Source organism: Clostridium celatum DSM 1785 (assembly GCF_000320405.1).
GTDB classification, from domain to species: Bacteria; Bacillota; Clostridia; order Clostridiales; family Clostridiaceae; genus Clostridium; species Clostridium celatum.
The window spans coordinates 115,343-163,573 of record NZ_KB291618.1 but is presented as its reverse complement, the minus strand read 5'-3'; the positions used below and the strand labels follow the sequence as shown (position 1 = coordinate 163,573).

Annotated in this window: 40 protein-coding genes, 1 tRNA gene, 5 pseudogenes and 1 riboswitch (1 of these 47 running past the window's edge); of the genes and pseudogenes, 32 read left to right on the top strand and 14 right to left on the bottom strand. The window is 27.7% G+C overall.

The window, feature by feature from the left end:
- The first annotated feature begins 372 nt into the window (after nt 1-372).
- Nucleotides 373-1,971 (top strand): amidohydrolase, encoded by a 1,599-nt coding sequence (locus HMPREF0216_RS04800; RefSeq protein WP_005211822.1) that lies wholly within the window; start codon nt 373-375, stop codon nt 1,969-1,971.
- A gap of 333 nt (nt 1,972-2,304) precedes the next feature.
- Here HMPREF0216_RS04800 and HMPREF0216_RS04795 read toward each other — a convergent pair whose 3' ends face one another.
- Both HMPREF0216_RS04795 and HMPREF0216_RS04790 read right to left on the bottom strand, forming a co-directional pair.
- Nucleotides 2,305-2,574, bottom strand: a complete 270-nt coding sequence (locus HMPREF0216_RS04795) for a cupin domain-containing protein (RefSeq protein WP_005211821.1) — start codon at nt 2,572-2,574, stop codon at nt 2,305-2,307.
- Nucleotides 2,575-2,836: 262 nt separating this feature from the next.
- The gene (locus HMPREF0216_RS04790; RefSeq protein WP_005211819.1) at nt 2,837-4,063 is read right to left on the bottom strand and encodes an MFS transporter; all 1,227 of its coding nucleotides are present in this window, start codon (nt 4,061-4,063) and stop codon (nt 2,837-2,839) included.
- Nucleotides 4,064-4,405: 342 nt separating this feature from the next.
- Between HMPREF0216_RS04790 and HMPREF0216_RS04785 the strand changes: the two genes are divergently transcribed.
- From HMPREF0216_RS04785 to HMPREF0216_RS04750, 8 genes are all read left to right on the top strand, one after another.
- A complete protein-coding gene (locus tag HMPREF0216_RS04785; protein ID WP_005211817.1) occupies nt 4,406-5,305 on the top strand; it encodes a LysR family transcriptional regulator in 900 nt (299 codons plus the stop codon).
- 53 nt (nt 5,306-5,358) lie between these two features.
- The gene (locus HMPREF0216_RS04780) at nt 5,359-6,399 is read left to right on the top strand and encodes a nucleoid-associated protein (protein WP_005211815.1); all 1,041 of its coding nucleotides are present in this window, start codon (nt 5,359-5,361) and stop codon (nt 6,397-6,399) included.
- Between the two features lie 201 nt (nt 6,400-6,600).
- Nucleotides 6,601-7,785: a DUF1002 domain-containing protein gene (locus tag HMPREF0216_RS04775; protein WP_005211814.1), complete on the top strand. Its 1,185-nt coding sequence runs from the start codon at nt 6,601-6,603 to the stop codon at nt 7,783-7,785.
- Between the two features lie 80 nt (nt 7,786-7,865).
- Nucleotides 7,866-7,961: riboswitch (guanidine-I (ykkC/yxkD leader) on the top strand.
- 52 nt (nt 7,962-8,013) lie between these two features.
- A complete protein-coding gene (locus HMPREF0216_RS04770; protein ID WP_005211813.1) occupies nt 8,014-8,703 on the top strand; it encodes a radical SAM protein in 690 nt (229 codons plus the stop codon).
- A 271-nt stretch (nt 8,704-8,974) separates the two neighbouring features.
- Entirely contained in the window at nt 8,975-9,337 is a 363-nt protein-coding gene (locus HMPREF0216_RS04765; RefSeq protein WP_005211812.1) for a GntR family transcriptional regulator, read from the top strand.
- Between the two features lie 3 nt (nt 9,338-9,340).
- Nucleotides 9,341-10,213 carry an ATP-binding cassette domain-containing protein gene (locus HMPREF0216_RS04760; RefSeq protein WP_005211807.1) on the top strand — a complete coding sequence of 291 codons (873 nt, stop codon included), beginning with the start codon at nt 9,341-9,343 and terminating at the stop codon, nt 10,211-10,213.
- Nucleotide 10,214: 1 nt separating this feature from the next.
- Complete coding sequence (locus HMPREF0216_RS04755; protein ID WP_005211805.1) at nt 10,215-10,946, top strand: hypothetical protein; 732 nt, start codon at nt 10,215-10,217, stop codon at nt 10,944-10,946.
- Nucleotides 10,947-10,997: 51 nt separating this feature from the next.
- Entirely contained in the window at nt 10,998-11,738 is a 741-nt protein-coding gene (locus HMPREF0216_RS04750; protein WP_005211804.1) for a hypothetical protein, read from the top strand.
- Between the two features lie 52 nt (nt 11,739-11,790).
- On the opposite strand, the gene argF is transcribed toward HMPREF0216_RS04750, so the two are convergent.
- The 9 genes from argF to HMPREF0216_RS04705 all read right to left on the bottom strand — a co-directional run bounded on the left by argF (nt 11,791) and on the right by HMPREF0216_RS04705 (nt 21,559).
- The gene (argF, locus tag HMPREF0216_RS04745) at nt 11,791-12,714 is read right to left on the bottom strand and encodes an ornithine carbamoyltransferase (RefSeq protein ID WP_005211803.1); all 924 of its coding nucleotides are present in this window, start codon (nt 12,712-12,714) and stop codon (nt 11,791-11,793) included.
- Between the two features lie 58 nt (nt 12,715-12,772).
- Complete coding sequence (locus HMPREF0216_RS04740) at nt 12,773-13,948, bottom strand: aspartate aminotransferase family protein (RefSeq protein ID WP_005211801.1); 1,176 nt, start codon at nt 13,946-13,948, stop codon at nt 12,773-12,775.
- A gap of 14 nt (nt 13,949-13,962) precedes the next feature.
- Complete coding sequence (argB, locus tag HMPREF0216_RS04735) at nt 13,963-14,817, bottom strand: acetylglutamate kinase (RefSeq protein WP_040418873.1); 855 nt, start codon at nt 14,815-14,817, stop codon at nt 13,963-13,965.
- Between the two features lie 120 nt (nt 14,818-14,937).
- Nucleotides 14,938-16,167: a bifunctional ornithine acetyltransferase/N-acetylglutamate synthase gene (argJ, locus tag HMPREF0216_RS04730; protein ID WP_040418870.1), complete on the bottom strand. Its 1,230-nt coding sequence runs from the start codon at nt 16,165-16,167 to the stop codon at nt 14,938-14,940.
- A gap of 39 nt (nt 16,168-16,206) precedes the next feature.
- The gene (argC, locus tag HMPREF0216_RS04725) at nt 16,207-17,241 is read right to left on the bottom strand and encodes an N-acetyl-gamma-glutamyl-phosphate reductase (RefSeq protein ID WP_005211797.1); all 1,035 of its coding nucleotides are present in this window, start codon (nt 17,239-17,241) and stop codon (nt 16,207-16,209) included.
- The gene (gene argH / locus HMPREF0216_RS04720; RefSeq protein ID WP_005211789.1) at nt 17,229-18,629 is read right to left on the bottom strand and encodes an argininosuccinate lyase; all 1,401 of its coding nucleotides are present in this window, start codon (nt 18,627-18,629) and stop codon (nt 17,229-17,231) included. Before argH ends, argC begins: the two co-directional genes overlap by 13 nt.
- Before the next feature lies 1 nt (nt 18,630).
- A complete protein-coding gene (locus tag HMPREF0216_RS04715; RefSeq protein WP_005211779.1) occupies nt 18,631-19,851 on the bottom strand; it encodes an argininosuccinate synthase in 1,221 nt (406 codons plus the stop codon).
- 521 nt (nt 19,852-20,372) lie between these two features.
- Nucleotides 20,373-20,753: a DUF4363 family protein gene (locus HMPREF0216_RS04710; protein WP_005211778.1), complete on the bottom strand. Its 381-nt coding sequence runs from the start codon at nt 20,751-20,753 to the stop codon at nt 20,373-20,375.
- A complete protein-coding gene (locus HMPREF0216_RS04705; protein ID WP_040418868.1) occupies nt 20,750-21,559 on the bottom strand; it encodes a YetF domain-containing protein in 810 nt (269 codons plus the stop codon). The genes HMPREF0216_RS04710 and HMPREF0216_RS04705 overlap by 4 nt, the downstream gene beginning before the upstream one ends.
- Before the next feature lie 236 nt (nt 21,560-21,795).
- Between HMPREF0216_RS04705 and HMPREF0216_RS04700 the strand changes: the two genes are divergently transcribed.
- The 4 genes and pseudogenes from HMPREF0216_RS04700 to HMPREF0216_RS04685 all read left to right on the top strand — a co-directional run bounded on the left by HMPREF0216_RS04700 (nt 21,796) and on the right by HMPREF0216_RS04685 (nt 25,968).
- Nucleotides 21,796-23,289 carry a nucleoside kinase gene (locus HMPREF0216_RS04700; protein ID WP_005211774.1) on the top strand — a complete coding sequence of 498 codons (1,494 nt, stop codon included), beginning with the start codon at nt 21,796-21,798 and terminating at the stop codon, nt 23,287-23,289.
- Nucleotides 23,290-23,450: 161 nt separating this feature from the next.
- Nucleotides 23,451-24,129, top strand: a pseudogene (sdaAB, locus tag HMPREF0216_RS04695) (L-serine ammonia-lyase, iron-sulfur-dependent subunit beta).
- A gap of 1 nt (nt 24,130) precedes the next feature.
- Nucleotides 24,131-25,009 carry an L-serine ammonia-lyase, iron-sulfur-dependent, subunit alpha gene (gene sdaAA / locus HMPREF0216_RS04690; RefSeq protein ID WP_040418866.1) on the top strand — a complete coding sequence of 293 codons (879 nt, stop codon included), beginning with the start codon at nt 24,131-24,133 and terminating at the stop codon, nt 25,007-25,009.
- 128 nt (nt 25,010-25,137) lie between these two features.
- On the top strand, nt 25,138-25,968 hold the full coding sequence (locus HMPREF0216_RS04685; RefSeq protein ID WP_005211767.1) for a hydroxyethylthiazole kinase: 831 nt from the start codon (nt 25,138-25,140) through the stop codon (nt 25,966-25,968).
- A 41-nt stretch (nt 25,969-26,009) separates the two neighbouring features.
- Here HMPREF0216_RS04685 and fba read toward each other — a convergent pair.
- A pseudogene (gene fba, locus HMPREF0216_RS04680) lies at nt 26,010-26,874 on the bottom strand (class II fructose-1,6-bisphosphate aldolase).
- Nucleotides 26,875-27,168: 294 nt separating this feature from the next.
- Here fba and HMPREF0216_RS04675 point away from each other — a divergent pair.
- From HMPREF0216_RS04675 to HMPREF0216_RS04670, 3 genes are all read left to right on the top strand, one after another.
- Nucleotides 27,169-27,771 carry a PHP domain-containing protein gene (locus HMPREF0216_RS04675; RefSeq protein ID WP_005211763.1) on the top strand — a complete coding sequence of 201 codons (603 nt, stop codon included), beginning with the start codon at nt 27,169-27,171 and terminating at the stop codon, nt 27,769-27,771.
- Nucleotides 27,772-27,809: 38 nt separating this feature from the next.
- Nucleotides 27,810-28,007, top strand: a complete 198-nt coding sequence (locus HMPREF0216_RS17055; protein ID WP_147576242.1) for a PHP domain-containing protein — start codon at nt 27,810-27,812, stop codon at nt 28,005-28,007.
- Nucleotides 28,008-28,163: 156 nt separating this feature from the next.
- On the top strand, nt 28,164-30,128 hold the full coding sequence (locus HMPREF0216_RS04670; protein ID WP_005211759.1) for a sensor histidine kinase: 1,965 nt from the start codon (nt 28,164-28,166) through the stop codon (nt 30,126-30,128).
- 43 nt (nt 30,129-30,171) lie between these two features.
- Here the strand turns inward: HMPREF0216_RS04670 and HMPREF0216_RS04665 are convergent.
- Nucleotides 30,172-30,258 (bottom strand) — tRNA-Leu (locus HMPREF0216_RS04665).
- Nucleotides 30,259-30,413: 155 nt separating this feature from the next.
- Here HMPREF0216_RS04665 and recQ point away from each other — a divergent pair.
- From recQ to HMPREF0216_RS04630, 7 genes and pseudogenes are all read left to right on the top strand, one after another.
- Nucleotides 30,414-32,159 (top strand): annotated as a pseudogene (recQ, locus tag HMPREF0216_RS04660) (DNA helicase RecQ); the annotation flags it as partial.
- A 291-nt stretch (nt 32,160-32,450) separates the two neighbouring features.
- Nucleotides 32,451-34,372, top strand: a pseudogene (locus HMPREF0216_RS04655) (serine protein kinase).
- A 5-nt stretch (nt 34,373-34,377) separates the two neighbouring features.
- Nucleotides 34,378-35,550: a sporulation protein YhbH gene (gene yhbH, locus HMPREF0216_RS04650; protein ID WP_005211753.1), complete on the top strand. Its 1,173-nt coding sequence runs from the start codon at nt 34,378-34,380 to the stop codon at nt 35,548-35,550.
- 2 nt (nt 35,551-35,552) lie between these two features.
- The gene (locus HMPREF0216_RS04645; RefSeq protein ID WP_005211752.1) at nt 35,553-36,923 is read left to right on the top strand and encodes a SpoVR family protein; all 1,371 of its coding nucleotides are present in this window, start codon (nt 35,553-35,555) and stop codon (nt 36,921-36,923) included.
- Nucleotides 36,924-37,098: 175 nt separating this feature from the next.
- Nucleotides 37,099-37,641: pseudogene (locus tag HMPREF0216_RS04640) on the top strand (rubrerythrin family protein).
- Nucleotides 37,642-37,652: 11 nt separating this feature from the next.
- Nucleotides 37,653-38,057: a hypothetical protein gene (locus tag HMPREF0216_RS04635; RefSeq protein WP_005211745.1), complete on the top strand. Its 405-nt coding sequence runs from the start codon at nt 37,653-37,655 to the stop codon at nt 38,055-38,057.
- A 35-nt stretch (nt 38,058-38,092) separates the two neighbouring features.
- Nucleotides 38,093-38,476 (top strand): hypothetical protein, encoded by a 384-nt coding sequence (locus tag HMPREF0216_RS04630; protein WP_005211743.1) that lies wholly within the window; start codon nt 38,093-38,095, stop codon nt 38,474-38,476.
- A gap of 77 nt (nt 38,477-38,553) precedes the next feature.
- Here HMPREF0216_RS04630 and pssA read toward each other — a convergent pair whose 3' ends face one another.
- Nucleotides 38,554-39,075, bottom strand: coding sequence for a CDP-diacylglycerol--serine O-phosphatidyltransferase (gene pssA / locus HMPREF0216_RS04625; RefSeq protein WP_005211741.1), 522 nt, complete (start codon nt 39,073-39,075; stop codon nt 38,554-38,556).
- 268 nt (nt 39,076-39,343) lie between these two features.
- Between pssA and HMPREF0216_RS04620 the strand changes: the two genes are divergently transcribed.
- The 9 genes from HMPREF0216_RS04620 to HMPREF0216_RS04580 all read left to right on the top strand — a co-directional run.
- On the top strand, nt 39,344-40,225 hold the full coding sequence (locus tag HMPREF0216_RS04620) for a YegS/Rv2252/BmrU family lipid kinase (protein ID WP_040418864.1): 882 nt from the start codon (nt 39,344-39,346) through the stop codon (nt 40,223-40,225).
- Between the two features lie 71 nt (nt 40,226-40,296).
- The gene (locus HMPREF0216_RS04615; protein ID WP_040418863.1) at nt 40,297-40,944 is read left to right on the top strand and encodes a hypothetical protein; all 648 of its coding nucleotides are present in this window, start codon (nt 40,297-40,299) and stop codon (nt 40,942-40,944) included.
- 489 nt (nt 40,945-41,433) lie between these two features.
- Nucleotides 41,434-42,687, top strand: a complete 1,254-nt coding sequence (locus HMPREF0216_RS04610) for a magnesium transporter (RefSeq protein WP_005211734.1) — start codon at nt 41,434-41,436, stop codon at nt 42,685-42,687.
- A gap of 476 nt (nt 42,688-43,163) precedes the next feature.
- On the top strand, nt 43,164-44,072 hold the full coding sequence (gene cysK / locus HMPREF0216_RS04605; RefSeq protein WP_005211733.1) for a cysteine synthase A: 909 nt from the start codon (nt 43,164-43,166) through the stop codon (nt 44,070-44,072).
- Nucleotides 44,073-44,257: 185 nt separating this feature from the next.
- Nucleotides 44,258-44,857: a serine O-acetyltransferase EpsC gene (gene epsC / locus HMPREF0216_RS04600; protein WP_005211730.1), complete on the top strand. Its 600-nt coding sequence runs from the start codon at nt 44,258-44,260 to the stop codon at nt 44,855-44,857.
- Between the two features lie 2 nt (nt 44,858-44,859).
- The gene (queG, locus tag HMPREF0216_RS04595) at nt 44,860-45,834 is read left to right on the top strand and encodes a tRNA epoxyqueuosine(34) reductase QueG (RefSeq protein WP_005211728.1); all 975 of its coding nucleotides are present in this window, start codon (nt 44,860-44,862) and stop codon (nt 45,832-45,834) included.
- 77 nt (nt 45,835-45,911) lie between these two features.
- Nucleotides 45,912-46,619 carry a lysophospholipid acyltransferase family protein gene (locus tag HMPREF0216_RS04590; RefSeq protein ID WP_005211726.1) on the top strand — a complete coding sequence of 236 codons (708 nt, stop codon included), beginning with the start codon at nt 45,912-45,914 and terminating at the stop codon, nt 46,617-46,619.
- An 83-nt stretch (nt 46,620-46,702) separates the two neighbouring features.
- Nucleotides 46,703-47,344 carry an endonuclease III gene (gene nth / locus HMPREF0216_RS04585; RefSeq protein WP_005211725.1) on the top strand — a complete coding sequence of 214 codons (642 nt, stop codon included), beginning with the start codon at nt 46,703-46,705 and terminating at the stop codon, nt 47,342-47,344.
- A gap of 99 nt (nt 47,345-47,443) precedes the next feature.
- On the top strand, nt 47,444-48,231 hold the 5' portion of the coding sequence (locus HMPREF0216_RS04580) for a D-alanine--D-alanine ligase (protein WP_005211723.1). 124 nt of this gene lie beyond the right edge of the window; the window shows 788 of its 912 coding nt (coding positions 1-788); its start codon is at nt 47,444-47,446; its stop codon lies beyond the right edge, outside the window.

Sequence of the window (48,231 nt, the reverse complement as noted above, 5' to 3'; positions counted from 1 at the left end):
AAATAATTATTTTCCTCCTACTCGATTATTAGTTTTTAGTTAGGAAATTAATGAAAAATATTTAAAAGTATAGATAAGGAACTTAATTTTATAAAATAGGAGTGATTAATAATAAAAGAATTGTTCTTAAAATTTTAATAAATTTATTTATAGTTAATAATAGGTATAATATTGTAAATTTTGTTATAATAGCATTAAAAAAATAATAACTTAAAGGCATATATTTATTAGAGAGTGTTGAAAGTTAGAGGAAACTAAAATAAAGAAATTATTTAAAGTAATAACAATAGTAAATGTAAATTTTGTTAATAATAAAAAAAGATTTATATTGTTAAATTACAAGAAAAATATTTTAAGTGAAGGTGATTTAAAATGAAGATAAAGGAAAAATTATATTTTAATGGAGATATATTAACACTTGAAGATAAACAATTATATGTTGAAGCAATATTAACAAAGAATAATAAGATATTTAAAGTTGGAACTAAGGAAGAATGTGAAAAAGTAGCTAGTGAAGATGTAGAGTTAATAGACCTAAAAGGAAAAACACTAATGCCATCATTTATAGATGCACATAGTCATTTTTCAGGATATGCTAGTTCTTTTACTCAAGTAGATTTATCAGAAGTTGTAAACTTTAAAGATATTAAAGAAGTAATACAAAAATTTATTAAAAAGAATAATATACCTAAGGGAAAATGGATACAAGCAAATGGATATGATCAAAACTTTTTAGATGAAAAAATGCATCCAACGTTAGAGCTTTTAGATGAAGCGGCACCTGATAATCCACTTTTATGTAAACATAAATCAGGACATATGGGAGTATTTAATTCTTTAGGGTTAAAAGAAATGGGCATAACTGTAGATACACCAAACCCAGATGGGGGAATTATAGAAAAAAAAGATGGAAAGCTTACAGGATATTTAGAAGAAGCAGCATATATGAATTATATTCAAAGGTTACCTATGGTTTCTAGTGAAGAGTTTATGGGAAGTTTAATTAAAGCTCAAAATGCTTATGCATCTTATGGAATAACAACAGTACAAGAAGGGTTTGTAATAACTCAACTAGCACCAATTTTTCAATATTTAATACAAGCAAAATTATTAAAAATAGACTTAATAGGCTTTATGGATGTAGCTAAAGCAGATGAATTAAAAGAAAAGTTTGCAAATTGTTTAAATAAGTATGATAACCATGTAAAGATTGGAGGTTATAAGACATTTTTAGATGGTTCACCACAAGGGCGTACAGCTTGGATGCGTACACCGTATCTAGGAGAAAAAGAGAATTATTATGCATATGGAACTCAAAGCGATGAAGAGTTAGAAGCTAAATTAGAATTAGCATTAAAAGAAAATATGCAAATTTTAGTTCATTGTAATGGTGATGCAGCTTGTGAACAATACATAAATCAATATGCACTTGCTAAGAAGAAAATTAAATCAACAAATGAAATAAGACCAGTTATAATACATGCTCAATTATTAGATAGAGATCAATTAGATAGAGTAAAAGATCTTAATATGATACCATCTTTCTTTATTGCACATGTATATCATTGGGGGGATATACATATTAAGAATTTCGGAATGGAAAGAGCCAGTAGGATAAGTTTAGCTAAAGATGCATTAAATAAAGAAATATTATTTACATTCCATCAAGATGCACCTGTTATTGAACCTAATATGTTAGAAACTATTTGGTGCGCAGTTAACAGAATAACTAAGAATGGAGTTTTATTAGGTGCTGATGAAAGAATACCAGCGATAGAAGCATTAAAAGCTGTAACTAAAAATGCTGCATATCAATATTTTGAAGAAGATATTAAAGGGACTATAAAAGAAGGTAAACTGGCTGATTTAGTTATATTAGATAAGAATATATTAAAAGTTGAACCTATGGAAATTAAGAATATACAAGTACTTGAAACAATAAAAGAAGGAGAAAGTATATTTAAGAAATAAAATAAATTTAATATATAAAAGAAATTAGGATTTAATAATATATAAACTGTATATTAACATCTAATAAGAAAGAATTAATTTCAAATGCCTTAGAGTATTATTATAAAATTTACAGTTAAAGATAAAAGCTCTATTTGAAATAAGATTGAGTTTTTTATTTATAATTAATCACCTAATTTGATTAAAAATCTTATTAGGTGATTTTATGTTTTAAAATTATAAGTAGATAAATAACTAGATATTATATTAATAAATATTATTAAAGTGGATGATAATCTGAAGGAGTTGGTGCAACAATTCCTATAAATATAAAATCTTCATCTCCAGTATTAATCATTCCATGATGTTCATTTTGGCAGATACTATTATATCGCCTTTAGAAATCTCTACTTCTTTACCTTCCTCAGGATAAAAAACTCCTTTGCCTTGCATACAAATCCATACATCATCAGAAGTAGTGTGCATATGTGTAGGTACTTTTTGACCAGGCTTAACAACCCAAACAACACCACTAGTTGAATCAGTAGAGTAAAATGGAGTTTTTGTAGCTTGATTATCATTTCCTATAGCTACTTGATTTAATTTAAATATTCTAGTTTCCATAGTTTTACCTCCTTTAGTATAAATGTATTTACTATAAGTAAATACAAAAAAAATAAAGTTGTTTTTTGAAATTACTTCTTTAAGATTTATAAAAGATGTTCATAGATTATAATATGTAAATTAATAAATTTAAATGTATATAAATTTTAAAGTTTATAATAATAATATTTATAATATAAAAGAGTTAAATGAGATTATGTAATTACATAAACAGTATAATAAAAAAGAGATTGTACATTTTTGTACAATCTCTTTAAGGTTATTAAGCAGCTTTGTTAGCTTTTAATTCATTTTTCTTAACTATGTTATATCTTATGTTAACTATAAGTGCTAATACAACACCTAATGCTGTAATTCCAATATCAAATAATATTACATGACTTAAATTTATATCTGCTAATATACCAGTAATACTTGGTACTATAGTAGATGCTAAGCTTGAAGCTGTAAATACTATACCAGTAATTTTTCCTTTGCTTGATGGGAATAATTCTGACATTGAAGTTAATGCTAATTGTAAAACTCCACCAGCAGCAGAGAATCCAATTACGAATGCTGCAACTATACAAGTTATAGTGCTTGGGAACATCCAAAGTACTGTTAACATTACTAAAGATATTAATGGGTAAACAAAAGTAAATCTAACTTGTTTAATCCATTTAGCAACTAATATAGAAGTAACAAAAACAGATACTATTGAACCAGTACTATAAATACTTATTAATTTTAGTGAAACTGTTTGTTCAACACCGGCAACTTCTCTTGCAAAAGATGGTAACCAGTTTGCAATTACTTGGAATGTTGCAGTAGCTGTAAAACCGATTAAGATTAAGCAGATACCTTCAATCCAGAAGTTAGCTTTAACAGTAGATTCAACTTTTTCTTCTGTATCAGTTTCAGCTTTTTCAACAGGCTTAAATTCAGGAAATTTAAGTTTGAATATAAATAATCCATTTATTAAGAATACTACGATACAGAATATGAATGACCATCCAAAGTAAAGATTGTTAGCAATTAAGAAGCTTATTATCCATGGTAATATGAATTGACCAGCAGAGATAAATGCTTTAATTGCAACGTTAGCACTTCCAGGTGCCTCAGGGAAACATTCAGTTAATGCAGGATAAGTACCAGCATCCATAAATGAATTAGCCATACCTGCTAATAAAGCGAAGAAGAATGCCATTGTAACATTATTACTAATTAATATACCACCCATGAATAACACATAAGTTCCCATACCTAAAAGTATGAAAGGCTTTCTACCATATTTGTCTGATAGGATACCTGATACAAATAAAACAATTAATCTACCTAATCCTAAAGCTGAGATAACATAAGATACACCAGCTTTATTAGTATTGAATTGTTCCATTAAGAAATCAATATTTTGGGCTAATATTATACAACCCATACCATGTATAAAGTAGTTAATATACATAGATAATGCCGTAGGCAAATACTTATTTTTTGTAAGTGTATTTTGCATTTTAATACTCCTTTTGATAAAAATTTAACGTAATTATGTATAAAAATCTATTTCTTATTACAAAATAAATTTTAATATATTATTTTTAATTAATCTAATACATATTATTAGGAATATCTATAGAAAGTATCTATAGATATGATATAATTAGCTAGGAAATTTAAAGCTGATATTAAAATTAATTCAATTTTCACATCTAGGACTTTATTAAAAATTTAACTTATTGTGAATTACTTCTTAGAAGAAAGTTAGCTTTAATTATATAAACTTTTATAAGATATATAAATTTAATAGTAAAAAAATTATTTAATTTTAATAGTTAAATAAGAAAGGAAAAATAATATGAATTTGAATCATTTAAATTATTTTAGAGTATTAGCGAAACTTGAGCATTATACTCAAGCTGCAGAGGAATTATCAATAACTCAACCTAGTTTAAGTCATGCTATGGCTTCATTAGAAAAGGATTTAGGAACTTATTTATTTGAAAAGCAAGGTAGAAATATTAAGTTAACTAAGTATGGGAAAATATATTTTGAATATGTAGATAGAGCCTTAAGTGAATTAGAAAAAGGTGAAAAAAAATTAAGAGAACTTACTAATGTATCAACAGGAACTGTAGAGCTAGGATACATATACACATTAGGTCCTAATTTTGTACCACAATTGATTAAAAACTTTTCGTTAGTTGAAGAAAATAAAAATATAAAATTTTCTTTTGGGCAAGGAACTACAAAAACACTAATTGAAGGATTAAAGAGTGAAAAGTTTGATATGGTATTTTGTTCTTTTGTTGAAAATGAACCAGATATTGAGTTTGTACCAATAGCACATGAGGAGTTAGTTTTAATTGTATCTAATGACCATCCATTATCCAATAAAGAGTCTATTGATTTAATGGAAGTAGAGGAATATCCATTTATATATTTTAGTGAAAAAAGTGGGATAAGGCCATTAATAGATAATTTATTTAAAAAAGTTAATATTACGCCTAATATAATATGTGAGGTTGAAGAAGATAATGCAGTTGCAGGATTAGTTGAAATAAACTATGGAATTGCAGTGCTCCCTAAAATATCATCATTAAAGCATTATAATGTAAAAGTGTTGCCTATAGTAAATCCAAAGCATGAAAGATTTATATATCTTGCTGCTTTAAAAAACAGGTATTTAACACCATCTGTTAGCTTGTTTAAAAAATATAGTATAGAATATGCCAAAGAAAAGTTTTCAAATAAATAAAATTTGTGTAATATTGTATTTTAATAGTTTAGTAACATTTAGAGGTGATAAATATGGAATATATAAATGATATAAATATACAGGAAGCAGTAATACATATACTTGATAGTAATAGTGACGAGCCAATTTTAAATGAATATACTTTAGAGTTAAGTGAAGATGTTTATAAATTTTTACATAGACATATTGAAAAGTGTTTAAAAGATGAAGAATTAAAGACAGCAGTATTTAATCCTGAAAGAAATATAGTAAAAGAAATAGTTCAAGATTATTTAAATGGAATAGACACGGATATAGTGGGTTTATCTAAAGAGCTTGCAAGACAGCTTTATTCAATAATGAAGGGAAATGTTAATATTCCATCTTGCGATTTAATTGTAGTTTCATTAATTACAGATATAGGTCCAATGACAGGTATACTTAAAATGGATTATGTTAAAAACTTTACTCATTCTGTTGAATTTGTTGATAATAAAATTGGGATTGGAATAGTACCTCAAGCAGCAGGTCTTCCAGCTAGTAGTCAAAGAATTCAGAAAGCAGCATTTATTAAACCAATTAGAGAAGGACAAAAGTGTGACTTATATGTTATAGATAAACAAAAGAAGTCTAAAGATGATGATGAATATGGTGCAAATTACTTTTTGAATAGTTTTTTAGGATGCTCAGTTGTTACAAATAAAAGAGATATGACAAAAACATTTTTAAAGGCTACAGAAACATGGACTAGAAGTAATGTTACGGAAGATGCAGAAAAAGCAGAAAAAATAAGAACTACTATTAAGAGCAAATTAAAAGAAGAAGACTCTATAAATATAGAAGAACTTTCCCAAGAGTTATTTAAAGAAGAACCAAGTAAAAAGCAAGACTTTGAAACATTTATAAAAGGAAATGGATTAGAAAATGAAGTTAATGTTGATAAGGCATGGGTTGAAAAGAAGCTTAAGCGAGTTAGACTTAAAATAGATAAAGATATTGATTTATATATTAATGAAGAAGCATATCATGATAATTCAAAATTTGAAATACAAAGAAATGGTGATGGAAGCATTAACATGATAATAAAACATGTAATCAACTATATTGAGAAATAGAAGTATATTACTAACAATGGTGATTGTGAGAAGTTAATGTTTGTACTATAAGTTAGTTGTTATGCTTGTAGCAAAAACATTAACTTTAAGTTTGCAATAGCAATATATATTAAGAATTTATTACAAAATGGAAAGTTGTATAGATAAATTATTGTTATTATAGTAATATGTAGTAAAATTATATAGAGAGGTGATTTTAGAATGTTAAAAAATAAATTTAGAAATATAGCATTAAGTTTAGCTGTTATTATGGGTGTTAGTTTAAGCACTCCGGCTTTTGCAAAAAGCGAATATAATAGTGGCGATGTATTAACTTTTGGTTCTGATTTAACTAAAGCACAAGAAAATGAATTAAGAGAGTTTTTTGATGCTCCAGATGGGACAAGAACTATTTATATAACTGATGAAACTATTATTGAACAATTAGGCTTAGATCCAAATGATCCAGCAAATTATGCAGGAGGATGTTATTCAAGTGCATATGTAAAATTATTAGATGGTAATAAAGGAATAACAGTAGATGCAAGAAATTTAACGGAAGTTACAGAAAGTATGCTTATGAATGCACTTATAACTTCAGGAATAAGTTCAGCAAGTGTTAAGGTTTCAGCCCCATTTAAAGTTACAGGAACTTCAGCATTATCAGGAATATTAGCTGGTGTTGAAGAAGTTGGTGGGTTTGAAATATCTTTAAAGCAAAAGGAAACTGCACAAAAAGAAATAGAAACTACTATGGATGTTGCAGAAGAGGTTGGACAAGAACAAGCATCAACAATAATAAATGATGTTAAAACAGAAGTTATTAAAGAACAACCAAAAACAGAAGAAGAAGTTGCAGAAATAGTGGACAAGGTTACTGAACAATATAATATTAACATAAGTGATAACTCTAAAGAGTCTTTAGTAGTTTTAATGAATGATGTTAAAGATTTAGATTTAGACTATTCAGAACTTAAAGATGCTTTAAATAAGGCTGGCGATACATTAAAAGAAAATTTAAAAGATTTGGGTGTTAAACTTAAAGATGAAGGATTCTTTGAGAAGATAGGAAATTGGTTTAAAAATCTTTGGGATAAATTTATATCTTTATTTAAAAGTGATGAACCAAAAGATACAACAGAACCAGTACAAGATACAATAAATAGCGATGTAGAAAATTCAAGTAACACGGAAAAAGATAATGATACAACTGATGAAGTACCAGTTGAAAGTGAAAATGACACAACAAATGCAAATGATGAAGAGGTAACTACACCGGAAAATACTGAAACTATTGAACCAGAAAAGCAAGTTGGAGATACAATAGTAGATGATGATCAAGATACTAATACAAATGAAGATGATAATACAATAGAAAAAGTAGAAGAAGAAACTAACACTAATTAAAAATTAGTTGATTTTAAAAAAATTTTTGATATATTATAAATGAGAAAAAGTTCTTAGAATATTAAAATAAAAATTATATATAAAAAGCTTTCTAGGGTTCCGCAGTATTTAATTGGCAGGTCCGAGAGAAAGCGCACAATTTATTGTGTACACGGAAGGATAAAAGCCTGGGAGATATTTTAATATCTCTAAGGCTTTTTTTATTTTATAAATTTGGAGGAGCGAAGAATGAATAATTTTACTTACAAGGAAGCTTATATTGAAGAGGGAAGAAGAGTTTTGGAGGTTAATATACTTCCAGAAAAATATTGTAATTTTGATTGTATATTTTGTCCTATTGGAAGATCTAAAAATAAAGTAGATAATCAAAGATCCTTTGGTGAAATAGACAATGAATTGATTGAATTAGAAAACAAAATAGAAAGCACAAAAGCAGAGTTGATATTTATTAACTCAAAAGGTGAGGCTTTAGTAAATGATAAAATTAATGATGTTATTGATTTTATAAAGGGTAAAGGCTTACCTATAAGGTTACTGTCTAATGGGTATTTATTATGCAGGGATGAATATATAAAGATTGCTAACAAATGTGATGAAGTTATTGGAGAGATAAAAGTAATAACAGAAGATCATTTTAAAAAAGTTCAAAGACCAATTGAAGGATATACATTAGATAAGTATATTTCAAATATGGAATCTTTTAATAAACAATATAAAGGAAAATTTATATTTGAGATTACTATTATTAATGGGTATAACGATGATGAAAAGTCAATTAGTAGTATAAAAAATGTTATTACAAAAATATCTCCAGATAAGATAATAATTTCTAGAATAGAAGATGAAATATTTAAGAAAAAGTTAGGAATATCCGATAAAGACTTTGATAGAATTTCAAAAGAATTATTAAATTGTTAGAGAACTTGTATCGGCAATATCATTAATTACTTGTAACTTAATTATATTAAAACACTAATAGCTATTCTCTATTAGTGTTTTTTATTTAAGTGTTAATTCTAAAAATATTAAAAAGAAGGAGAATTTTTTAATAAAATAAGAAAAAGATTTTGCAATTTTAATACAAATATTTACATATAAGATAAATAGTTGTATAGTTAGTTATATAAGTAATGAACCACTTAACTAAAATTGAATATAGTATAAGTATAAATAAAGTAGGGGGGATATTGTGAATTTAGAATTTACTAATGATGTACCTATATATATCCAAATTGCACAGTCAATAGAAGATAGTATATTGAAAGATATTTTTAAGGAAAATGAGATGATTCCATCAACTACAGAGATATCTGTTAAGTATAAGATTAATCCAGCAACAGTGGCAAAAGGATTCAATATTCTTGTGAATGAAGGGATTATTTATAAAAGGAGAGGTATAGGTATGTTTGTATCGGAAGGTAGTAAAGAGTTACTTATAAATAGAAGAAAAGAAAGATTTTTTAATGACTATATAATTTCTTTACTGGATGAAGCAAAAAAATTAAATATATCTAAAGAAGATGTTATAAAGATGATTCAAAGAGAGGTGTAATGTATGGCAAAGATAGAAGTTAAAAATTTAAAGAAAAGCTATAATAGTAATTTGGTATTAGATGATATTAATATAGTGTTTGATGAAAATAAAATTTATGGATTGCTTGGAAGAAATGGAGCAGGAAAAACTACACTTTTAAATATAATAACAAATAGAATTTTTCAAGATAATGGTGTAGTAGAAGTAGATGGGGAGAATGTACGTGAAAATGATAATGCTTTAGAAAAAATATATTTTATGACTGAAAGAAATTTATTCCCAGAAAGTTATACGGTAAAGAAGATTTTAAAGTGGACATCGGAATTTTATAAGAATTTTCATATGGAATATGCTTTAGAATTGGCAAAAAAATTTGAACTTGATATAAATAAAAAGATGAAAAATTTATCTACAGGGTATTGTTCCATAGCAAAAATTATAATAGCTATGGCATCAGGAGCAGAAATTATTATATTTGATGAACCGGTGTTAGGATTAGATGCTAATCATAGAGAGTTGTTTTATAAAGAATTAATGAAGAACTATATTGATGAACCAAAGACAATAATTCTATCAACTCATATTATAGAAGAAGTTTCAAATATTATAGAAAATGTAGTTATTTTAAATGATAGAAGTATAGTAAATACAGAAGACGCTGAAGAATTGTTAAATAAAGTATATACAGTATCAGGTCTTAGTGAAAATGTTGATAAGTATATAAAAGCCAAAGAAATTGTTAATATAGAAGCTTTAACTAATTTTAAAGCAGCAACTGTTTTAGGTGAAATATGTAGTGAGGATAAGAAATTAGCAGAGGAGTTAGGATTAGAGTTTTCAAAGGTAGAGCTTCAAAAGCTATTCATTTATTTAACTAGTAAGGAGGAAAAGTAAAATGGATAAAAGCTTAAAAATAGCAAAAATGAATGTAATTGATATTTTAAAAGCCACAGGGGTATTTTATTGTATACTTTTGATAACGTTAGCTGCATTATTTGCTATAAATGCTAATGGCAGTGTTTCAGGACTAGAAGTTGCATCTATAATTTTTATTTTCGTATGTGGTTTAAATTCTTTTAAGGAAAACTTTTATTTTTCACAAGGTAATAATATATCTAGAAAAAGCTTTATAGGTGGAGTAATATTATCAGCTTTTCCTATTGCTATAATTATGGCAATAATTGATTTACTTATAAATAGAGTAATGAATTTATTTATACCTTCTCCAAGTCTTTATGATATGGGATATACTGCACTTAAAAATTTTGATAATGGTGCTTTGCATACTGAGTGGATTCAAAGTAATGGTTTTACAACAGTAGTAAATACAATACTATTATCTTTTGTACTTTATTGCTTTGCTTATATTTTGGGAATTGTTATTAATCTGATTTATTATAGATGTAATACACTTATGAAAATAGCTGTATCAGTAATTGGTGGAGGAATATTAATAACTTGGTTATCTTCAGATTTAAATTATGGATTGTTTAAAGTATTAGAAAGAGTACTTGGAATTAAAACACAAAATGTTTATTTAGCTATTTTAAGTTGTATATTAATGTTTATAGTTTTATCAGGTTGTATTTATAGATTAATTAAAACAGCTGAAATAAAGGAAAGATAAGAAGTATTATGTGAGTGGTTTAGCGGGTTAAGAGATAAGGGAGTAGGATATATGGATAAGATTTTAAAGGTTTCAAAATTTAATATTGAGGATATGATTAAGCCAATAGTAATATTTTACGGTTTTTTATTAGCTTATTTATTATTTATAACAAGATGGTCAATAGGTAGTGAAGAAGTAATAATGGGTGGCATAGAAATATTTACAGTACTTTTTATTGTATTACATGGTATGGAGACTTTTAAAAGAAAGTTCTATTTTGCACAGAGCAATAACATATCAAGGAAGTCATTTATTAAAGGAATTATATTATCAATATTTCCAATATCAATGGCTATGGCAATAACAGATTTATTTATAAATAGAGCAATAAATGCTTTTATAAAAATGCCTAGTCTTTATGAATTTATCATTGGAAATTTTAAAGGTAAAGTTTCATCAAGTACTTGGATACAGGATAATAGTGTAGATGTAATGTTAAAGAATATAATATTTTTATTTTTAATTTATTGTATGGTATATATTTTAGCACTAGTTATAGAAATCATTTTTTATAATAGAAATGAATTAGGTAAGTTAGTAGCAATAACTATTTTAATATTTTTGCCAAAGATAGTAAGAAATATAATGGAGCATTTTGATGTCGTACCTTATGAAATAAATAATAAAATTAAAGATATTTTAAATTTTACTGATAATAATATAATTATAGAGTTATTAACCTATGGTATTTTATTTATAGGTTTATATTTTATAGCTAATTTATTAATTAGAAAAGCTACAATAAAATGATTTATACCTCAGTAGAAAAGGTATTATTATTCCCTTTCTGCTGAGGTATAAACTATTTTGATAGAAGTTTTACTAAAATTGCTTTTTGGGCATGTAATCTATTTTCAGCCTCTTCAAAAATCTCATCAGCATGAGCTTCAAGAATTTCCTCTGTTATTTCTTCTTCTCTATGGGCAGGAAGGCAATGAAGAACTAAAGCATCATCTTTAGCTAAACTCATTAATTCTTTGTTTACTTGATATCCTTTAAAAGCTATCATTCTTTTTTGAGCTTCTGATTCTTGTCCCATGCTAGCCCATACATCTGTTATAACTACATCTGCATCTTTAACCGCATCTTTAGGTAAATTAGTCATTGTAAATGAAACATTATTTTTAAGAGCTAATTCATTACCTTTATCTATATAATATTTAGGTGGTTTATAACCTTGAGGATTAGCAATGCTAATATGCATGCCTAAAGTTAAACAGCCAACAATTAAAGAATTACACATATTATTACCATCACCAATATAGGCAACCTTTAAACCATCTAAAATTAATTTTTTTTCTCTTATAGTCATTAAATCAGCTAAAATTTGGCAAGGATGTTCATCGTCTGTAAGACCATTGATAATTGGAATTGAAGAAGCTTCAGCTAAGATTTCAATTCCTTTTTGAGAGAATGTTCTTATCATTATTCCATCTAAATATCTTGATAGAACTCTAGCAGTATCTTGAATAGGTTCCCCACGACCTATTTGTAAATCTTTAGAACTTAAAAACAATGGATTACCACCAAGCTCATACATACCGACTTCAAAGGAAACTCTAGTACGAGTTGATGACTTTTCAAAAATCATCCCTAGGGATTTTCCCTTAAGTAAAGGATGTTCTATACCATGTTTTTTTTCATATTTTAATTGATCTGCAAGATTTAATATATCTAATATTTCATCTTTTGAAAGATTATCCATACGTAACAAATCTTTATTCATTTTATAAAGCCCCCTTTATTAGATTAATTACTTAATTGGTTTAGTTAAAAAGTTAATATTAAAGTTTTTTTAATGAAGAAATTAAGATTTTTAAACCTTCATCAATTTCTTCTTCTGAAATGTTTAGTGGTGGAAGTAGTCTTATTACATTTTTACCTGCTGTTAGAACTAATAGTCCATTTTCTAAAGCCTTCTTTTGGAATACAGAAGAATCTCCATCTATTTCTATTCCTATCATTAAACCTGATCCACGAACTTCTTTTATTATAGAAAGATTTGAAGCGGTTAGAGTATTTTTAATAAGTTGTCCTTTATTATAAATAGAATTATAAGATGAAGTGTTGCACAGCTCATTTAATACTTCAATGGCACCAGCACAAACTACTGGATTTCCACCAAAGGTTGAGCCATGATCGCCAGGAACAAAAGTATTTGAAAGTTTATCGTTGCATAAAACTGCACCTATAGGAAGTCCACCCCCTAAACCTTTAGCACAAGTAACTATATCTGGATTAGCACCAAATTCATTAAATCCAAATAAATTTCCAGTTCTAGCGATTCCACATTGAACTTCATCAAAGATGATTAAAACATCTTTTTCTTTTGCTAGTTCACAAGCTTTGATAACAAATTCCTTATTAAGAGGATGAACACCACCTTCACCTTGAATAGCTTCCATAATTATTCCACAAACATCAGATGTTAATTTTTCTTTTAAATCATCAATAGAGTTTGCACTTACATAATTAAAGCCTTTAGGAAAAGGAAAGAAGTAATTGTGAAACTTATCTTGTCCTGTTGCAGTTAGTGTTGCTAGTGTTCTACCATGAAATGATTGTTTTAAAGAAAGAATAGTACCTCTATGGTTGCCATATTTGTTAAAGCTATATTTTCTAGCAAGCTTAATAGCGCATTCATTAGCTTCAGCTCCAGAATTTGCAAAGAAAACCTTGCTCATATTTGAAAGATTAGTAAGTTTTTTTGCTAAATTAATTGTAGTTGTATTTGTAAAAATATTTGATAAGTGTTGAAAAGAATTAAGTTGAGAAACAATTGCATTTTTCCAAGCTGTATTATTATATCCTAGAGAATTAACCCCAATTCCACTAGTGAAATCTATATATTTTTTATTATTACTATCAAATAAATATGATCCACTTCCATAAGTAAAACTTATAGGAATAGGAGAATAAGTATTCATTAAATATTTATTTGATTCTTCTATTAAATTCATTTAAAAGATACCCCCTAATATATTTCTGTTCCAATTCCTTTTTCGGATAAAAGTTCAAGTAATATTGAGTGTGGAGTTCTTCCATCAATTATATGCGCTTTTTTAACGCCAAGTCGTACAGACTCAACACAACAATTTATTTTAGGAATCATGCCACCCTTAATAATTTTATCTACAGTTAATTTGGGAATTTGATGTAATCGTAATGTTGAAATAAGAGTAGAGGGATCTGAAGGATCAGTCATTACTCCCGGAACATCTGTTAAAAGAATTAAATTTTCAGCTTTTAGTGAAGCTGCTATTTTAGATGCACATGTATCTGCATTAATGTTATAGCTATTACTATCAGATTCACCAATAGCAATAGAAGATATAACAGGAATATAGCCAGAATCCATAGCTATTTTTAAAAGATCAGTATTTACAGATGTTATTTCACCAACATAACCTAAATCTACGTCTTTTTCTAGTTTTTTAGCTTTAATTAATGAGCCGTCAATTCCAGATAAACCAAGAGCTTTACCACCATTTATTTCAATAAGCTTAACTAAGTCTTTATTAACTTTTCCTGCTAAGACCATTTGAGCAACAGATATAGTAGTCTCATCAGTATATCTTAATCCATTTATAAATTTACTTTTATAATTCATTTTAGCTAAAGTATTAGTAATATCAGGTCCACCACCATGAACTATAATTGGATTAATTCCTATACATTTCATAAGGATAATATCATTTATAACTGTTTTAGTTAATTCATCATTAATCATGGCATTACCACCATATTTAATTACTATGGTTTTACCATAATATTCTTGAATATAAGGTAAAGCTTGAACCAATACATTAGCATGTTGAGTATAATTCATATAAGCCTCCTTTTTTGCCCCAGGGGTCAATACAAATATTTACAATTGCTCTGTGTAATGCATGAATAGCCATAGAAATACCAATGTAAAAAAATGGGTTGACCCCGCGGGCAGTTTAAATTAACTGCGATAATCGCCGTTTATTTTTACGTAGTCATAAGTTAAATCACATCCCCATGAGGTTGCTTTACATGAGCCTAATTTTAGGTCTATTAAAATTTTAATTTCATCTTGTAATAATATTTTCTTTGCCTTAGATTCATCGAAATTAGTTGGCAATCCGTTTTTACAAACTACAATTTCACCAGCAGAACTTTCAAATCTTACATCAACTTTTTCAGGATCAAATTCGATATCGGCATAACCTAAAGCACAAAGGATTCGGCCCCAATTTGCATCGCTACCAAATATGGCAGCTTTCACTAAGTTTGAATTAATTACACTTTTAGCAAGAACCTCAGCATTTTCTATTGAAGGTGCATTTTTTACAGTACATTCTATAAGTTTGGTAGCACCTTCACCATCCTTTGCTATTTTTTTAGCAAGGTAAATATTTAATAAAGTTAAAGCTTCTAGGAATAAATTAAAATCATCATTTTTTTCAAGGATAGTTTCATTATTAGCAAGACTATTTGCCATAATTAAAACCATATCATTAGTACTAGAATCACCATCAACGCTAATTCTGTTATATGATAAATTAACAGAAGTTTTTAATGCTTCTTTTAAAAGTATTGGAGAAATTGAAAGGTCTGTAGTAATAAAAGAAAGCATTGTAGCCATGTTGGGATGAATCATACCAGAACCTTTAGCCATAGCAGCAATTGTTATTTTTTTACCTTGAATCTCTATTTCAACACCAGCTTGCTTCATTACAGTATCTGTAGTCATAATTGCACTACAGGCATCTTTAGCAGAAGAGTTGTTGCAAGATAAGTTAGTTACTAATGAAGGTATTCCATCTTTTATAGCATCTATATTAAGTGGAACTCCAATAACACCAGTAGATGCAACTAATACATCATCATTTTTTATATTTAAGGCCTTAGCACAAAGACTAGTCATTTTATTAGCTTTAGCTAATCCATCATCACCGGTACATGTATTAGCGTTACCACTATTTATAATTATTGCTTGAGATTTTTTATTAGTTAAATGCTTTTTAGTTACAGTAAGAGGAGCACCTTTTACTTTGTTTTTGGTGTAAACACCAGCAGAATTAGCTAGAGTTTCAGAATATATAAGAGCTAAATCTTTTTTTAGTAAACTCTTTTTTAAACCACAGTGAATTCCTGATGCTTTAAAACCAGCAGGAGATACCACTGTTAGATTTTCATCTATTTTAATCATAAAAACACACATCCAATCGTTTTAAATTAAGAAAATTTATTAAAAGCTAGGTGCTATTAATGTAAGTCCTAAATTTTCAGGTAGTCCTAGCAATAAGTTCATATTCTGAATAGCCTGTCCAGCAGCACCTTTAACCATATTATCTATAACACTAATTATTATTAATTTATCTTTTCTATAATTTTGATGTAGTGATATATGACAATTATTTGTATATTTAACATGCTTAATTTCAGCAGTTTCGCCTAGTGGTAATACATGGACAAAGTCTTTATTTTTATATCTAATTGTATATATTTCATGGATTTCTTCTAAGGTAAGTTTATTTTTTGTTTCACAGTAAATAGTAGATAATATTCCACGATTTATAGGTAGTAAGTGAGGGGTAAACGTTACTTCAACATTATCATTAGCAATATGAGATAGAGCTTGCTCTATTTCAGGGGAGTGTCTATGGCTACCGATAGCATAAGCAGAAAAGTTTTCATTAGCTTCTGAAAAATGACTTTTAAGTGATAGACTTCTTCCTGCACCGGTAATACCAGATTTAGAGTCACAGATAATATTTTTCGTATTAATTAAATTATTTTCAAGTAAAGGCATAAGTCCAAGTTGAATACTAGTAGGGTAACAACCAGGATTTGCAATTATATTAAAATCTTTAATTTTATCACCATTAAATTCAGGTAAAGCATAAATACTATACTTATGTAGTTCTTTATTTAAAAAAGTTTTTCCATACCATTTTTTATATTCTTCTTCAGAGTCTAATCTAAAATCAGCTCCAAGATCTATGATTTTTTTATTTTTAGTAATAGCTTTATTTGCAATTTCCTCGCTTAAACCATGAGGAAGAGCAGTAAAGACAACATCACATTTATCAATAACATCATCTATATCTTCACAGATTAAATTTGTTTTATTAAAAAAGCTCTTATACACAGAGCTTATCTCCTCATCTTTAAAAGTAGAAGAGGAGATAGCAGCAACTGTAACTTTATCATGATTTAATAAAAGCCTTAATAATTCAACGCCAACATAACCTGTAGCCCCAATTATTCCTATTTTAAACATGATAAATTCTCCTTATTTTCTTTTATAAATTTTTCTAAAGCGGATATTTGTATTTTAACTGTTGAAGAAGTAGGGCCCCCAATAACACTTCTTTCTTCAACACAAGTTAATAAATCTATTGCTTTATATATATCTACTTCAAATATGGGAGAAAAGTCTTTAAATTCATCTATAGATAAATCATCTATAGAAATGTTTTTATCTATACAATAGAGAACTATTTTTCCTACAACTTCATGAGCATTTCTAAATGCCATACCTTTTTTTACAAGATAATCAGCAACATCTGTAGCATTGGTAAATCCACCAGCTGCAGATTTTTTCATATTATCTTTTTTTACTTTCAGAGTTTTAATCATTCCGTTAAAGGTTTGAAATGAAAGAAGAGCAGTATCTAATCCATCAAATAAAGCTTCTTTATCTTCTTGCATATCTTTATTATAGGCTAGTGGTATTCCTTTCATAACAGTAAGTAGTGTCATTAAATTACCATAGACACGTCCTGTCTTACCTCTAACTAATTCAGCAACATCAGGATTTTTCTTTTGAGGCATTATGCTACTTCCAGTGCTATATCCATCATCAAGTTCTATAAAATTAAATTCTCCAGTACACCAAAGTATAATCTCCTCTGAAAATCTAGATAAATGCATCATTATTAATGAAAGATCAGATAATATTTCTATAGCATAATCTCTATCAGAAACAGAATCTAAACTATTAAGTGTAATTTTAGAAAAACCTAATTCTTTTGCAACAAGCTCTCTATCTAACGGATAAGTAGAAGTTGCTAAAGCACCACTTCCAAGTGGCATTTCATCTAATCTTTTAAAACAATCAAAAAGTCTGCCTATGTCTCTTTTAAACATTTCACAGTAAGCTAAAAGATGATGAGCAAAAGTTATTGGTTGAGCCTTTTGCATATGGGTATATCCAGGCATTATTGTATTTATATTAGAGTTTGCTTTTTCTAATAAACTTTCTTGAAGTTTTAAAAGCTCATCAATTATTATTTTTATATATTTTTTTAAATATATCTTAGTATCTAATGTAACTTGATCATTTCTACTTCTTCCGGTATGTAATTTTTTACCTTCATCACCGATATAATAAGTTAATATACTTTCTATAAAACTATGAATATCTTCAGAAGCATTATCAATTTCTATAGTTCCATTATCAATTCTTTTTGAAATTTCTATTAAACCAGCTATTATTTTTTCACTATCCTTAAGAGGAATAATTCCTTGAGCTCCAAGCATTTTTACATGAGCAAGGCTTCCTTCTATATCTTCCTTATACATTCTTGAATCTATTGAGATAGAGGAGTTAAAAGTATTAACTAACTCATTAACTCCTGACTTAAATCTTCCACCCCAAAGTTTCATATTATTTATCTAAGTCCTTAACAGATTCTTTCATCTTTGAATTTACCACTATTGGTAAACCGTAAAGATTAAATCCTTCAGAATCCTTTTGATTATATACACCATCTTCACCAAAAGTAGCGTATTCTTCGCTGTATAAGGAATAAGGAGATTTCATGCCGGCATTAACAATATTTCCTTTGTATAATTTTAGTTTAACTTCACCAGTTACAGTTTCTTGAGTTTTAGAAACAAAAGCTGAAAGACTTTCTCGAAGAGGAGTAAACCATTCTCCGTTATAAACTAAATCAGCAAATTTTAAAGCGATAGTTTGCTTAAAGTGATGAGTAGCTTTATCTAGACAAATTTCTTCTAAATCGCCATGAGCTTTATAAAGAATAGTTCCAGCAGGAGTTTCATAAACACCTCTTGATTTCATTCCAACAAGTCTGTTTTCTACCATATCCATAATTCCTATAGCATTTTCTCCACCAATTTTATTTAATTCTTGAATTAATGTAACACCATCCATTTTCACTCCATTTAAAGCAACAGGAATACCTTTTTCAAAAGTTAAAGTAATATAAGTTGCTTTGTTTGGTGCATTTTCTAATGTATTACACATTTCTAAGATTTTATCGTACTTAGGTTCATTTTCAGGAAATTCTAAATCTAAACCTTCGTGACTTAAATGCCATAAGTTCTTATCTTTACTATAATTAGTTTCATAAGTAATTTTTATTGGAATTTCTCTATCTAAAGCATATTTTATTTCTTCTTCACGAGATTTAATATCCCAAATTCTCCATGGTGCTATAATTGGCATTTCAGGTGCGAAATTTTTAACTGCAAGTTCAAAACGAACTTGGTCATTTCCTTTACCAGTACAACCATGACAAATTGCATCAGCACTTTCTTTCTCTGCAATTTCTACAAGTCTCTTTCCAATTAAAGGTCTAGCAAAAGAAGTTCCAAGTAAATATTTCCCTTCATAAACTGCCCCGGCTTGAAGGGTAGGGAATATATAATCGTAAACAAATTCCTTTGTTAAATCTTCAATATAAATTTTTGATGCTCCAGTATTTAATGCTTTTTCTTCTAAACCTTCTAGTTCATCAGTTTGACCAACATTACCAACTACGGCAATAACTTCACAGCCATAAGTTTCTTTTAGCCAAGAAATTATTATTGATGTATCAAGTCCTCCTGAATAAGCTAAAACTACTTTATTAAATTTTTTCATATTTAAAAGCCCCCTTTTATTTAAATAAGAGTTAAAAGTTAATAGTTAAGAGGTGAATTGAAAATAAGTTATTAAATTTTTATTTATAGATAAACTTATATGCTTAACTTTTAAGTTTTAACATCAAAATAAAATAATAAAATTTGTAATACAGGTATTTAGTTAAATTATCCCCAAGAAATAAATACCAATATTTGATATTTATGATTATACATATAAGTGAATAAATATGCAACAGAAAAATGTAAAAATGCATAAAATATTTTTTTATACTAAAAAAAGGTATTAATATGCATAAACTGAATTGAAAGTATGTAAACGAATTTTTTTATGTTATATTATAAGAGATTGTCTTTAAACTAGATGATTAGCATAGAAATGAGATGTATGATAATCAATTATAATAGCTTATTTTTATAACATAAATGTATTAATATACTGAGTAAATTTTTATAAAAACTATTATATGATAAAAATAAAAAGTAAAATTGGAAATGCTATATAGCATTCCCAACTTTACTTTAAAAGATATTTTCAATATTAGGAACCTGTAACTTTTTCATGTGTTCAGTGCTAAATTTTAATAAATGAAGAGATGCTTCAGTTTCACTTTCATCATCTTTTTCTATATATACAGTTAATTTAAGTGCTTCATTTAACATAACATCATAATCAACATGATTTATATAAATAGAAGCAAGTGAACCTTTAGTTTGTATCAAGTTAAAAATATCCATAGCATTATTAAAATTTTCTTCTTTAGAAGAGGTGTCCAATGTTTCTTCCATTTCATCACACATATCTATTATATCTGTACAAAGATGCTTAAAATTAATATCAGCATAAGTTAAAAAAGCAATTAACACAATAAATATACAGTAAGAAATTATAGAATTCTTCATTTGCTATCTCCTTTTTTACCTTTATCAGGATAATCATCATATAATTGATAAATAAACTTTCCTTGAGTGTCAGTCATAGCTATTAATACATCTTCAATTGCATTTATATGATGTTTTTTTAATTCATGTAAAATCCAATGTTTATTTTTGCCACTAGTAGTAAGAGAATTTTTATTTACATGACCATCTAACACGTAAATAATAGGAAGTTTAGGAGGTGTAGTAGAGTTGCTACTACTACTGTTAGTATTAGTACTGTCACTAGAATTACTTTGAGAGGATGATGATTGACTGCCAGAAGAAGTAGGTTGAGTATTACAACTACAAGAAGTATCACTAGAGCCACCACTACTAGAGCTACTACTTTGAGAAGTTAAAAATGAAAGTTGACCATTATTTTCTAAAATTGCATATTCAACTTCGTTTAAATCAAAATATCCAGCAAGTCTTAGCTCTTCCATAAGTTCATCTAAATTAATCTGTTGCTTCTTTAAGGCTTTATAATTTATTTTACCTTTGCAGACAAGAATACAAGGTTCTCCCTCTAAAAATTTCCTAGCAAACTGACTTTTAAGTTGTAATTGAGTAAGAATAGTTTTTATAAAAAGCAAGGTTACAATAGGAATTATTCCAAGAATTAAAGGTAACCTAGTATCTTGCATTGGAAGTGCAGCTAAATCAGATATCATTATTGTTATTACAAATTCATATGGCTGTAATTCTCCAATTTGCCTTTTGCCCATCAATCTCATTACAAGTATTACTAAGAAATAAAGTATTGCAGTTCTTATAAGAACAATAAACATAGTAATCACCTCTATAAAAGTATTTGTAAATTTGATACTTTTATTCTCCCTAGATAACACCGTGGTAAAAAAATATAATAATTAAAATTTATAAAACAATAGAATAATTTTTAAAGCAGTATATAATAAAATAAAGAGAATTTATTCTTAAAACATAAGAGAAAAGGTTCTAATATTCATTAAATGATTTAATTATAAATTTTATTATATAAAGAGTTTAGAAGGGTGGAGTATTTATGGAACAAAAAGTTGGTTTATTAAATAATAGTGACGAAATAGAGAAAAAATATATAAGAACATTACAATTTATTTTTATTAAGGCAAGTTTGGATTTATTTCCAAATTCAGTTATTACAATTCAACATAGTGTAGGTAAAGGAATATTCGGAGAAATTTTTAAAGAGAAACCTCTTGATGAAAAAGATGTAGAAGAAATAAAAAAGAAGATGGAAGATTTAATACAAAGAGATTTGCCTATTAATAAGATTAAAGTAACTAAAGAAGAGGCTATAAAAATATTTAAGGGATATAAAATGTATGATAAGGTACAATTATTAGAACAAGTTGATTTAAAGGAAGTAAACCTTTATGAATTAGAAGGAAGATATGATTATTTTTATGGTCATATAGCACGAAAGACTAGTGCTATAAAAGCTTTCGATTTAATATATTATGAAAATGGATTTATTTTAAGAAGACCTAATGATTATGAAAAATTTACATTATCAGAATTTGTTGAGCAAAGAAAAATAACAAAAATATTTAGAGAGACAGAGAATTGGCTTAATATATTAGAAGTAGGAACTGTAGCTTCTTTAAATTCTAAGATTGATAATGGAGAGCTTGCAAATTTAGTAATGATATCAGAAGCATTACATGAAAAGAAGATTGCAGAAATAGCAGATAAAATTCAATCAAGAAATGAGATTAAATTAGTTTTAATAGCAGGACCAAGTTCTTCAGGAAAAACTACATTTGCAAATAGATTGGGAATACAGTTAAGAGTAAATGGATTAATTCCGGTTCCAATATCTCTAGATGATTATTTTGTTAATAGAGATCAAACTCCTATAGATGAAAATGGAGAGTATGATTTTGAAACCATTGGTTCTGTAGATGTAGAACTATTTAATAAGCATTTAAGTTTAATATTACAAGGAAAAGAAGTTGAAATTCCAGAGTTTAATTTCAAAAAAGGAGAAAGAGAGTGGGTAGGAAAAAAAGTCAAGTTGCCTAAAAATGGAGTAGTTATAATTGAAGGTATTCATGGGCTAAATCCAATCTTAACTTCACATATTGATGAAATATATAAATTTAAAATTTATATATCAGCATTAACACAATTAAATTTAGATAATCACAATAGAATAACAACTACTGATGTTAGAAAAATTAGAAGAATAGTTAGAGATTCATTATCAAGAGGACATGGTGCAGAAGATACATTAAAAATGTGGCCTAAGATTAAACGTGGAGAAGAAAAAAATATTTTTGTTTATCAAGAAGAAGCAGATGTGATGTTCAATTCAACATTAGTATATGAATTAAGTGTATTAAAAAAATATGCATTAAAAGAGCTTGATAAAATAGAAAAGGATAGTATAGTTTATGAGGAAGCTAAAAGATTAAAATCATTTTTAGGGTTCTTTAGAGAGGTAGAAAAGAATATTGTGCCAGAAAATTCTATTTTAAGAGAGTTTATTGGAGGAAGTATTTTTTATAAATACTAATAATAATTAAAGTTAGATGCTAAGAGTTAGTCGTTAGTAGATTTAATAAAATAAGTTAGAAATTTTATTTGAATTATTAAAAATATAGTTTATTATAAATTATTGTTAAACTACTAACTACTAGCTTAAAGCTATTAAACAATTTAAGGAGGATTTACATAATGAAAAGTGTAGGTGTTTTTGATATACTTGGTCCTATAATGGTTGGACCGTCATCATCTCATACTGCTGGAGCAGCTAGACTTGGAAAAGTTGCAAGAGCTGTTGCTGGTGGAGACATAAAAGAAGTTACGTTTTTATTGCATGGATCTTTTGCAAAAACATATAAAGGGCATGGAACTGATAGAGCATTAGTTGCAGGAATATTAGGAATGGAACCAAGTGATTTAAGATTAAGAGATTCCTTTAGAAATAGCTAGAGAAAAAGGGCTTAACATTAGATTTAAAGAAGCAGATTTAGGAGATGTTCATCCAAATACAGTTAAGTTTCTTATAAAGGGAGAAGAGTGCGTATATGAGTTAGTTGGTTCATCTATTGGTGGAGGAAGTATAGAAGTTAATGAGGTTAATGGAAATTCAGTTAACTTTACAGGTGCATATCCAACAATAATTGTATCTAATAAAGATGTACCAGGTGTAGTTTCTAAAGTGACATCACTTTTATATGATAATGATATAAATATTGCATTTATGAAGGTTTTTAGAAATCAAAAAGGTAAAGATGCAACAATGGTATTTGAAGTTGACCATGAAGTTACACCAGAAATAATAGGTAATGTTAAAGCAATAGAAGGTATAAATAAAGTTATAATGATTAACCCAATTAAGGATGGTGAATAAGATGCTAGCAAGATCTGGTGAAGAATTATTAAAGATTTGCAAGGAAGAAAATATATCATTAAGTGAATATGCTATTAGAATTGAAATGAGAGATAAAGAGCTTTCAAGAGAAGAAGTATATGAAAAAATGGCAAAAAATCTTAAGGTTATGAAAGATGGTGCCACTGAAGGTAGGGAAAAGGAAGTTAATTCTTTAAGTGGTCTTATTGGCGGAGATGGATATAGGGTACAGAAGTACTTAGAAAAGGGAGAAACTTTAACTGGAGATGTAACAGTAAAAGCAATGGCAATGGCATTATCTTCATCAGAAGTTAATGCAGCAATGGGAAGAATAGTTGCATGTCCTACAGCAGGATCTTGTGGTATATTACCTGCAGTAATATTATCAGCAGGGGAAAAGCTTTGTAAAACTGATGAAGAGCTTATAGATGCCTTATTTGCATCAGCTGCAGTTGGAATGATAATTGGTATGAATGCAACTCTTTCAGGAGCAGAAGGAGGATGTCAAGCAGAGTGTGGATCAGCGGCAGCTATGGGTGCAGCAGCAGTAGTTGAAATGATGGGTGGAACCCCAGAAATGAGTTTAGATGCCGCTGCAATAGTACTTAAAAATATCTTAGGCCTTGTATGTGACCCAGTAGCTGGACTAGTTGAAATTCCATGTGCAAAAAGAAATGCTGCAGGAGCAATAAGTGCATTATGTACAGCAGATTTAGTTATGGCAGGAGTAAGTAGTAAAATACCTTTTGATGATACAGTTTCAGCTATGTATAGAGTAGGAAAGAGTTTACCATCGGAGTTAAGAGAAACTGCAATGGGAGGAGTTGCTGTTACTAAAGCAGGACTTATCCTACGTAAAAAAGTCTTCGGAGAAGAGTAAAGGTATGTTGTAAACAAGCATAATGATGAAAAGTTTGCAATTTAACTAAATTATGCACGTTGTGAAAATTGTCGAATATTATGATAGTAGGCAAATTTGCACTATGGATATAAAGTGGGGAAAAGCTTATGAAGCTTAGTAAGGAATCTATTGATTATATTTTAGGCTTGCAAAAGAAGATATTGCCTAATATTTGCTTTTCAAACTCAGAAAATATTCGAGTAATTAAAGATATAATAATGAATTATAATGGAAAGGTTAGTTTTATATCAAAAGATAATAAAAAGGATATAAAATCAATAAATACATTATTAATTTTTATGGAATCTTTAAATGAAGAAGAAAGTTTTAATTTAGAAAAATTATTAATTAATTTAGGTAAACAAGCGGTAGTGATATTGGATGCTAAAGGAATAGATTCAGTAATATACAAAAGAAATTTAGTATTAAGCTTTTTAAATAGAGGGAAGATAGGAATTATAAAGGGAACAAAAAGCCAAATTGAAGCGTTAATTAAAGTACAAGATAATAGTAAAATTTATAATATAGATACTAACTTTAAGTATAGAGATTTTTCAAAGAAAAATAATATAATTTTAATAGTTGAAGATGAGGGATACTATATTACTGAGGGGTATAGTGAGTTTTATATACAAGATAATAATATAGTATTAGATAAAGAAATATTAGATTGTATTTATGAGTGTATATTATCTGTAGGAGTGAGTGTCTGTAAAAATAAGTGTGAAATGGTTCAAGCTATTTTAATCTCAACACTAGTATTTATAATTTCTAAAGAAATGGCTGTAGTAAAATTTGAAAAAGAATTTATGGATGAAGGAGATTATGAATATAATAAAGATGAGACTTTATATAAATATATAATAGATGAGATACATGAGATAACTTCAAAATCTATAGAAGATTGTGATAAAATACGGTATTCATTTAAAAGTTAAATAAAAAGAGCACTTTTGTGCTCTTTTTATATTTATAGGAATTAAGCTTTATTGATTGATCCGAATAATTCCATTCTTTTCTTTAACTGTAGCTTTGATAGCTTCGAATCCAGGATTTAATAACTTTCTTGGGTCAAATCCTTTTCCTTCTTTATCTTTTCCAGCTTCAATGTAAGCTCTTGTAGCTTCTTGGAATGCTAATTGACATTCAGTGTTAACGTTGATTTTAGAAACTCCTAAAGAGATAGCTTTCTTAATCATTTCTTCTGGAATTCCAGTACCACCGTGTAATACTAATGGCATGTTTCCACAAGCGTTGTTGATTTCTTCTAAAGCATCAAAAGCAAGTCCTTGCCAGTTTTCTGGGTATTTTCCGTGGATGTTTCCGATACCAGCAGCTAACATAGTAACTCCTAAATCAGCAATTGATTTACATTCTTGAGCATCAGCAACTTCACCTTTACCAACAACTCCATCTTCTTCTCCACCGATTGAACCAACTTCTGCTTCTAAAGATAATCCTTTTTCTGCAGTAGCTTTAACTAATTCAGTAGTTTTAGCAATGTTTTCTTCTATAGCATAGTGAGATCCATCGAACATTACTGAAGAGAATCCAGCTTCCATAGCAGCGTAACATCCTTCATAGCTACCGTGGTCTAAGTGTAGAGCAACTGGTACAGTTATGTTTAATTCTTCTAACATACCGTTAACCATTCCAACGATAGTTTTGTAACCACACATATATTTTCCAGCACCTTCAGATACTCCTAAGATTACTGGTGAGTTATTTTCTTGAGCAGTTAATAAAACAGCTTTAGTCCATTCTAAGTTGTTAATGTTGAATTGACCAACAGCATATTTTCCTTCTCTTGCTTTGTTTAACATTTCTTTAGCTGAAACTAACATGGCAATACCTCCGTATATTTCAATTTAAATTTATTGGGAATATAATTAGATAAATTAGAATGTTATTTTATTAACAATACCATATCGTTTTTATTCTCCATTGGTTATTATACCTTAAATTAATAAGAAAGAAAACAAAAAATTATGTAAATTAACTTTTAAGAAGGTAATTATAACGCTTTAACTAGACAATTTATAAGTAAATATATAAAATATATCTAATATTACTAGTTTAGAGTAAGCGTTTAATACTTATTAATAAATATAGTAAGATTACACTAAGGAGGGAAAGTTATGTTGGTAGATTTACATATACACACATATTATTCAGATGGAACTATGTCTCCACAAGAGGTTGTTGAGGATGCTAAAAGCAAAGGATTAGGTATAATTGCAATAACTGACCATGATGTTTTAGATTCTTATAATGAGTTTAAAGCTGAAGCTGAAAAGAATGGAATAATAGCTATAAGAGGGGTAGAAATAGATTCTATATTTGAAGGGCATTTAGTTCACTTATTAGCTTATAAGTTTAATGATAATGAAAGATTTATCAATTTGGTAAATGAAGCAAAAAGAACTTTACTTAAAACTAGTGAAGAACTTATTAAAAAGATGGCTAATGATTATGAAAACATATCTATAGAAGATTATGATTCTTATGAATATGATAGAAGAAAAGGTGGTTGGAAGGGGATACATTACCTTTTAGAAAGAAATATAACAGAAGGACTATTTGATGGAATGAAATTTTATGGACAATATGAATGTGGTCATGAAAAATTTGATTTTCCAAGTGTAAAAGAGGTATGTGAAGTTACACATGAAGCCGGTGGATATGTGGTACTAGCACATCCTTCAACTATTATAAAGATAAAACTAAGGAAGAAATTTTAGAAAAATTAGATATATTAAAGAACCTTGGTATTGATGGAGTGGAATGCTACTATCCAGCTAATAGTGAATTAATGACAGAAACATGTTTGGAGTTTTGTAAGAAAAATGATTTAATAATAACTGCTGGTTCTGATGGGCATGGTGATTTTGGAGCTGTTAGTAAAGGGATAGAGTACTATATTGGAGCTATAAATAAAGATAGTAGCTTATTAAATATTGATAAATTATTAAAATAAAATAGAAGTGCTTTTTATTGATAATGAGGATATATCAAAATCTAATTTGATATATTCTCATTATTTATTTTCAAGATATTTTAATGTTTTTATATATTTATCATTAAAAATACACATTATATAAGTAAAATGATTTAAGTATAGGGGTAGCTAGTTATGGGTAATAAAAAAATATTAATTGTAATATTAAACTTATTTATACTTTTCGCTTTAATACCATACGAAATATATAATTGCAAAGTCAATTTTAATGACGGTAAAAAAATTCTTGTAATAGCTTCTTATTCGATAAATAATAATTGGGAAACTTCAGTAATTGATGGATTACAGAACTCAGCGAAAAAGGAACACTCTATAAAAGTAGAATTTTTAGATAGTAAAGTGTTATCAAGTGAAGAATATGATAGTAGCTTTATTAATTTACTTAATCTTAAATATTATAACAATATAGATTATATAATAACTCTAGATGATGAAGCATTTCAATTAGTTAGAAGTAATTTATTTAATGAAGAATTATTTACCTATAAAAAACCAATAATTTTTGCAGGAGTAAATAATAATATATCATTAACAAATGAAGAAAGTGAGTATATTACAGGAATTATAGAATATCAAGATAATTTACCAATGGTAAATATAATGTTAACTGCAGGTAAAAAAATAGATAATATTTATTTGCTTTTAGATAATAGCATTTATTCTTACACAATAAATGAAAATATTAAAAATTCAATTGAATTCGCGGAAAAACCATATAATGTAAATGTTGTAAGAAGTGTTTATTTCGAAGATATTTTAGAGGAAGTTAAGAAAATAGATTATAAAAACTCTGCAATTTTATTAGGATGTACATATAAAAATATTGAAAATAATGAAAATATAAAACCAGAAGTGCTTATTAGTAATATAAAAAAATTAACTAAAGCACCTATTTATACAACTCTTGAAGAATATGTTGAAGCTGGAGCTATTGGTGGAATAGTTAATGATGGATATAAACTTGGAACATTAATTAATAATATTTTAGAAAGTATTATAGCTAGAAATAATATATACAATATAGTTCCACCACATGATACTTTTAGTGTGCCTGTTTTCAATTTTAAATCTATTAGAGAATATAATATAAATCCATTAAGACTACCAAAGGATACTGTTTATATAAACAAGAAATTTTATAATATATTATTACCTAAATATATGATTATAATAATTTATAGTTTAATAGCTTTGTTTATAACTGGAATTGTAGTATTGATATATTCATTAGTTATTAATAGAAAAAGAATGAAAAAAAACAATTTGTTATTAATAGAATCTATAGAAAGAGAAAAGGTAAAGACAGATTTTATAGTAACTATATCTCATGAACTTAGAACTCCGTTAAATATAATAATTAATGCTACTAATTTACTTAAAATTAATGTAAAACAGAACAAATATGATAAAATGTTTTTTTTAGAAAAGTTAGATTATATAATGAAAAACTCCAATAGGCTTAGAAAATATATAAATAATCTTATAGATGTAAATAGATTAGAAATGGGATATGTTGATGCACAGTTTAAAAATGAAAATATAGTTGAAGTAGTTGAAGATGTTACATTAAATATTGTTGATTTAGCAAGAAAGTATAATATACAAGTTATTTTTGATACAGATGAAGAGGAAATAATTACGGCTATAGATAAAATTAAAATTGAAAGAGTTATACTAAATCTTTTATCTAATGCCATTAAATTCACTAACGATGGTGGAACTATACTGGTATCAGTAGAAAGAAAAGAGAGTAGTATAATTATAAAAATTAAAGATAATGGTATAGGAGTGTCTGAAGAAAATAAAAATCATATATTTGAAAAATTTAAAAGAGCAGATTTCAATGAAGGATTTATAAGACAAAATGAGGGTAGTGGGTTAGGGTTATTTATAGTGAAGGGATTAATAACTTTACATAAAGGTAGTATACAGTTAGAAAGTGAATTAAATAAGGGAACAACAGTTATTATAACTTTACCATTAAGAACAGTTGAAGTAAGTGAAAAAGAAGATAGTATAGTGGGAAATTCATTAGATTATATGGTTCAAATGGAGTTTTCGGATTTAGATAAAAAATAATAAAGAACAAAAAAAAGAACTTCAATTATTATTGAAGTTCTTTTGGTGCTGAAGACCGGAATCGAACCGGTACGGTATCGCTACCGCAGGATTTTAAGTCCTGTGCGTCTGCCTGTTCCGCCACTTCAGCAGGCAAGAATTATTATATTATGATATTATTATTAAGTCAATAGAAAAAAAAATATTATAAAAATATTATGCTGTTGGCAAAACTTATTGTATTGAATTAAAATTAATATAATAAATGTTTAGGTGGGTGAGGATAATGAATGTTATTTTTGATGTTTAAATAAATACTATGGATATAATTCTTTTAGAAAAGGACAGTACGAAATTATAAATAACATTTTAAGAGGACGAGATAGCTTTTGTATAATGCCTACTGGTGGAGGTAAATCTATTTGTTATCAAGTACCTGCAATTTTATTTAAAGGTGTAACTATAGTTATATCTCCACTTATTTCATTAATGAAAGATCAGGTAGATAATTTAAATGAGAGTGGAATAAATGCAGAATATATAAATAGTAGTCAATCTTTAGAAGCCATTGATGTAATTATGGATAAATGTTTTACTGGAAAAGTAAAGCTTTTATATATAGCACCAGAAAGATTAGAAAATGAATTCTTTAAAAGAAAGCTAAGAAAACTTAACATAAGTCAAGTAGCCATAGATGAAGCTCATTGTGTATCAATGTGGGGACATGACTTTAGAAAAAGTTATAGCTTAATAGCAGATTTTATTAGTTCTTTGGATAGAAGACCTGTAGTTACTGCTTTTACAGCAACAGCTACTAAGTTGGTTAGAAGAGATGTGGTTAATCTCTTAGGGCTTAGAAATCCTTATACATATATAGGTAGTTTTGATAGAGAAAATTTATTGATTAAAGTATATGTTGAAGAGGATAAGCTTGAGTTAACTAAAGATATTATAAAGGAAAAAGAGGATAAAGCAGGTATAATTTATTGTGCAACGAGGAAAGAAGTAGATGGATTATATTATTATTTAAAAGATTTAGGATATAATGTTTTAAGATATCATGGTGGATTAAGAGATGATGAAAAAGAGTATAATCAAGAAGAGTTTTTAAATGAAAATTCTAATATAATGATTGCTACTAATGCTTTTGGAATGGGAATAGATAAAAGTAATGTAAGATATATAATTCATTTTACAATGCCTAAAAATATTGAAAGCTATTATCAAGAAATAGGTAGAGCCGGTAGAGATGGAGAAAATTCTGAATGTTACCTTTTATACAATAGAAGTGATATAAGAACTCTAGAATATTTAATTTACACAACGGTTCAATTAAATAGAAAAGAAATTGAAATTAAAAAGTTACAAAGTATGATAGATTTTTGTGAAAATAAAGGATGCTTTAGGGCTTTTATATTAAACTATTTTGGAGAAGAAGGTGCAAAGGAATATTGCACAAATTGCAGTAATTGCTTAAAAAATGATGAGCTTAGAGACTATACTATAGAAGCACAAAAGATATTATCTTGTGTATATAGAAGTAGAGAAAAATATGGGATAGCTGTATTGATAGATGTATTAAGAGGAATGATAGGACCTAAAATAGTTAATGACAAATTAAATCAATTATCCACTTATGGAATAATGAAGGATTATAGTAGTAAATTTATAAGAGATTTAATAAAGGCATTAATAGATTTTGAGTATGTTAGCTTAAAGGAAGGAACATATTCAATGTTAAAACTTAATGAAAAATCATATAGAGTGCTTAAATCAGAGCAGAAGGTTTTATTAAAATTAACTACTGAAAATGAAGAAAAAGTAATGAATAATTTATTGTTCAATACGCTTAAGAGATGGAGAAAAAATACAGCAATAAGAGAAGGTATTAAGCCATATATAATTTTTTCAGATGCAACCCTTATAGAATTAAGTAATAAAGTGCCAAGAAATCAAGAAGAACTATTGAAAATAAGAGGTATGGGTGAGAAGAAATTTGAAAAATATGGCCATGAAATATTAAATTTAATGCTAGAACAAAAAAATAAATAAGCTTATAAATTATAGTACATAGACAAAAATATTTATATAAGGAATTAATTAATATAAATAATAATATAATTTATAGTAAGAAAGTCAAAGGAGCCTGAACTTACAAGTGGGCTCTTTTTTGCTCAAAAAATTATTTTAAGACAAAGATTATTAAAAAAACAATAAAAAGATAAATTAACAATAATATTTATAAAATTTTATCATATAAAAATATAAAGAAGTCTAAATAAAAAAATAGTAATATAACTATTTATAGTAATAATATACTAAATTAAGGGGAGGGATAAGTTTATGAACTTTAGGGAATTTATAATTACAGATAGAGAGAGTAGAAACAATGAAAAGTTTGAAGGAACATTTTTGGATTATTTAGAAATAGTTAAGGAAAATCCTGACGTAGCAAAGCTTTCTCATAAGAGACTATATGATTTTATTATGAGCAAAGGTGTAGAGGTATTAAAGGGTGATGAAAATCCAAGAATAAGAAAAATATATGGAAATGACACTATTAAAAAATACGGATACTTTAAAGAAGACTTCTTTGGAATTGATAAAGTTATAATGAAAATTGTAAATTACTTAAATTCAGCATCTATGAAAGGTGAAGAAGCTAGACAAGTTTTATATTTAGTTGGGCCAGTAGTAGCCGGAAAATCATCTTTAGTAGAGGCATTAAAAAGTGCTTTAGTAGGTTGTGAACCTATATATGCAATTAAAGGATGTCCTATGCATGAAGAACCATTACATTTAGTTCCAAATCATTTGAGAGCTAAGTTTAATGATATGTTGGGAACTCAAATAGAAGGAGATTTATGTCCTATATGTAAATACAGATTAATACATGAGTTTAATGGAGAATATGAAAATTTCCCTGTAGAGAGAAAGAATTTCTCTATAAGATCAAGAAAGGGAATTGGAGTTGTTCCTCCAGTTGATCCTAATAACCAAGATACTTCAATACTTACAGGTTCTATAGATATTTCTAAAATGGATATGTATCCAGAAGACGATCCAAGAATATTTTCTCTTAATGGAGCATTTAATGTTGGAAATAGAGGTCTTGTGGAATTCATAGAAGTATTTAAGAATGATGTTGAATATCTTCATACTATAATAACTGCAACTCAAGAAAAATCTATACCATCACCAGGTAAAGGTTCAATGATTTATTTTGATGGATTAATAATTGCTCACTCAAATGAGGCTGAGTGGAATAAATTTAAATCAGATCATACAAATGAAGCAATTTTAGATAGAATAGTAAAGGTAGAAGTGCCTTATTGCTTAGAATTAGATGAAGAAATTAAGATTTATGAAAAAATATTAAGAAAGAGTAATTTTAAGGCTCATATTGCACCACATACAATTGAAATAGCATCAATGTTTGCAATTCTTTCAAGATTATCACCATCTGCTAAGGTAGATCCTATGACTAAACTTAGAATTTATAATGGTGAGGACTTAGTTGAAAAGGGAACTACAAAGAAAATTGATATAGTTGAGCTTAGAGAAGAAGCTGGTCCTTATGAAGGAATGAAAGGTATTAGTACTAGATTTATTATTAAAGCTATTGATAATGCACTTTCAAATTCAGAATTTGATTGTATAAATCCATTAAGCATAATGGAAAGTATAATTAAATCTGTAAAGGATATGGATATTTCTAATGATGATAAGAAGAAATATCTAGGATTTATTCAAGATACAATTCGTAAGGAATATAATAAAATTTTAGAAAAAGAAATAACTAAGGCATTTATTCATTCATTTAGAGAACAAGCTGAAAGTCTTTTCAATAATTATATTGATAATGCAGAAGCTTTTGTTAATAAAACTAGAATTAAAGACGCTCAAACTGGTGAAGAATTAAAACCAGATGAAGAATTTATGAGAAGTATAGAAGAACAAATAGGTGTTTCAGAAGCTTCAAGTAAAGGCTTTAGAGCAGATGTAACTTCTTATATGTTCTATTTAGTTAGAAATGGAGCAAAAATTGATTATACATCATATGAACCATTAAAAGAAGCCATAGAAAAGAAACTTATTGCATCTGAAAAGATTTATCTAGAATAATAACAAAATCTAGAGTTAGAGATAAAGAACAAACTGAAAAATATAATACTATGGTTGAAGAAATGCAAAGGAATGGATATTGTTCACATTGTTGTGATGTAATTCTTAAATATGCAGCAAACAATTTGTGGAAGGATTGATAAGGATGGCTATATTTAGAGATAGTAGTGAAAATCCTGTTGAACACGATAGAAGCATAGAAGATAGAAGACGTCATAGGCAATTAGTTGAAAAATCCATTAAAGAAAATTTAGGAGATATACTTTCTGAAGAAAGTATAGTTGGAGAGACTAAAAATAAGAAATTTAAAATTCCCATTAGGGGTATAAAAGAATACCAATTTGTATTTGGTAGCAATAATAAGGGTGTTGCAACAGGAACAGGAGAAGAAAAAAGAGGAGATAAATTAGGCAGTGCAGATTCAAGTGGTAAGAAAGGAAATAAGGGCGCCGGGAACTCTGAGGGCGATGATATATATGAAACTGAAATAACACTTGAAGAGTTAATGGACTATATAGTAGAGGATTTAGATTTACCTAATTTAGATAAAAAGAAATATTCAGAGATAATAACTGAAAGTGCAAGTAGAAAAAGGGGATATCAAAGACATGGTATAAACCCAAGACTTGCTAAAAAGAGAACAGTTATGGCTAAAACTGCACGTAAGCAAGGAAAGAAGAGAGGACTTATAGAAGCAGGATTAGATCCAGAAATAGATAGGTTTCCATTTAGAGAAGATGATATGAGATATTATAGAGTTAAAAGTAAACCTAAAAAAGAAAGTAATGCAGTTATGATATTTATCATGGATGTATCTGGATCTATGGATAGTACAAAAAAATATTTAGCAAGATCATTCTTCTTTGTACTATCTACCTTTATAAGAAGGAAATACAATAATATTGCCTTTGAATTTATTTCACATACAACAATTGCAAAGCAAGTAAATGAATATGAGTTTTTCCATAAGGCTGAATCTGGAGGAACGTATATATCAAGCGGATTAAATCTTGCACTTAAGTTGATTGAAGAGAAGTATTCACCAGAAGTGTGGAACATATATCCGGTATATGCTAGTGATGGAGATAACTGGTCTGAAGATAATGAAAGAGCAATTGAATCTGTAAAAAAACTTTGTGAAATTAGCAATATGTTTGGTTATGCAGAACTATTACCATCAACTTATTCAACAACTATGTATTATAGATTTAATAAGGAAATAGTAGATAAAAAATTTGTATCTGTAGTTGTTAAGGAAAAAAAGAATTTATGGGATGCGCTTAAGCTAATGCTTAGTAAAGAGCTAAAGGAGGAGTAATAGTGGAGTATACTTTAAAAGATTTAGAAAAGTGGGATGAAAAGATAGAGAAAAAAGCTGTAGAATTTGGGTTAGATTATTATCCACAAGAGTTTGAGATAATTGGATTTAATGAAATGCTAGCTTATGAATCTTATGTTGGAATGCCATCAAAGTATCCTCACTGGAGCTATGGTAAAGCATATGAGAAAAATAAGACATTATATTCTTTGAATCTAACAGGATTACCATACGAAATGGTTATAAACTCCAATCCGGCTATTGCATATCTTATGAAAGATAATACATTATTACTTCAGATATTGACTATGGCTCATGTTTATGGTCATAATGATTTCTTTAAAAATAATAGATTATTTAGAGAAGGGACAAAAGCTCATTATACTGTTGAAATGTTTAAGCTTGATGCAGAAATAATAAGAGGATATATAAATAATCCTAATATAGGTTATAGCAAAGTAGAAAAAATATTAGATGCTGCACATGCATTAAAATTTCAGATTCCACGAGTTGTTGGAATGAAGGAATTAACTCAAGAAGAAATAAAAGAAAATTTAATGAATGAGTATAATAGAAAAATAGAGGGAAGAGATTCATTAGATGATACTGCAGAAATACCTTTGCCAGATTTAAGCAAGATACCTCTTGAACCTTGTGATGATGTTATTGGGTTTATAATTAAGTATGGTAATTTAGAAGAGTGGGAAAAAAGTGTATTAAAAATAGTTAAAAGAGAAACAGAGTACTTTATGCCTCAAATAGAAACAAAAATAATGAATGAAGGATGGGCAAGCTATTGCCATTATAATATCCTTAAAAGTTTAGATTTACCAGAAGGATTACATTTTGAGTTTATAAAGCGCCACAATGATGTCATAGCTCCAATATTAGGAGGATTAAATCCATATTATATAGGATTTAAAGTTTTTGAAGATATAGAAAAAAGGTATGGAAGAGATAAAATCTTTGAAGTTAGATATATTGAAAGAGATAATTCCTTCTTAAGAAAGTACTTAACACAAGATTTGTGTAGGGAGCTTGGATTATTCCAATATGCTAAAAAGAGCTTTGAGTTTGTTGTTGATGAAGTATCTGATGAAGAAGGATGGCAATCTATTAGAGATACCATAGCTAATAACTGTGGCGTAGGTGGTATACCTTATATAAGAATAATTGATTTAAATAGGAAAGATGGTACATTGACTTTAGAGCATGTATTTGATGGAAGAGAACTTGAACTTATATATGCAAAAGAAACTATAAAATATTTATTTGATTTATGGGGACACAAGGTTGTATTAAATACCAAGACTAAAGAGGGTAGGGCAATACAAATTACTTGTGATAATGATAGAAGAGTATCAGTAAATTAAATAGTTAGAATAATAATAAAAAATATATTAACATTAAAAATGATGGATTAAGGATGAAAAGTAAGATGATTTTAGAAAAGTTATTTTACACAATTCGTAATCCGTCATTTTTATTTGTTGCATTTTTTTTAATTATGAATAACTTAATAGTAGAAATATTATAGAGGAGATTATAATGAATTTAAAAGGTAGTAAGACAGAGAAAAATTTATATAGAACATTTGCTGGAGAAAGTAGGGCTAGAAATAAATATACTTTATATGCAGAAAGGGCTAAAAAAGAAGGATACAGAAAAGTTGCATAAGTTTTTGATATTACAGCAGAAAATGAATTAGCTCATGCAAGAAAAGTGTATGGTGATTTTCTTAACCTTATCTGTTCAACAAAGGAAAATTTAATGGATGCTATATGTGGGGAAACAGAGGAAGCTAATGATATTTATGCTAAGTTTGAAAAAGAGGCAAGGGAAGAAGGGTTTACTGAAATTGCAGATTTTTATAAAGAATTAAGAGAAGTTGAAGAGGAGCATGCAAAAAGGTTTAAAAAATTATATGACGATATAGAAAATGGTACTATGTTTAGCGGATCAAAAGACTCAAAATGGGTATGTATGAATTGTGGATATATATATGAAGGTGCAAATGCACCGATAAAATGCCCACTATGTTCATATCCAAGAGAATATTTTAAAGCATATTGTGAATCTAATGATGCATAGGAGGTGGAATCATGTTTATATCAATACCTAAAGAGTTTTTTGTTCCTGTAATTTATGGAGAAAATTTTGTTTTTAATGAAGAAAGCAATAACTTAGAGTTAGACACAAATTTATATAGAGAAAGTACAAAAACTAAGGCAACTGAGAATATACCAATTAAGGAGAGTAGTGTAAGTGAAGCAAAAAAAGAAACTATTATAAGTAATAAAAAAGCAGAAAGTACTATTGAAGAGAAAACAAATGTAGCTATTAAAAATAAAGCAGCAAAAAAAGAGTGTATAGAAATAAATACTATGTATATAGAACTTAAGAGTAAAGAGGTAGCTGATAAGTGTAAAATCTCTACGGATATATTTAGTGAATTAGATGATGAATATATTAATAATGTTGACAAGAAGGACTGTAAGAATAAGTAGATAATAAGTTAAAATTCATTAAATTGAGGTGTTAAATGAAATATAATCAATTAATGAAAGAGTATTATAGTAATGTAAATAATTTAACGCAATTATTGAGATCTATGGTGGATTCATATAGATTGTTGATTGCTGGAGCAGCAGAACTTAATAATATAAATGAAGCAAGAACAAGTTATGTTAAAGATGCTGTTCATAGGGCAGATAAATTGGGAGAAACAATTGATCATTTAATTGAATTAATAGATGATTGTGGAGAAAGTTATTTTCATTATTGTGCAGTTATTGGAGATTATATGCTAAAGAAGGGTGATAATAAGGCTATATTGACAGAAGTTGATGAAGAATTGCTTTTTAATGATGCAACAATGACAAGAGAAGAGTTTAAAGAAGTAAAAAAATATAAGGATGATAAATAAAAAAGATTTGTGAAGGGCTGAATCAAAATTAAATAAAATGATACAGCCCTTTTAAAATTATATAACCAGTTGTAGTGTTAGAATTTCCTTAGTTTAAAAGTACTTACCATTAAATAAGAACATAATAATATTAATAAAAAAGGAATAATAGCAGAAATATTTCCATTAACAGTAAATAAAGCGAATAAAGCTAAAAAACTTCCAGTAACAGTAATAGGAACCCCGGTAAAAACTCCATTAAATTCACTAGCATTATATCTAGCAAGTCTAAATGCACCACATATAGGAAATAAAAGTAATGAAATATACCCGAACAAGCCACTTGGTCCCAAAGTATTAAAATCAAATATTAGAAATATTAAAATAGCAGGTGCAACACCAAATGATACTAAATCTGCTAGTGAATCTAACTCTTTACCAAGATCACTAGAAACATTTAGAAATCTAGCTATCCTACCATCGTATCTATCTACCAATGCTGCTAAAAGTATAAAAATACAAGCTAACTTATATTTTTCTTCAAAGGTAGAAAGTAGAGATAGTATTCCAAAAGATAAATTAATAAATGTAAAGATGTTAGGAATACAACTTTTTTTCATATAATCACTCCTAAGTATATCTTATAATAAGATACAATTATAACACAAAGTAAAATAAAATTTAATAGAAAATAACATTATTAGAGTTATGGTAATATGTGTATAAACTTATTTATATAATATTATATAGATAAAGTTAGGTACATATGAAAAATAATGATATAAAAATAAGGAAATAACAGATAATATTAACAATTACCATTGCTAAGTTATATGAAATTGTTTTATGATATAATTTATTAAGGAAAATTAAGTGTGGAGGGATATAATGAAAAAAGTTAAATTAATATATAATCCATATTCGGGGGAAAATGTTATTTTGGCTAAGTTAGACAATGTAATAAATATTCATCAAGAATCAGGATATACTATTGTTCCTTATAGAATAAAAAGAGAATGTGGAATAGAAGAGGCATTTGCAGATGTTAAAGGTGGCAACTATGAATATATACTTATTGCCGGTGGAGATGGAACAGTAGATTCTGTTGTTAATGCTATGGCTAAGTTAGGAATTTCATTACCAATTGCTATTTTGCCAGTAGGTACTGCAAATGATTTTGCTAAATTCCTAGGTATACCTTTTGATGTAAATGAAGCTTGTAGAAAAATAATAAATTCAAGTGCTGTTGGAGTAGATCTTGGAAGCATAAATGATAAATATTTTGTAAATGTAGCTAGTACGGGGTTATTTACAGATGTTTCTCAAAAGACAGATATAAATTTAAAGAATACAATAGGAAAGCTTGCATATTATTTAAAAGGTTTAGAAGAGTTACCTAATTTTAGACCTTTAAAGGTTAAAATAACTTCTGATGAAGTAAATTTTGAAGGTAATATGTATCTTATGTTAGTGTTTAATGGGCAAACTGCAGGTAATTTTTCTTTAGCTAATAAAGCAAGTGCTACAGATGGAAAATTAGATGTTATCATATTTAAAGCTGTACCTCTTTACGAGTTAATACCTTTATTTATAAAAATACTAAGAGGTGAACATCTAGATTCAGAAGGAGTGCTATATTTTAAAACAGAACATATTCATATAGAGTGTGATGAAGGAATTGTTACTGATATTGATGGTGAAAGAGGACCAGATTTTCCACTAGAAGTTAAATGTATTAAAGGTGGAGTTAAAATTTTAGGAATAAATTAATTTATTTAAAGAATAAATAAAAAGTAAAATTAATAATTATAAATAATAGTATTTTTGAAAGGAAGTAAAATATGATAGCTTTTACTTATTTATGTATATTATTATTTATAATTATTTTTATTTTTTATCTAATGTATTTGAATAATAAAAAATCACCTAAAAAAATAAAATTAGTATATTCAATAGCATTACTAACACTTTTACTTAGATATATCTCTTTGGTAGTTTTATGGATAGTTGAAAAGCAAAGCATAATATATAGTATGAAATCATTAACGCAAACTAACTATATAGCAATTCCACTTTTGGCATTAATAGCGCTATATATTTTTTTGAGGATGGAAGATAAAAGTTTTGATTATAATTATGTTTTTACAATTATACTAATTATAAGTTATGTAATTATTATAAAAATTTATAAGCTTGATATTAAAATAGATAGTGTATTTGGGTTTATTGTAAGATTTAAAGAAATATTAGTACCAAGTTTAATTTATTTAATAATATTGGCAGCTATTATGATTATAACCCTTCTTTTAGGAGATAAACCTTATAGTAATAAAAAAGGGATGAGGTTATTGATGATTTCATTAATAGTATTAATAGGAGAATTTATTATGTTTGTGAGCAATATGATGATTTTTCCATATAATATTGTAGGAGAGGTTTTTATGCTTATTTGTAGTTATAATGCTATAAATACTTTTAAAATAAGGTAAAAAAGGATATGTTTAGAGTAAAAATCAAGGTATATCTAAATAAAAATATAATTTAATAAATATATGGTATTTAAAGTATTGCCTTTTAGAGTTGCTTTAATATAATATTAATATGAGACACCCCTAAAAAGGGGTTTTTGTATGTAGTTTAAAATAAATTGAAATATTTTGCTGCAAGATTATTGTATAGTCAATTGAAAAAATTAAATTTATAAAAAATGGTGGTGAGATTAAATGGAGGGTGTCCCTCAGAGGATAAATTTAAGAAAATTGAATATAAACATAAAAAGAGAGAAAAACTTTCATTTAAGTGAGATTCCAACTTTAGCTTTAGCAAGTAAAACTTATGTATAGTAAATTTTATTTACTAAAGTAAATTGAGCAAATAGTAGTAATTTTATAGGTTTAATTTACACAAAATTAGCAAAAGAAAATTGTAGCTCATTATAAATATTGAATTTCCTCTCTGTTAATGAAGGAGGAAGTTGTATGGAAAAACTATCTGTTTTCCTATTTACTAGTATATTAGGCAAGAAGATGTATGACGAATTTAATGATGTGCTAGGGGAGTTAAAGGATATATACGTAACTACTGATGATGGATATCCAAGAGTAATAGGTTATAAGGTGAGACGAGATGGAGTTACTTTTCATTATGAATTTAGAAGTATAATTTTTTATTCTATAGATAACAATGTTAAGATAATGACAAGAGGTAGTAAGGAAATACTTCCAAGAACGTATTCTTATTTACTATCTAGAAACTTATTAGATAAAAAGATTGTTGATATTAATGGTAAGCAAGTTGTAAGAGTTGATGACTTAAGAATAGCAGAAATTGCTGGAGAATATAGAGTAATTGCTGTTGAAACAGGACCGCTTGCTAAGTTCAGAAGAATGAAGTGTCAAGGTTTAGGAAAGTTTATATATAAGGTTATGAATAAGGATTATGATGATAAAGTTCTTATGTGGGATGATGTTGAATCTTTAGAAATGGTAAATAAAAATTTGCAAATTTCAGTGCCATATAAAAAACTATCTACATTACATCCAGCTGACTTAGCTGATATATTAGAGAATCTTGATGCAGGGCATAGAAAGCAAATAATTGAATCTTTAGATGAGGATTTAGCGGCAGATACTCTAGAAGAAATTGAACCAGAGTATAGGGGAAGTATACTTAAAGATTTAAGTGAAGCTAAAGCGGCTGAAGTATTAGAGAATATGCCTAATGATGAAATTGCTGATATTTTAGATGAACTTAATGATGATGAAAGAGAAAAGATACTTGTAAATTTAGAAACTGAAGATGCTGAAGAAGTAAAAGAATTACTAAAATATGAAGACGAAACAGTTGGAAGTGTAATGAGTAAGGATTTTATTGCTTTTAATTTAGATATTACTATTGGAGAAATAATAGATATATTAAGAGAAACTAATCCAGAAGATGAAGAATTAAATTCTATATTTATAAAAGATGAAGAGGATAGGCTTATAGGAGTACTTGGATTAAAGGATTTACTGTTAAATGATTCAAGTGTTAAGGCTAAGGAAATAATGAATGAAAATATAGATGTTCTTAAGCACTATGAAGATATACATGAGGCTGTTGAAATTTCAGCAAAGTATGATTTATTAACAATACCAGTTGTAGATGAAAAAAACATGTTAATAGGTGTGGTAAATACACATGATTTAATTGATGAAATATTATATCCTATATGGAAGAAGAAGAATAAGTAAAAAATTCCCAAAAAGTGTTGACTTTTTGAAATATAAGAATATAATAAAAATATAAAGTTTAGTTAAATACTCGGAATTAAGACTATGAAGAAGGAAAGTAGTATAAAGGATGGTTACAGAGAGAAAAGGATGCTGTGAACTTTTTACCGGTAATTTATCTGATGTTTAGTTACTGTAGAACTTCAAATGAAGTTAACTTAGTATGACATGGATAAATTCCTCTAAGCTTATAGTAAAGCTAAGAATCACTTTATATGAAGTGCCCTTTGGAGTTTAAGCCTGAAATAATAGTAAGGTTTTACGGTAGCACCCGTTATAGTGATCAGGTATTATTTAGTACTGTAGAATGAGGGAAATCATTATTATTATGATGGTTTAATTAGAGTGGAACCGCGAAGTAAACTTCGTCTCTATATATAGAGACGAGGTTTTTTTATATTTAAAAAATATTTAAAAACTATATTGGAGGTAGTAATATGATTTATAACAATGCAATTGAATTAATAGGGAGAACACCAATACTAAAGTTAAACAATATGGTAGATGAAAATAGTGCAGAAGTATACGTTAAGTTAGAGAAATTTAATTTAGGTGGAAGTATAAAAGATAGAGCAGCGCTTGGAATGATTGAGAAAGCTGAAGAAATGGGATTATTAAAGGAAGGTTCAGTAATTGTAGAGCCTACAAGTGGTAACACAGGGATTGCACTTGCAATGATAGGAAGAATAAAAGGTTATAGAGTAATAATAGTAATGCCGGAAACTATGAGTAAGGAAAGAAGAGATTTAATAAAGGCATATGGAGCAGAGCTTGTATTAACAGATGGTTCTAAAGGAATGAAAGGTGCAATTGAGAAAGCTACATCTCTAGTTAAAGAACATGGATATTTTTTACCACAACAATTTGAAAATGTAGCTAATCCTGAAAAACATTATGAAACAACTGCAGAAGAAATATATGAAGATATAAATGATTTAGATATATTTGTTGCAGGTGTTGGTACTGGTGGAACTATAACAGGTGTAGGAAAAAATTTAAAGCAAAAGATATCTAAAATAAATATAGTTGCAGTTGAACCAAGTAACTCACAAGTTCTTTCAGGAAAAAAACCAGGTGCACATAAAATTCAAGGAATTGGAGCTGGGTTTATACCCAAAAATTATGAAGCAGAATATGTTGATAAAGTAGTAGCAGTTGATGATAAAGATGCTATAAATACAGCAGTTGAATTTGCCAAAAAAGAAGGTGTTTTAATTGGAATATCAGCAGGAGCAGCTGTTTATGCAGCCTTACAACTTGCAAAAGAAGCTGGCAAAGGCAAGAAAGTACTAGCGATAGCTCCAGATGGCGGAGAAAAATATATTTCAATGGGAATATACGAATAATAATTATATAGAAAAGTTAAATCAGAAAAAATTATGATATAAATTCCTAATGAAATCATATTAATTTCTGGAATGGTATATTATAGTTTTTTCGATTAACTTTAGGTAGTAATAAGTAGGTAGCAATAAGTTAGAGGGGTATTGGAAAATAAATAATGGCTAAGATAATACGGAGGAGATAAAATATGAAGTTATTTGAAAATTTATCTTATGATTTGAATAGGGTTATGGAAAATGATCCAGCAGCTAGAAGTAAGATAGAGGTGTTCTTGCTTTATCCAACAATAAATGCACTTATTTCATATAGAATAGCTCACTATTTATATACAAAAAAGTTATTCTTTTTAGCTAGGCTTATTTCTCAAATATCTAGATTTTTTACAGGTATAGAAATACATCCAGGAGCAAAAATAGGAAAAGGATTAGTTATTGATCATGGAATGGGTGTAGTAATTGGTGAAACTGCAGAGATTGGTGATGATGTTCTTTTATACCATGGTGTTACTTTGGGCGGAACTGGAAAAGATAAAGGTAAAAGGCATCCTACACTGGGTAATAATGTAGTAATTGGTGCAGGTGCTAAAGTACTTGGCCCTATATATATCGGAAGTAATGCCAAAATAGGAGCTAATTCAGTTGTTTTAAAAGATGTTCCTTGTGGTGCTACAGCAGTTGGAATACCAGCAAAAAATATAGTAAAGCCCAGGAGAGAAGAAACTAGTATAATCGAGATGGGTGATTATAGAGGGAATAGTAAAAAAATATATAATGATATGGTGATTTAAATATGCTAAAGGAAAAAATCATAAACTATTGTAATTCGTTAGGATTAGATACTATTGGATTTATAGAATGTAGAAAGTTTGAAGAACTTAGAGAGTTTTTTAAATTTAGAAAAGAAAATTTATTAGAAAACGAATTTGAAGAATCAGATATAGAAAAAAGGATTAATCCTAATATATATATGGAAGATGGGAAAACTATTATTTCAATAGCTTTCCCTTATCTTTGGAAAGAAAATGATATGGATAATGGATTTTCTAAATATACAAAGGGATTAGATTATCATAGAGTAGTTAAAAGTTATTTAGATAAAATATGTATATATATAAATGAATTAGGTGGAAATGCTATCTCTTTTGTAGATAGCAACATGCTGCCAGAAAGATATATCGCTTATTTATCGGGTATCGGATTTATTGGGAAAAATAATATGATTATAACTAAGAAATATGGATCATATGTATTTTTAGGAGAAATAATAACTGACTTGGATATAAAATGCACAGATAAAAGAAAGTTTTCTGAAATTAAAATGTTTAATGAGTGTGGGGAATGTGATAATTGCTATAAAGAGTGTCCTACTAAGTCAATTAATATAAATAAGAAAAATCCTAATATATGTTCTTCATATATTACACAAAAGAAGGATTTGAATGAAATTGAAATAAAACTTTTAAAAGATAAAATTTTTGGCTGTGATATATGTCAAATAAAGTGTCCTTATAATAAAGAAGTTTATTTTTCTAATATTGAAGCTTTCAAACCTTTAGATTTTATGTGTAACGAAAAAATTGATATATATGCAGGAATGAATAATAAATTTTTCAAAGAAAATATTTCAAAAACCTCATGTGGATGGAGAGGAAAAAATGTTATAAAAAGAAATGCTATAATAAGGTTACATAATAATGGAAAAGATATAAAAAAATATGAAGGGGATTCTCCATATATAAATGAATATATTTCAAAGTTAATATAAATGAATACATTGTTTAGTATTAATTTATAAAATATAATAATCTTATCAGATGAAAAGGAAATTAGGGGGGAGTAAATTTGATATCTAAAACTACGGCAAAGTTAATAAAGCTATTACCGGAAGGTTTGGTTGTTAAAATAGCAAGGAATAAAATAAATGGATATTTAAAAAAATATGCAGATATAAAAATTGATGGTTATGAAAATATAGAAAAGGCAGAAGGTGCAAAGATTTTTATTTCCAACCATTTAAGTAATTCTGATGGATTTATTATAGAAAAAGTATTAAAAGAAAAATATGATCCTACATTTGTTGCAGGAGTTAAACTTTCAAATGATCCAGTTACGAATTTGGGAACTAAGATAGTGAAGAATATTCCTATTAAACCTAATAGTGCAGACAAAGAAGCAATAATGGCTATGATAAATGTAGTGAAGGGAGGAGAAAACTTAGTTTTATTTCCAGAAGGTACTAGAAGTAGAACAGGTTCAATGATAGAAGGTAAAAAAGGTGTGCTTTTGGTAGCTAGAATGAGTAAAGCAAATATTATACCTATATCTTTATGGGGAACTGAAAAATTACTTCCAATAAATAAAGATGGAGATATGGGAAGCGAAAAGTGGAATGAAGCTGAGGTTAATGTGAATATTGGGAAACCAATACAGTTACCTAAAAAGGAAAAAGAAGAATCAAAGCATGAATATGATGAAAGATGTTTAAGATATTTAATGGAAGCAATAGCAAAAGGGCTTCCAGAAAAATATAGGGGTGTTTATAGTAATTAGGAATTAGGATTAAATTTAATTCTAGAAATATTACAATTAAGTTAAGATGTAAAACTAAAAGTTAAAGTAAAGGTGGAATTGTTATGAAACAGAGGACGAAAATAATATTAGAAGAATTAAAAAGAATGTATCCTGATGCTAAATGTGAATTGAATCATGAAAGTCCTTTCCAATTGTTGGTTGCAACTATTTTATCTGCTCAAACAACTGATAAAAAAGTTAATGAAGTAACAAAAGATTTATTTAAGGAATATCCTGATTTAGATGCATTTTTAACTTTATCTATCGATGAACTTGAGGATAGAATAAGGCAAATAGGGCTTTATAGAAGTAAGGCTAAAAATATAATGATAATGTGCAATCAACTTAAAAATAATTTTAATGGAGAAGTTCCAAAAACTATGGAAGAATTAGTAACGTTAGCTGGGGCAGGAAGAAAGACCGCTAATGTTGTATTATCAAATGCCTTTGGAGTACCGTCTATTGCAGTAGATACCCATGTGTTTAGAGTTTCAAATAGATTAGGACTTGCTGATTCAGATAATGTATTAGAGGTGGAAAAACAGCTTCAGGCAGAGTTGCCTAAAAAAGAGTGGAGTCTTACACATCATTTGCTTATATTTCATGGAAGAAGGTGTTGCATAGCTAGAAATCCTAAATGCAATGAATGTCCTTTGACTAATAGGTGTAAGTATTTTAAAGAAATAAGGGCTAAAAATAAGTAAATGAACATTACTTCGCAATATTTTTTTGTTATGATATAATGTTTAAGTGTTTGCAATAGTAAATTAATTTATATTAATGTTAAATAGGAGGTCTGACTAATGAAGGTTGGAGTAATAATGGGTGGAATTTCTTCAGAAAGAGAAATTTCTCTTAAAAGTGGTAATTCTATAGTTGAAAAAATAGATAAAAGTAAATATGAAATAATACCTATAGTTATTGATAAAAAAGAAGATATAATAGAAAAGGTTAAAGGTATAGATTTTGCATTATTAGCTCTTCATGGAAAATTTGGTGAAGATGGAACTGTTCAATCGGTACTTCAAACTTTAGATATACCATATTCAGGTTGTGGACCGATAAGTTCAGGAATGTGCATGGATAAGGATTTAACTAAGAGAGTTTTAAAAGCTAGTGATATTAGAACTGCAAGATGGATAAATGTATCTTCAGTTGAAGAGATAGATTATGAAAAGATAGAGGAAATGGGATATCCTGTTTTTGTTAAACCTACAAATGGTGGTTCAAGTGTAGCTACATTTAAAGTAAAAGCTAAAGAAGAAATTCAAGCTGCTGTTGAAGAAGGATTAAAATGGGATACAGAAGTTATGATAGAAGAATTTGTAGAAGGTGATGAAATAACTTGTCCAGTATTTGATGGAAAGATGTGGCCAGTTATAGCTATAAAACCACAAACGGATTTCTTTGATTACACTCAGAAGTATGCAGCTGATGGTGCAGATGAAATAGTTATTGAATTAGAGGAAAATCTTCATAAAGAAGTTGAAAAAATGGCACTAGATACTTACAAAGCTTTAAAGTGTCAAGTTTATGCGAGAGTAGATATGATTATAAATAAGCAAGGAATACCTTATATTTTAGAAGTAAA

What these genes read in the sequence shown, in the direction of transcription:
- pssA (WP_005211741.1), bottom strand. Translation starts at nt 39,075, where the DNA reads ATGAAAAAAAGTTGTATTCCTAACATCTTTACATTTATTAATTTATCT.
- HMPREF0216_RS04670 (WP_005211759.1), top strand. Translation starts at nt 28,164, where the DNA reads ATGGGTAATAAAAAAATATTAATTGTAATATTAAACTTATTTATACTT.
- HMPREF0216_RS04750 (WP_005211804.1), top strand. Translation starts at nt 10,998, where the DNA reads ATGGATAAGATTTTAAAGGTTTCAAAATTTAATATTGAGGATATGATT.
- HMPREF0216_RS04760 (WP_005211807.1), top strand. Translation starts at nt 9,341, where the DNA reads ATGGCAAAGATAGAAGTTAAAAATTTAAAGAAAAGCTATAATAGTAAT.
- cysK (WP_005211733.1), top strand. Translation starts at nt 43,164, where the DNA reads ATGATTTATAACAATGCAATTGAATTAATAGGGAGAACACCAATACTA.
- argB (WP_040418873.1), bottom strand. Translation starts at nt 14,817, where the DNA reads ATGAATTATACTCAACATGCTAATGTATTGGTTCAAGCTTTACCTTAT.
- argF (WP_005211803.1), bottom strand. Translation starts at nt 12,714, where the DNA reads ATGAATAAAGATTTGTTACGTATGGATAATCTTTCAAAAGATGAAATA.
- HMPREF0216_RS04635 (WP_005211745.1), top strand. Translation starts at nt 37,653, where the DNA reads ATGTTTATATCAATACCTAAAGAGTTTTTTGTTCCTGTAATTTATGGA.
- HMPREF0216_RS04795 (WP_005211821.1), bottom strand. Translation starts at nt 2,574, where the DNA reads ATGGAAACTAGAATATTTAAATTAAATCAAGTAGCTATAGGAAATGAT.
- queG (WP_005211728.1), top strand. Translation starts at nt 44,860, where the DNA reads ATGCTAAAGGAAAAAATCATAAACTATTGTAATTCGTTAGGATTAGAT.
- HMPREF0216_RS04755 (WP_005211805.1), top strand. Translation starts at nt 10,215, where the DNA reads ATGGATAAAAGCTTAAAAATAGCAAAAATGAATGTAATTGATATTTTA.
- argJ (WP_040418870.1), bottom strand. Translation starts at nt 16,167, where the DNA reads ATGATTAAAATAGATGAAAATCTAACAGTGGTATCTCCTGCTGGTTTT.
- HMPREF0216_RS04790 (WP_005211819.1), bottom strand. Translation starts at nt 4,063, where the DNA reads ATGCAAAATACACTTACAAAAAATAAGTATTTGCCTACGGCATTATCT.
- sdaAA (WP_040418866.1), top strand. Translation starts at nt 24,131, where the DNA reads ATGCTAGCAAGATCTGGTGAAGAATTATTAAAGATTTGCAAGGAAGAA.
- HMPREF0216_RS04770 (WP_005211813.1), top strand. Translation starts at nt 8,014, where the DNA reads ATGAATAATTTTACTTACAAGGAAGCTTATATTGAAGAGGGAAGAAGA.
- nth (WP_005211725.1), top strand. Translation starts at nt 46,703, where the DNA reads ATGAAACAGAGGACGAAAATAATATTAGAAGAATTAAAAAGAATGTAT.
- HMPREF0216_RS04710 (WP_005211778.1), bottom strand. Translation starts at nt 20,753, where the DNA reads ATGAAGAATTCTATAATTTCTTACTGTATATTTATTGTGTTAATTGCT.
- HMPREF0216_RS04775 (WP_005211814.1), top strand. Translation starts at nt 6,601, where the DNA reads ATGTTAAAAAATAAATTTAGAAATATAGCATTAAGTTTAGCTGTTATT.
- HMPREF0216_RS04620 (WP_040418864.1), top strand. Translation starts at nt 39,344, where the DNA reads ATGAAAAAAGTTAAATTAATATATAATCCATATTCGGGGGAAAATGTT.
- HMPREF0216_RS04685 (WP_005211767.1), top strand. Translation starts at nt 25,138, where the DNA reads ATGAAGCTTAGTAAGGAATCTATTGATTATATTTTAGGCTTGCAAAAG.
- argH (WP_005211789.1), bottom strand. Translation starts at nt 18,629, where the DNA reads ATGAAACTTTGGGGTGGAAGATTTAAGTCAGGAGTTAATGAGTTAGTT.
- argC (WP_005211797.1), bottom strand. Translation starts at nt 17,241, where the DNA reads ATGTTTAAAATAGGAATAATTGGGGCTACAGGTTATGTTGGCGTTGAA.
- HMPREF0216_RS04610 (WP_005211734.1), top strand. Translation starts at nt 41,434, where the DNA reads ATGGAAAAACTATCTGTTTTCCTATTTACTAGTATATTAGGCAAGAAG.
- HMPREF0216_RS04785 (WP_005211817.1), top strand. Translation starts at nt 4,406, where the DNA reads ATGAATTTGAATCATTTAAATTATTTTAGAGTATTAGCGAAACTTGAG.
- HMPREF0216_RS04705 (WP_040418868.1), bottom strand. Translation starts at nt 21,559, where the DNA reads ATGTTTATTGTTCTTATAAGAACTGCAATACTTTATTTCTTAGTAATA.
- yhbH (WP_005211753.1), top strand. Translation starts at nt 34,378, where the DNA reads ATGGCTATATTTAGAGATAGTAGTGAAAATCCTGTTGAACACGATAGA.
- HMPREF0216_RS04675 (WP_005211763.1), top strand. Translation starts at nt 27,169, where the DNA reads ATGTTGGTAGATTTACATATACACACATATTATTCAGATGGAACTATG.
- HMPREF0216_RS04630 (WP_005211743.1), top strand. Translation starts at nt 38,093, where the DNA reads ATGAAATATAATCAATTAATGAAAGAGTATTATAGTAATGTAAATAAT.
- HMPREF0216_RS04740 (WP_005211801.1), bottom strand. Translation starts at nt 13,948, where the DNA reads ATGAATTTAATAGAAGAATCAAATAAATATTTAATGAATACTTATTCT.
- HMPREF0216_RS04780 (WP_005211815.1), top strand. Translation starts at nt 5,359, where the DNA reads ATGGAATATATAAATGATATAAATATACAGGAAGCAGTAATACATATA.
- HMPREF0216_RS04700 (WP_005211774.1), top strand. Translation starts at nt 21,796, where the DNA reads ATGGAACAAAAAGTTGGTTTATTAAATAATAGTGACGAAATAGAGAAA.
- epsC (WP_005211730.1), top strand. Translation starts at nt 44,258, where the DNA reads ATGAAGTTATTTGAAAATTTATCTTATGATTTGAATAGGGTTATGGAA.
- HMPREF0216_RS04800 (WP_005211822.1), top strand. Translation starts at nt 373, where the DNA reads ATGAAGATAAAGGAAAAATTATATTTTAATGGAGATATATTAACACTT.
- HMPREF0216_RS04615 (WP_040418863.1), top strand. Translation starts at nt 40,297, where the DNA reads ATGATAGCTTTTACTTATTTATGTATATTATTATTTATAATTATTTTT.
- HMPREF0216_RS04715 (WP_005211779.1), bottom strand. Translation starts at nt 19,851, where the DNA reads ATGAAAAAATTTAATAAAGTAGTTTTAGCTTATTCAGGAGGACTTGAT.